Origin of the sequence: Roseibium aggregatum, from assembly GCF_014692675.1 — a bacterium.
Taxonomy (GTDB): Bacteria; Pseudomonadota; Alphaproteobacteria; order Rhizobiales; family Stappiaceae; genus Roseibium; species Roseibium aggregatum_C.
The window spans coordinates 230,324-271,906 of the sequence record NZ_JABFCZ010000002.1 but is presented as its reverse complement, the minus strand read 5'-3'; the positions used below and the strand labels follow the sequence as shown (position 1 = coordinate 271,906).

The following is a 41,583-nucleotide window of genomic DNA, read 5'->3' as shown; positions in this document are numbered from 1 at the left end:
CAGGCTGCACACGTTCTTGCCAAGATCAATTCCAAGTACAAAAATCGACATCGGTCCGTTCCTCTCTACCTCAAATACAGAGCAATCCTATCGGATCGCTCCGGAGAGGGGCGGGCCATCCCATAATCATTATTTCTTGACGAGAGCTTTTCCCGGTTAGATCGCATCCGACAGCCGACGCTCTCCAATTTCTGTGAGGGCGCTTGCGCACCACCACAGAATTGGGGGTTGGGCACCTGTCCGGCACTGCCTTCAGGCAGACTTCCTGGTCGCTCCATCCGGAAGTTCGATGTCGATGCCGAGAGTCGTGATGTCGCCGGTGCGGTCCATTTCCAGGCGCACGGCGTCTGGATCGATGGAAATATGCTTGGCGACCACGGCCAGTATGTCTTCGCGCAGAGAGGAAATCAGCCGGGCGTCTTCGGCCGAGTTGCCGCTGCGCTCATGGGCAAGCAGAATCTGCAGTCGGTTCTTGGCAACCGAGGCCGTGTCGCCCCGCCTGCCGAAGAAACTCATGATATTCATGCCGCCCTCCCCTTGAAGAACTTGCCGAACAAGCCCTTCTTCTCGGTGGGAATGGTGATCGGAATTTCATCGCCCAGGAGCCTTTGCGTGGCTTCCGTATAAGCCCTGGAGGCCAGGGAAGTCTCGTCGGACAGGGTGACGGGAAGGCCGACGTTGGAGGCTTTCAGGACATCCCTGCTTTCCGGAATCACGCCAATCAACGGCACGGACAGAATATCGACCACGTCCTCGACTGCCAGCATGTCGCCAAGCCTGGCACGCTCCACATCGTAGCGGGTGATGAGAAGGTGCTTGGGCATGCGCTCACCCTGTTCCGCCAAAACCGTCTTGGCGTCCAGCAGGCCGATGATCCGGTCGCAGTCGCGCACGGAAGAGACTTCCGGATTGGACACAATGATCGCCTCGTCCGCATAACGCATGGCAAGGGTCGCACCGCGCTCGATGCCCGCCGGGCTGTCACAGACAATCCAGTCGAAATACATCTTCAGCTCATTGATGACACTGGCGACGCCTTCGTCGGTCAACGCGTCCTTGTCGCGGGTCTGGGAAGCCGGCAACAGGTAGAGGTTTTCCAGTTTTTTGTCGCGCACCAGGGCCTGTTTGATCGAGGCTTCGCCGCGCACCACGTTGACCAGATCGAAAACCACCCGGCGTTCCGCGCCCATGATCAGATCCAGGTTGCGCAGACCGACATCGAAATCCACCGCGCAAACCTTGTATCCCTGCTTGGCCAGCGCCGAGGCAATGGCTGCGGTCGACGTGGTTTTGCCGACGCCCCCCTTGCCCGATGTGACCACGATGACTGTGGCGTTGTTCATGGTGTGCTTTCCTGTTTTCCAATTTTCCAGGCGCGGCCCGGTAAACCCCGGTTTGCGACGTCTCTGATGATGTCTCTTGCTAATTCAGCGATTCGAAAATCAGCCGCTCCTCGTCGAAACGGATCTGAGCCGGCTTGTTCACAACATGGCCGGCAAAGTCGTCCGCAATGGTGTAAAGCCCGTTGATGGAAACCAGTTCCGCTTCCAGCTTCGAACAAAAGATCCGGGCTCCCTCGTTCCCGGAAACCCCGGCAAGGGCTCGGCCCCGCAAGGCTCCGTAGATGTGGATCGAACCGCCCGCGATGACCTCGGCCCCTGATGCCACTGAGCCGACAACGGTAACGTCTCCCGTTGGATGAACCACGCTCTGGCCCGAGCGGACAGGTTCGGTGATGACAATCGACTGTCCGTCACCTGCCACAATGGTCTCGACCTTCCGGAGAGTGCCATTTGCCGGCTTTTTCCGGTCATTGGCCTCCGTCCGGGATTTTTTCGATCCGGCAAGCGTATTGGTATCGGTCTTTTCCGGGACTACAGATCCATCCGAGACCGCCGATCCTTCCGGATCCGGCACCTCGATGTCAGTTGTCAGACGGCCTCCGGCAAAGCTCGGCGGCATACCCGGTTTCAGACGGGTTCCGGCAATACCGTCGATCCCCATGACCCGGATGGACCTCTCGCCCAGGCCCGCCAGAATCGCTTCCAGATCCTCAATCGGTATCTTCGTACCACGCACATCCAGAATGATCGGCCGGTCTATGAAGAACCCCGGTGAGCGGGAGAGGATCCGGTCAAGTTCCGCAAACCACGCATCGGCGGGCGTCTCCGGCGTCAGGACGATGGCGATAAAGGACTTACCCTTGAACTTCATTAGGGGCTCGCGGCACTTTCATGGCTGATGGCGAAGCAGTCGGCTTCCGTTCACATATGAGGTAACATTCCATGGCGCTCGCAATTGGGCAGAGCATCGTTTTCCACTGCTATTACCATAAAAACGGGACAGGAACAAAAAAAGAACACCGGCCTTGAACACGGACAGACGCACCGGTTGTGGCAAGAAAACGAAAAGCGGCAAATACCTCTCACCGCACCGCGATGAAGAGCGAATTATCAAGTCTGAACGCGCGCCCGATTCCGACCTGCGCAGGAACATACCCTGTTATGCCAACCTCATCGGCACCCGCCCGCCCCGCATCGGAGGAGCAGGCAAAAAAGTTCTTAAAGCTTCCAGGAAGCTGTGCCATCTCCCCTCTGATCGATATATTGTCCGGGCATCGCTCGGCGCGGTGCAGCGATATGGCCGTCACCATTCTGCGCCGGAAACGAAGACAGGAACGGCGTTTCAGCCGTCCTTGTCCCTGAACTCGGTATGCCCTTCCTGAGAATGTCACCAGCGGAACCGGATCAATCCCGCCGGGATCAGCTGCGTCTGGCCAGATTGCGACTTTCGGTTGCCCGCTCGGCAAGCTTATGTTGACCTTTTCCTGCGCAGCCTTCCAGGCTCAGACTCAGCAACCCAGGCGAACGCGCGAACGGACCGGCCCATGACTTCCCAATTCGAAATCCGCACCATGTCCAAAACCGATCTCGTCGTGGCCATCGAATGGGCGGCCAACGAGGGCTGGAACCCGGGACAGGAGGATCTGGAGCCTTTCTTCGCAGCCGACCCTGAAGGCTATCTGATGGGGTTTCTGGACGGCGAGCCGGTCACCTGTATCTCGGCGGTGCGCTACGGCGACACCTTCGGCTTCATCGGCTTTTACATCTGCAGACCGGAGCATCGCGGCAAGGGATACGGCTGGGCGACCTGGCAGGCCGGCATGGCGCGGCTGGAAGGGCGAACCGTCGGCCTCGACGGCGTTGTCAACCAGCAGGACAATTACCGCAAATCCGGTTTCGAACTGGCCCACCGCAACATTCGCCAGGGCGGCCTCTCCATGGTCGATGCGCCAATGGACCAGCGCCTTGCCCCGCTCGGTCAGGGAATTTTCCCGTCCGTCAGGGACTATGACCGGGCCTTCTTCCCCGCCCCCAGGGCAGGTTTGCTGCAAGCCTGGCTAGCTCCCATGGTGCAGACGCGGCGCGGCTTTGCCTTTGTCGAAGATGGCGAGGTCAAAGGCTATGGCGTGATCCGCATGTGTGGCGACGGTTTCAAGATCGGACCGCTGTTTGCCGACACCTCTGAGGCCGCGGACGTTCTGTTCCGGGCGCTTGCCGGACAGGCAAAGGGACAGACGGTCTTTCTGGACACGCCGGAGCCAAACCGAAATGCACTGGATCTTGCGGAACGGTACGAACTCTCGCCGGTTTTCGAAACCGCACGCATGTATCTGGGCGCGGCACCGGATCTGTCCCTGGACCGGACCTACGGCATCACCACCTTCGAACTCGGCTAGGGCGAAGACCTTAAGACATGCCGCCCGTCAGGCGTCCGGCACAGCGCGGCCCAGATCGATGTCGCCGTCTGCCGACGACTGAAAAGCCAGGATCGCCCCGGCCAGGTCTTCGAGGGCCGCACCGACGGACTTGAACAGCGTGATCTCGTCATCAGTTCGGCGCCCGGGGTGGTCGCCCCTGGTCAGATCGTAAAGGTCTGCCTTGATGTCCTTCATCTTCAGGACACCGGATTCGAGCGGCTGGACGATGTCGCCACCCTCTTTGGTGCAGCCGTCCCTGGTATCGACAAACACGCTTGCGCGCCGGATGGCGTCGTCGTCGCTTTCGCGCATGGTCGGTTTGAACGCCCCGACCAGATCCACATGGGCACCGTGTTTCAACAGGGCGCCCTTGATCAGCGGGTCGTTGGACAGTGTGGCCGCGCTGATGATGTCCGCCCGGCTGACCGCGTCGTCCAGGTCTTCCACGGCCTCGGCGTCGATGCCCAGCTGTTCGGCAGCCTTTGCCGCCACGCTTGCCGCCTTTTCGGTCGAACGGCCCCAAACGGAGACCTTCCTGATCGGCCGGACCGCCATGTGAGCCTCGATCAGATAAAGCGAAAGACGCCCGGTTCCGATAACCAGCAGATGCCCGGCCTCCTTTGCGGCAAGATAACGTGCCGCGAGCGCGGACGCTGCTGCCGTCCGCCTTGCGGTCAACTCACCGCCATCGATCAGGGCGAGCATTTTCCCGGTCCGGGCATCCGACAACAGATATTCCGCGGAGATCGCCGGTTCGCCCCAGGCCGCATTGCCGGGCATCACGTTGACGATCTTGACGCCGGCGTGTTCGCCGGGAACCCAGGCTGGCATGATCAGCATGGTCGCGTCCGGCTCATCCGGAACCTTCATGTCGTGATGATGGCGCACGGGCATTTCACACCCCTTGCGGAACATCTCCGCCAGCGCCTCGATCAATTCCGGAAACGGCAACGCGTCGCGTGTTTCAGCCTGCGAAAGCAGCAACATGCCAAAAAGACTCCCCACGATGTATACTTACCGAGGTTGCATAAAAATAGGGCTGTGTCCAATTGGCGTCGACCATCCGGGATCTGAATCTGGTGAAAGGGTGAATCCGTCGCACCGGCCCGCCGAAAAGGTCAGGCGGATAAAGAACAAGAAAGGCCGGCATCCGCAGACACCGGCCTTCCGAGCTTGAAATCCATCGTATTCGTCAGATCGCGAGATATTCCTGGCGCAGATCCGCGTTGTCGAGAACCTCCTGCGCGGTGCCGTCGAAAACGACCTCGCCCATGTCGAGAATCACCGCCCTGTCGGCCAGATGCAGAGCCGCGATCGCGTTCTGCTCGACGATGATCGTCGTGATGCCGAGTTCCTTGACCCCTTCCAGGATCCGCTCGATCTCCTGCACGATCACCGGCGCAAGCCCTTCGTAGGGCTCGTCCAGGAGCAGAAGCTTGACGTCCCGGGCAAGGATGCGCGCCAGGGCCAGCATCTGCTGTTCGCCGCCGGACAGGGTCACCGCTTCCTGGCTCCGCCGTTCGGCAAGGCGCGGGAAATGGTCGTAGATGCGCTCGATCGTCCAGCCGATCGGCGGCGCGATCTGGGAAAGCTCCAGGTTTTCCTGAACCGTCAGCCCGGGGATGATCCGCCGGTCTTCCGGCACCAGTCCGACGCCGTTGCGGGCCGCCTCATGGCTTTTCATCGAATGCAGCGGCTTGTGGTCCAGCCAGATTTCGCCGTGGGTCAGGTGCGGATTGTCCATGCGGGCGATCGTCCGCAGGGTCGAGGTCTTGCCGGCGCCGTTACGGCCGAGCAGCGCCAGGATTTCGCCTTCTCGAATGTCGAAGTTCACACCCTGAACGATGTAGCTCTCGCCGTAATAGGCATGCAGGTCCCACGCGGAGAAGAACGCCGGCGCACCGCCCTGCGGCTTGACCGGTTTGGCGCCGGGAGCCTGCCGCCCTTCGAACTGATTATCCAAAAGCGTCATAGATGCGCTCCTCCGAGATAGGCTTCCTGAACGCGGGGATCGCCCTTGATGTCTGCCGGCTTGCCTTCGGCGATAATCGTTCCCTGAGCCAGAACCGTCACTTTGTCGGCCAGCGAGAACACCACATGCATGTCATGCTCGATAATGACCTTGGTGATCCCCCGATCGCCGATCCGTTTCAACAGGTCGATGGTGTTGTTGGTGTCGGCGCGCGACATGCCGGCGGTCGGTTCATCGAGAAGCAGGAGCTTCGGTTCCTGTGACAGGCACATGGCCAGTTCCAGGCGCCGCTTGTCGCCGCGCGACAGGCTGCCGGAATGCATGTCCTTCTTCTCCGCGAGACCGACATCCTCCAGCATGTGAAGCGCCCTGTCGCGGATTTCCTTGTCCTGGTCGAGACGCCTGAAGGCATGCAGCGCAAACTGGCCGTCACGCTTCGCCATCGTCGGGATCATGACGTTTTCCAACAAGGTCAGATCTCCGAAGATCTCGGGCGTCTGGAAGACGCGAGAGACGCCGACCTGGTTGATCTCGTAGGGCTTCATGCCCGTCAGCGAGATATCGCCGAACATCACCGTTCCGGTGTCGGGAACCAATCGCCCGATCATGCAGTTCAGGAATGTCGACTTTCCGGCCCCGTTCGGGCCGATGATCGCGTGGACCGTCCCCTGCTCGACCGAAAAGTCCACATTGTTGAGGGCTCTCAAACCGCCAAACGATTTGTTCACGCCCGAGACTTTGAGAATTTCCATTCTGTTTTCCCTCACTCGGCCGGGGCCGTCGCGTGGCTCTTGTCGGAGCCTCTGCCGATCCGCCTGAACAACTTACCGATGCGCGCAAGTCCCTCCATGATGCCTCCGGGAAGGAAAATGACGATCAGCATGAACAGCACGCCAAGCGTGAGCTGCCAGCCCTCGCCGACGAACAGGCTTGAGATCGCCACGGCCAGTTCCTTCAGGAAATCGGGCAGGAAGCTGAAGATGGAACTCAGGGTGTGTTCGTTGAACGCCGAGAAGATATTTTCGAAGTACTTGATCAGACCGGCCCCCAGGATCGGGCCGAGCAGCGTGCCTGCACCGCCGAGGATGGTCATCAGCACGACTTCACCCGAAGCCGTCCACTGCATGCGTTCCGCCCCCGCAAGCGGGTCGGTGATACACAGGAGAGCTCCCGCAAGCCCGGCATACATGCCGGAAATCACGAAGGCCGCTAATGTATAGGGGCGCGGATTGAGGCCGGTGTAGGTCATCCGGTTCTGGTTGGACTTCACCGCCTTGAGCATGGTGCCGAAGGGCGAGCGGGCGATCCGCTGGGCCACGAAGAAACCGATGATCAGCAGGACCGCGCAGAAGTAGAAGCCCGGATAACCGGTCATGTCGAAACCGAACAGCTTCGAGATCAGAGGTCCCTCGGCCCGGGTCGTGCTGTCGAAGATCCGCGGATCGGTTTCCAGAACGCGCAGACCGGTTTCACCGTTGGTGATCGGCGTCAGCACCGAGTAAGCCAGGTTGTAGCACATTTGCGCGAAGGCCAGCGTCAGGATCGAGAAGTAGATCCCCGAGCGCCGCAAGGACACGTAGCCGATCAGAAGGGCGAAGATGCCGGACACGACAATGGCCAGCAACACCGCCGGAATGGGGTTCATGCCCAAAAGCTTGAAAGACCAGACCGCGGTGTAGGAACCGACCCCCAGAAAGGCGGCATGGCCGAAGGAGAGATACCCGGTCAGGCCGAACAGGATGTTGAAGCCGGTGGCGAACAGACCGTAGATTGCGAATTTCTGAAGGAGATCCGGATAGCCGGCTCCCACCGGAGCCAGCCAGATGGGCATGGTCAGGACCGCTCCGGTAAAGGCCGCGAACAGGACCATGTCGCCGACTGGAGATAGTCTCGTTTTCATTGTTCTCAGTTCTCCATGACGCCCTTACGGCCCATCAGCCCGCGCGGACGCACAAGCAGGATGACCACGGCCACGAGATAGATGATGATCTGGTCGATACCCGGGAAAATCGCCTTGACCTCGTTCATGGAGGCAAACGACTGCAGGATGCCGAGCAGAAAACCTGCGGACACCGCTCCGGTAAGCGAGCCCATGCCTCCGACGACAACCACCACGAAGGACAGCACCAGGAAGTCCATGCCCATGTGATAGTCCGGCGGCAGGATCGGCGTGTACATGACACCCGCAAGCCCGGCGACGACGGCGGCGATGGCGAAAACGATCGTGAACCGGCGTTCGATATTGATACCGAGCAGTCCGACCGTTTCACGGTCCGCCATGCCGGCCCGGACCACCATGCCGAAGGTTGTGAACTGGAGGAAGGCGAAAACGATGGCGATGACCACAAGGGAGAACAGCAGATACACCATTCGCCACCAGGGATAGACGATCACGCCGGCGCCAAGGCCGAGCATGGCGCCGATATCGGCCGCGCCGCTGACCACATCGGGAGCGACCTGCGGGATCGGATTGGCGCCGTAGATCGACTTCACGATTTCCTGCAGAACGATGGCAAGGCCGAAGGTGACCAGGATCTGGTCGGCGTGCGGCCGGGTGTAGAAATGCTTGATCAGGCCGCGCTCCATGGCGAAGCCGATCAGCAGCATCACCGGAATTGCCAGCAGGATCGATACCGGCACGGAGTAATTCAGGATCCAGTGCCCGAAGTCGCCGAGATAGGCCTCGACGTAAGGTGTGCGCACCTCCAGCGGCGTGCCCCAGGCCGTGGTCTTGGTCGGATCGACCGTGACCTTCTGAAGGCTCAGCAGCAAATTGAAGGAAACGGCACAGAATGCACCGAGCATGAACAGGGCGCCGTGAGCGAAATTCACGACACCCAGTGTGCCGAAGATGAGGGTCAGGCCGAGAGCGATCAGCGCGTAGGCGCCACCCTTGTCCAGACCGTTCAGGAATTGAAGTAGGATTTCGTCCATCGCAATTGCCGGATATCTCTGCCCCTGATACCGCGGGCGCTCCGCCCGGGTCGAAAGACGGCCGCCCGTGACTGGGCGACCGTCAGGATTTTACGCTAAAGCGCGATCAGGCACCGTTGTTACAGGTACCGAGATCACCCTTCACATCTTCCATGTCGGGTGCGTACTCGACCTGGGCGCGCGGGGTGATTTCAACGACTTCGAGAAGGTCGAACTGCGAGCTCGGGTTTTCCTTACCCTTCACGACCAGAACATCCTTGAAGCACTGGTGGTCGGCCGCACGGTAGTGGGTCGGACCATTGCCCAGGCCGTCGAAATCGTAGCCTTCGAGGGCGGCGGCAACAGCGCACGGCTCGAAGGTTCCGGCACGCTGAGCAGCGTCGGCGTAGAGGATCGTCTGCGCATAGCAGGTCTGGGCAGCCTGGCTCGGCGGGAAGCCGTATTCCTGACCGAAGGACTTGACGAATGCCTTGGAGCCTTCGTCCTGCAGCGACCAGTGCCAGTTGGTGGAACCGAAGATGCCCTTGATGGCATCGCCGGCGCCCTGTGCCATCAGACGCGAGAACAGCGGCACGACGATTTCGAACTTCTTGCCGTTGACCATCTTGTCGCGCAGACCGAACTGAACGGCCTGGGTCAGGGAGTTCACCATGTCCTTGCCGTAGTGGTTCAGGATCAGCACGTCCGCTCCGGAGTTCAGGACCGGGGTCAGGTACTGCGAGAAGTCGCCGGCGCCGAGCGGGGTGCGGACGGCAGCGACCGTATCCCAGCCGAGTGCTTCGGTGTACTTCTTGATCGAGCCTTCCTGCGACCAGCCCCAGGTGTAGTCGGCGGTCAGGTGATAGGCCTTACGGTCGGTGCCCATGGCGTTCTTGAGCACCGGAGCGAGCGCAGCGCCCGTCATTTCGGTGTTGAAGAAGTGACGGAAACCGTTGGCACGGCGGTCCTTGCCGGTGGTGTCGTTGGAGTGGGTCAGACCGGCCATGAAGATGACGCCGGCTTCCTGGCAGAGCGACTGAACGGCAATGGCCACGCCGGAGGACGAACCGCCGGTGATCATGATGGCGCCGTCCTTTTCGATCATGCGCTTGGCGGATGCACGAGCCGCGTCGGACTTGGTCTGCGTGTCACCGGTCACGAAAGCGACCTTCTTGCCGTTGACGCCATTGCCGCCGAGGGCCTTGGACGAGAAGGTATTCAGCATCCCGCCGTCGCCTTCACCGTTGAGGTGCTTGACGGCAAGCTGGTAGGCGCGCAGTTCGTCGGCGCCTTCGTCGGCATAGGCGCCGGTCTGCGGCACGTTGAAGCCGAGGGTGACTTCAGCACCGGTCGGTTCGTTCAGATAAGGGGCAGACCAGGCGGAGCTGGTAAAGATGGTCGGCGTTGCGAGCGCAACACCGCCAGCCGTGCCTGCCTTCAGAATCGAACGGCGGTTAAGGGGTTTGTGAATAAGGGTCATACTTTCCTCCCAGAAAGGCCCGAAAAGCCTGGACGAATATACGCGGAATATTCCGCGGTCCGCGAGCATGTCCGATGACTTTTCCCAACCGGTTTCCCGGATCCATGGCCAAAGGACACGCAAGCTGGCCCGACTGTAAAAACACGTGCAGCCTGCGGGCAATACGACTATCGACGCGGTATACGTGAAAATAAAGAGGTTCGATTCCCGTGAGGAACGAGGTAAAAAGATTCGTCCCCGTCGATTTGCTGCAATGCAAATACAATTTCCATCCAAAATAACATGAGCTTAATAAAAATATTGCCGCAGCGCGAAAAGAATTTCGGTCGGATAGGCGGCTAAGAAAAACGTTTCGCGGATTAGTCGAAAGTCAAAAGCGAAAAAGCCTCTTGTGGTAAATTTAATCGAACGCCGGACGGCAGGAAGTCTTTCATGACCGACAAAATCACCTCCATCGAAGCGCTCGAACGCATCTACGGCGTTCCGGTCGCCGCCTCCATCGTCAAGGTCGCGGACCGGGTCACCCCCCTCTACCGGCAGATGATCGCTGCCTCTCCGTTCTGCGCCCTGGCAACGGCAGGGCCGGAAGGGCTGGATTGCTCGCCGCGCGGCGACCCGGGCACCTGCGTCTATGTGGATGACGAAAAAACACTGCTCATTCCCGACCGGCGCGGCAACAACCGGATCGATTCCCTGCGCAATATCGTCCGCGACCCCAGGGTGGCGCTGATGATGCTGATCCCGAGTTCCGGCAGCACCCTCAGGATCAACGGCGAAGCGGAACTCACCGTCGATCCGGCGTTGCTGCAGCGTTTCGCCGTCAAGGGCAAGGAGCCCCGCTGCATCATCCGCATCACCATCCGGGAACTCTATTTCCAGTGTGCCCGCGCGGTCCTTCGCGCCGGGCTGTGGGATCAGGCAGCGCAGATCAATCCCGCGTCCCTGCCGACCCCGGGCCAGATCCTGGCCGACATGACGAACGGCGAAACCGGCGGCGAGGCTTACGACCGGGAATGGCCCGAACGCGCCGCAAAGACGATGTGGTAAGCGTTGATGACACTCGCTCCCCTGTTCGATGCAGGCGTCATCATCTCCTCCCACGCCCTCGCCGCGCTGAGCGCCTTCGTGCTCGGTACGATCCAGATGCTAGCGCCCAAAGGAACCGTCCCACATCGGATCATCGGCTATCTTTGGGTCGCCCTGATGCTCTGGGTCGCCGCTGCAAGCTTCTGGATCCACCAGATCCGCCTGATCGGCGACTGGAGCCCGATCCATCTCCTGTCGGTCCTGACCCTGGTGACGGTGCCGCTTGCGGTTTTCGCCGCCAGAGCCGGACGCATTCAGACCCACAAACGCGCCATGCGCGCGCTATACTTTTTTGCCCTGATCCTTGCCGGCCTGTTCACGCTGCTGCCGGGGCGGATCATGCATGACGTGGTGTTCGGTTCAGCCAGCTTATGAAAAGCGGGAAATTGTGCCGCAGCCGGCAAGCTTCGCTTTGACGGCTGCCGGTCCAACCCCATATGACATCAAGTCTGTTTTCCTTTCGTCCCAAACAGGAACTTCCATGCCGCAAAATCCGCTTCTATCCGACTGGACAACGCCCTTCGAACTGCCGCCGTTCGCCGACATCAGACCGGAGCATTTTACGGATGCCTTTGAGAAGGCCATGGCCGAAGGCCGCGCGGAAGTGGATGCGATCGCAGATCAGCGGGAAGAGCCCACGTTCGAGAACACGATCGTGGCGCTGGAAAAGGCCGGCGAAAGCCTGACCCGGACGGCAAGAACCTTCTTCAACCTGACCGGGGCCCACACCAATCCGGACCTTCAGGCGATCGAACGCGATATCGCGCCGAAGCTTGCAAAACATTCCTCCGAAACCCTGTTGAACGGTGCGCTTTATGAGCGCATCGCCGCGCTTTGGGACAGGAAGGATAGCCTCGGCCTGAATGAGGAAGAAGCCCGGGTCCTGGAACGCTACCACAAGATGTTCCAGCGCGCCGGTGCGGGACTGGCACCGGACGGCAAGGCACGCATGGCGGAAATCTCCCAGCGCCTGGCAACGCTCGGCACCGGCTTTGCCCAGAACGTGCTGAACGACGAAGCCGACTATCAGCTCGTGCTTGAAACGGAGGAAGACCGGGCCGGCCTTCCCGATTTCCTGCTGGCTGCCGCCGCAGAAGCGGCCCGCGAACGCGGCCTGGACGGCAAGCATGTGATCACGCTGTCCCGCTCCTCCATCGAACCGTTCCTGCAGTTTTCCTCCAACCGCGCCTTGCGCGAGGAAGCCTTCAAGGCCTGGAGTGCGCGCGGCGAAAACGGCGGCGAAACCGACAACCGCGAGATCGTTTCCGAAACCATCCGGCTACGGGCGGAAAAGGCAAAGCTGCTCGGCTTCGACACCTTCGCCGACTTCAAGCTCGACGACACCATGGCCAAGACCCCGGAAGCCGTCCGCGATCTTCTGATGAAGGTGTGGACACCGGCGGTCAAACGCGCTGCCGAAGAAGAAGCCAAACTCGCCGATATGGCCCGTTCCGAAGGCGGCAACTTCAAGATCGCTCCCTGGGACTGGCGCTACTATTCGGAAAAGGTCCGCAAGGCGGAGCACGACCTGGATGAAGCGGAAATCAAGCCTTACCTGCAGCTCGACCGCGTGATTGCCGCCGCCTTCGACACGGCGCACCGCCTGTTCGGCCTCAATTTCGAGGAAAGACAAGGCCTGCCCGCCTATCATCCGGACGTGCGTGTCTTCGAGGTGACTGACCGGGACGGCAAGCATGTCGGCCTGTTCCTGGGCGACTATTTCGCACGCTCCTCCAAACGCTCCGGCGCCTGGATGAGTGCCTTCCGCTCCCAGCACAGGCTGAAGGGCGACGTCTCGCCGATCATCGTCAACGTGATGAACTTTTCCAAAGGCGCGCCGGGCGAAGCCACCCTGCTGACCTTCGACGACGCCAACACCCTGTTCCACGAGTTCGGCCATGCCCTGCACGGACTTCTTTCTAACGTGACCTATCCGGTCATCTCCGGCACCAGTGTCGCCCGGGATTTCGTGGAGCTTCCCTCCCAGCTCTATGAACACTGGCTGTCGCGGCCGGAAGTGCTGTCGCGCTACGCGGTCCACTACCGGACCGGGGAGCCGATGCCCAAGGACCTGCTCGACAAGCTGCTGGCGGCGGAAAACTTCAATCAGGGCTTCGCCACGGTCGAGTACACTGCCTGTGCCCTGGTCGATCTGGAGATGCATCTCCTGACCGACGCGGACGATCTCGATGTGACCGCCTACGAAAGACAAGCGCTGGAAAAGATCGGCATGCCGGACGCCATCACCATGCGCCACCGTGTGCCGCATTTCGCCCACGCCTTTGCCGGGGACGGCTACTCCGCCGGCTACTACAGCTACATGTGGTCGGAGGTCATGGACGCGGATGCCTTCGGCGCCTTCGAAGAGGCCGGCGACATTTTCCACAAGGAAACGGCGGAACGCCTCTTAACCCATATTTATTCCGCCGGCGGACGCCCCGACCCGGAAGAAACCTACAAGGCTTTCCGGGGCCGCGCACCGAAGATCGATGCGCTGCTTGAAAAACGGGGACTTGCCGCGGCATGATACGGGATACAGGCACCGAACCTCCCCGCCTGTTTCGCCGACACAGACCGGACCTGGCAAGATGAGTCACAGAATGATCCCCGCGCCGGGCGAACCGACCTCCGCCCTGCTGCGCGCCTGTCTGATCCTCGGCGGAATCGCCGGAGCGGCGGGCGTCATGCTCCTGGCCATGTCCGCGCATGTGGATACGAGCGGTCTTGTGGAAACGGCGGCCCAGATGCTCCTGTTCCATGCGCCTGCGATCCTGGCGATCGGTGCGATCAGCCAGACCCGCCAATCGCCGTTTCTGGGTTATGCCCTGATCCTGATGGTCGCAGGGCTCGCACTTTTCTGCGGCGATCTTGTCATCCGCGCCTTCGCGGACCGGCGCCTGTTCCCCATGTCCGCCCCCACCGGCGGGATGCTGGTGATCATCGGCTGGGCGGCGGTCATTCTCGCGGCCTTGCGCATTCGTTCCAGATAGGTCAAGGATCGGCAAAATCGAAGATCGTCTGCATGAAAAGGAAACGGGTGTGACCATCGCCGATCCCGTGAACGAAAAGGTCCTTCCGGAAGACTTCATACCGCCCTACCCGTTCCGGTTTGAAACCATGCCTCCGGTGTGGAAGCTGATCGGCATGGCGAAGAAGAATTTCCTTGCCATCTGGGGCGTGGAGGATTTCCGCGGCCGGCTGAGAAGCCGCAAGGTCTTCACCCGAGAACTCGTCGTCTGCAACCGTCCGGACGTGGTTCGCGAAGCCTTCCAGGCCAATCACGAGACCTTGCAGCGCAAGAGCCCGCAAATGCGTCACGCGCTGGAGCCGCTCCTGGGCGACGGTCTGTTCGTCAGCGATACCGAAACCTGGGCGAAGCGGCGCAAGGTGGTCGCTCCGATCATCCATGGGTCACGCGTGCCGGGCTTTGCCCCGATCATGGTCGACACGATCGTGGAAAAACGCGCCGAATGGGCTGCTCTGGAAAACGGCGCGCAAATCGACGCGCTGGCGGAGATGGCGCACCTGACGGCGGAAATCATCTGCCGGACGATCTTCGGCCGCCAGCTCGGCAAGAACTACGCCAGCGAGGTGGTCCAGGGCTTTTCCGACTACCAGAAATACATCGACCAGGTCGACATGATCTCCATGTTCGGGCTGCCCGAATGGCTGCCGCGTTTCCGGGGCAACGCGATCAGGAAGTCCAAGGAGCGCATCCTGAGCGTCCTCGATGAAATCATCGACAGCTACCAGGCCCAGAAGGAAGCCGGTGAAGCCTCGGTCATCGGCGGGCTGCTGGAGGCCCGCGACGAGGACGGCAATCCCCTGTCGCGGGATGCAATCCGCAACGAGGCGGCGGTGATCTTCATGGCCGGCCACGAAACCACGGCCAACACGCTGGCATGGACCTGGTACCTTCTCTCCCAGTCGCCGCGCGTCGCCATTGGCTGCGCCACCCGCTCCAGGGAAGCGTCAACCGGATCTTCCACGAACTTCTGCGGTTTACGCCCTGCGAGGTAACGTCGGGCATCGGCGCCGTGCTCAGCCCTCTCGCCTGTTGGCGCTACAGGGACCGGAAGTTCGCCCGGCGCATTGCCCGGAACCTGAAAACACTCGCACCCGACCTGTGCGATACGGAAATGCACCACGATGCCAGCCTGAAGGCCTGGTGGCGCAACATCGGCCGGACCATCGCCGAATTTTCCTCCGTCAACCGCTTCGTGCCCGAAGGCCGGATCACGATCGAAGGAATGGAAATCCTTCACGCCGCGCCTGCGTCGGGCGGACCGCTGATCTTCGTCTCCATGCACCTGGCAACCTGGGAAGCGATCTTCGCTGCCGTCCAACTGGAGCTTGCCCCGCCGAACATCGGCCCGTTCCAGCCGGAACCGAACCGGTTCACCAACCGGATCGTCTACAATTCCCGCAAGCGGCGGAACCAGTATCTGTTTCCTCCCGGCCAGCGCAGCGCCTATCGCCTGCACCGGCTGCTCACCGGCGGCGGCGCCGCCTCGATGACGATCTTCATCGACGAAGTGCGGGACGACCAGGTTCACCTGCCCCTGTTCGGGCGCAAGGCCCCGGACAGGGGCAACGCGGTCGTCGCGATCAAGCTTGCCAACGCTTCGGGCGGAACCCTGGTTCCGGTCTATCTGACCCGGGAAAAAGGCGCCCGTTTTCGGCTCCACATCCTGCCGCCTGTTCCTAAACGGCCGGCTCCGGAAACGCCCTATCCCGTGCCCGATACCATCTTGAAATTCAACGGGATATTCGAGCCTCTGGTGCTTGAAAACATCCGGCAGTGGTACATGCTTGCGGAGCTGCGTCTGCCGACGGGCAAGGCAGCCTGAGACCGGCCTAGAGCATCGGGCGCCACCAAACCGATATCCCTCACTATTTCGCAACCTCCCCTTGGCAAAATTCCGAAGCGGCCTGTACAGAAGTCCTTGTACATAAGGCCATCGGCATTCGGGAGATCAGCGGCATGGATATCGTCATACTCGGCGCAGGCGCACTCGGCTCGGTTCTGGGAGGCCTGATGGCGCGCGCGGATATTCCCGTCACGCTTCTGGACGTGAACCAGGCCCATATCGACGCCATCAACGAAACCGGCCTGCGCCTGGATCTGGACGAGGAAAGCAACACCTGGAAAATTCCGGCGATGCGGCCGGAAGACTACACCGGCCATGCCGACCTCATCATCCTCTTGACCAAGACGATGCACACAGCCACGGCGCTGCAATCGGTGGAACGGCTGATCACCGGCGGCGCCCATGTGCTGACCATCCAGAACGGTCTCGGCAATGCAGACCGGGTCGCCGAATACGTGCCGGACGACAATATCCTGGAAGGTTCAACCATGATCCCGGCAGACCTGAAAGGTCCGGGCCATGCATCCACGCATGCGGGCATGGCGACGACCTTCAAGGCCGTGACATCCCGGGGCCGCCCGTTCGCGGAGAAACTGGCCGAGCTGATGGCACCGGTGCATTTCGTCCTGGATGATCAGGCGGACGTGGTCATCTGGCAGAAAGCCGCCTTCAATTGCGCGCTCAACACCATCAGCGCGCTCTGCGGCGCCCGTGTCGGCGATATCGCCAACGAACCCAGCGCCGTCGTTCTCGCCAAGGCCGCGGCCGATGAAGTCGTCGACGTGGCCAACGCCAAGGGCATTGCGGCAATGATGGACGCGGTCCACGCCAAGATCGACGAGGCGCTGGCCCATCACAAGCCGCACAAGCCGTCCATGCTGCAGGATGTGGAGGCCGGACGGCCGACGGAAATCGAGGCGCTCTGCGGTATGGTGGAACGGGAGGCGACCGCCTACGACGTCCACGCCCCGATCAACAAGGCGCTCGCCGCCCTGATCCGTCTGAAGGAAAGCGCCGCAAAGGCCGAATGGTAAGCGCGATCAGGCCTTGAGCCGTTCCGCGTGCCATTGCACGTGGTCCCGCCCGAAGGTGGAGACGAAATAGTAGGAATGGTCGTAGCCTTCCTGCATGCGGAAGGTGGACGGCGTCCGGGTTTCGGCCAGGGCCGCCGCCAGCGCTTCCGGCTTCAACAGGTCGAGAAACTGATCGCTCGCACCCTGGTCGACGAGAATGTCCGATTTCCAGCCTTTGTCCTTCAGCACGAGCGTCGCGTCATGGGCCGCCCAGACCGCCTCATTCGACCCCAGATAGGCTGCAAGCTGCTTGCGGCCCCAGTCGGAGGCCGTCGGGTGGGCGATCGGGGCAAAAGCCGATAGGGACCGGTAGAGATCCGGATTGTTTATCGCCAGGGTCAGCGCCCCGTGTCCGCCCATGGAATGACCGGTGATCCCGTGCGCATCGGTGACGGCGAAGGCCTCCTGCACCAGAGCCCGCAGTTCCTTCGTGACATAATCGTACATCCGGAAGTGCGGCACCCAGGGGGCCTCGGTGGCATTGACGTAAAATCCCGCTCCCTGACCGAGATCGTAGGCCTCGTCATCCGCGACCCCTTCGCCGCGCGGACTGGTGTCGGGAAAGACCAGCGCCAGTCCGAATTCCGCCGCGTGGGCCTGCAGGCCCGCCTTGGTCATGGCGTTCTCGTGGGTGCAGGTCAGGCCGGACAGATACCACAGGCACGGCACCGGGCCGTCCTTGGCCTGGGGCGGCATGTAGACCGCGAAGGTCATGTCGCAGGAACAGGCGTCGGACGCGTGGCTGTAAACGCCCTGCACGCCACCGTAGGCACGGTTTTCGGAAACGGTCTTCATATCCAAAGTTCCTTGAGAAAGGCTTGAAAATATATCCGGCCGGACAGCAGCCGCCCTCCTCCGGTAGGGAGAAGGGCGAAATATGCGAGCCCGGCTTACCGTACTTTAGTAAAACACCACGGAACGGATCGACTCGCCGGCATGCATCAGGTCGAAGCCCTTGTTGATGTCTTCCAGCGGCATGGTGTGCGTGATCATCGGATCGATCTCGATCTTGCCGTCCATGTACCAGTCGACGATCTTCGGCACGTCGGTCCGGCCGCGCGCGCCGCCGAAAGCCGTGCCGCGCCAGGAGCGGCCGGTCACCAGCTGGAACGGACGGGTGGAAATCTCGGCGCCTGCCGGCGCCACGCCGATGATGATGGATTCGCCCCAGCCCTTGTGGGCGCATTCCAGCGCAGTCCGCATCACGCCGACATTGCCGGTGGCATCGAAGGTGTAGTCCGCGCCGCCCTTGGTCAGATTGACCAGGTAGGGCACCAGGTCGCCTTCCACTTCGCTCGGATTGACGAAGTCGGTCATGCCGAAACGCTCGGCCATTTCCTTCTTGTCCGGGTTGAGGTCGACGCCGACGATCTGGTCGGCGCCGGCAAGGCGCAGACCCTGGATCACGTTGAGGCCGATGCCGCCGAGGCCGAACACGACCGCCCGCGACCCGATTTCCACCTTGGCCGTGTTGATCACGGCACCGATGCCGGTGGTGACGCCGCAGCCGATGTAGCAGACCTTGTCGAACGGCGCGTCTTCGCGGATCTTGGCGAGCGCGATCTCCGGCACCACGGTGTAGTTGGAGAAGGTCGAGGTGCCCATGTAGTGCAGGATCGGATCGCCATCGAGCGTGGAAAAGCGCGACGAACCGTCGGGCATCAGGCCCTGGCCCTGGGTGACGCGGATCGACTGGCACAGGTTGGTTTTCGGATTGAGGCAGTATTCGCAGGTCCGGCATTCCGGCGTATAGAGCGGAATGACATGATCGCCCGGCTTCAGGGTGGTCACGCCCGGCCCCACTTCCACGACAACGCCGGCACCTTCATGGCCGAGGATGGCCGGGAACAGGCCTTCCGGATCGGCACCGGACAGGGTGAATTCGTCCGTGTGACAGATACCTGTGGCCTTTATTTCAACCAGAACTTCAAAAGCCTTGGGGCCTTCCAGCCTGACCGTGGTGACTTCAAGCGGCTTACCCGCTGCGACTGCGATGGCTGCACGTGTTTCCATGGCGACCTCCCGGCTCAATGACTAAATGAGTGACTATCGGAATCGGTCCCTGTGATAGACCAGACGCACCGGCGAGGAAAGCCGCCTTGCTTGAATTTCACGCGCGACAGTCTCCCGATACCGGCCCCTCCTCGCGACCGGCCGCCGCATGTCGCAAATAGGCTATCTTGCGACTGAAACCCGGCATGCCGTCCGACCCCGCCTTGAAATGATGCCGGCAACGGAAAGCGGTTCGGCCCTTGTTTCGGGGGACCTGCCGTTCTACCGCTTTTAATGTACGGAACGCGGATCGGTGTGTCATCTGCCGCTGGTCCGTTTTCATGATGGTCGGGGCTTCGCTTCATGGCGCGATATTCATTTCTGGAACTGGCCAAAAACGCCTTTTCCGCCCACAAGAACTGGGGCCGTCAGTGGCGCGCGCCGGAACCCAAGGCCGAATATGACATCGTCATCGTCGGCGCCGGAGGCCACGGCCTGGCAACCGCCTATTATCTGGCGAGCGAACATGGCCTGAAGAACATCGCGGTTCTCGACAAGGGCTGGCTGGGCGGCGGCAATACCGGCCGCAACACCACCATCGTGCGCTCCAACTACCTCTGGGAGGAAAGTGCTGCGCTCTACCAGCATGCGATCGATCTGTGGGAGGGCCTGTCCCAGGAGTTGAACTACAACGTCATGTACTCCCAGCGCGGCGTCATGATGCTGGCCCACACGGTTCACGACATTCAGGTGTTCAAGCGCCACATCCACGCCAACCGGCTGGCCGGCGTCCAGAACGAATGGCTGACGCCCGAGGAAGCCCGGGAGTTCTGCCCGCCCCTCAACATTCAAAAGAACATCCGCTATCCCGTCATGGGCGCAGCGCTGCAGCGCGTCGGCGGCACGGCCCGTCACGATGCGGTCGCCTGGGGCTATGCCCGCGGCGCCGACAGCCTCGGTGTCGACATCATCCAGAACTGCGCCGTGACCGGCATTCGCCGCGGCGCGGACGGTGCCGTTGAAGGCGTCGAAACCGCCAAGGGCTTCATCAAGGCGAAGAAGGTCGGCGTCGTCGCGGCCGGTCATACGAGTGTGCTGATGGAAATGGCCGGCGTTCGCGTGCCGCTGGAATCCAACCCGCTGCAGGCGCTCGTCTCCGAACCGGTCAAACCCGCCTTCCCCTGCGTTGTCATGTCCAACACCATCCACGCCTATATCTCCCAGTCGGACAAGGGCGAACTGGTGATCGGTGCGGGCACGGACCAGTTCGTCTCCTACAGCCAGACCGGCGGCATCCACATCACCACCCACACCATCGACGCCATCTGCGAGCTGTTCCCCATGTTCCGGCGCATGCGCATGCTGCGCAACTGGGGCGGCATCGTCGACGTGACACCGGACCGCTCGCCGATCATCGGCAAGACGCCGGTGCCGGGGCTTTACGTCAATTGCGGCTGGGGCACGGGCGGGTTCAAGGCCACGCCTGGATCGGGCCATGTCTTTGCCCACACGATCGCCAAGGACGAACCGCATCCGATCAACGCCCCCTTCACGCTCGACCGGTTCCGCACCGGCCGGCTGATCGACGAGGCGGCAGCCGCCGCCGTGGCACATTAGGAGACGTCCGATGCTGTTGATCGAATGCCCCTATTGCGGTGTCGAACGCCCGGAACTCGAATTCCGCTGCGGCGGCGAGGCCCATATCGCCCGTCCCGAAGATCCGTCGGGCAAGACCGACGAGGAATGGGCGGAGTTCCTCTACATGCGCACCAACACCAAGGGCGTCTACGCCGAGCGCTGGCGCCACATCCACGGCTGCGGCCGGTTCTTCAATGCGGTCCGCGACACGGTCTCCGACAAGTTCCTGAAGATCTACAAGGCCGGAGAGCCGATGCCGGATCTGGCGTCTTTGGCCAAGGAGGCAGGCAAATGAGCCAGCCCTATCGCACGGAAAAAGGCGGACAGATCGACCGCGACCGCAAGATCTCCTTCACCTTCGACGGCGAACGCATGGAAGGCTACGAGTGCGACACGCTCGCCTCGGCCCTGCTCGCCAACGGCGTTCATCTCGTCGGCCGGTCGTTCAAGTATCACCGCCCGCGCGGCATCCTGACGGCCGGCTCCGAAGAGCCGAACGCGCTGGTCGGCATCTATCGGAAAGGCGACCAGACCCCGAACCTGCGCGCCACGCAGGTCGAGCTCTATGACGGCCTTGAAGCCATCAGCCAGAACCGGTTCCCGTCCCTGTCCTTCGATATCGGCGCGGTCAACGACCTGCTGTCGCCCCTGTTCCCGTCAGGCTTCTACTACAAGACCTTCATGTGGCCGAAGGCCTTCTGGGACCGGGTCTACGAACCGGTGATCCGTGCTGCGGCCGGCCTCGGCAAGCCGCCGAAGAACCCGGACCACGACCGCTACGCCAATCTCTACGCCCATTGCGATGTGCTGGTGATCGGCGCGGGTCCCGCCGGTCTTGCAGCCGCCCTCGCCGCTTCGGAAACCGGCGCCCGCGTCATTCTCTGCGACGAGCAGGCCAGCCTCGGCGGGTCGCTGCTGAGCGAAACCACCGCCACCATCGACGGCAAGCAGCCGGCGGACTGGGCGGAGGATACGGTCGCAGACCTGGCCGCAAGGGACAACGTCACCCTGCTGCCGCGCACCACCGCCTTTGGATATTACGCCCAGAATTTCGTGGCGCTGGCCGAACGGGTCACCGATCACATGGCCGATCCCGACCCGGCCCTGCCGCGGGAGCGCCTGTGGCAGGTCCGCGCGAAGGAAGTCGTGATCGCCGCCGGCAGCATCGAACGGCCCATGGTGTTTCCGGAAAACGACCGGCCCGGCATCCTGATGGCCGGCGCGGCGCGCACCTATCTCAACCGCTACGGCGTGAAAGCCGGACAGAAGGTGCTGGTGGCGACCGCCTGCGACACCGCCTGGCAGGCCGCCTTCGATCTCGCCGACAACGGCGTGGAAATCGCGGCCATCGCCGACACCCGCAAGATCGTTCCCGAAGCCCTGATGACCATTGCCGAAGCGCGCAATATCAAGGTCCGGACGGGCTGTGTCGTGACGGCGACCCAGGGACGCAAGCGCGTCTCCGGCGCGCTGCTCGGCCACGTTTCCAGCACCGGGGCCGTCAGCTCCGCCGGCGACGTTGCCTGCGACGCCCTCCTGATGTCCGGCGGCTGGACCCCGACCGTCAGCCTCTATTCCCAGTCCCGCGGCAAGGTCGTGTGGGATGAGGCCAGCGGCAACTTCCTTCCGGGCGCTCATCCCCAGAACGAACGCTCCGCCGGCGCCTGCCGGGGGCTTTACGGCCTGAACGCGGTGCTTGAGGACGGGTATGCGGCCGGGGAAGACGCCGCGAAATCAGCAACAGGCAAGAGCGCGAAGTGCACCTATGCGGTTGCGACCGGCGCCCATGCCGGTGAAGGCGGCACCCTCGGAGACCTGCCGAACGACCGCGATGCCTCCCGCGTCAAGGCCTTCGTCGACTACCAGAACGACGTCACCGCCAAGGACGTGAAGCTTGCCGTGCGCGAGGGCATGCACTCCATCGAGCACATCAAGCGCTACACCACCACCGGCATGGCGACCGACCAGGGACGCCTGTCGAACATGAACGCCCTGGCGATTGCCTCCACTGCCCTGGACAAGCCCCTGCCGCAGGTGGGCCTGACCACCTTCCGCCAGCCGTTCACGCCGACCAGCTTCGGCACATTCGCCACCTCATCGCGCGGCGATTTCTTCGATCCCGTCCGCAAGACCCCGTCCCACCAGTGGGCCGTCGACAATGACGTCGTCTTCGAGGACGTCGGCCAGTGGAAGCGGTCGCGCTATTTCCCAAAGGACGGCGAGGACATGCACGGCGCCGTTGCCCGCGAATGCCAAGTCGTGCGGGAAAAGGTCGGCCTCTTCGACGGTTCGACGCTGGGCAAGATCGAGGTCGTCGGCCCGGATGCGGCGGAATTCCTGGAACGGATGTACACCAACCCGTGGAAAGGGCTGAAGCCAGGCCGCTGCCGCTATGGCCTGATGCTCAACGACGCCGGCTTCATCATCGACGACGGCGTGATCGGCCGGATCGCCGAGGACCGGTTTCATGTGACCACGACGACCGGTGGCGCGGCCCATGTCTTCGCCACCATGGAAGACTATCTGCAGACCGAATGGCCCGATCTCGATGTCTGGGTGACCTCGACCACCGAACAGTATGCGGTCATCGCCCTGCAGGGGCCGCTCGCCCGCGACGCCATCGCGCCGTTCATCTCCGGAATAGACCTGTCGCCTGATGCCTTCCCGCACATGAGCGTGGCGACCGGCACCTTCTCCGGCGTTCCCTGCCGGCTGTTCCGAATCTCCTTCACCGGCGAAATCGGCTTTGAAATCAACGTGCCGCGCCGCCACGGCACCATGGTCTGGGACACCATGGCCGCGGAAATCGAAAAGCTCGGTGGTGTCGTCTACGGCACGGAAACCATGCACGTGCTGCGTGCCGAAAAGGGCTACATCATCGTCGGCCAGGAAACCGACGGCACCGTGACCCCGGACGATGTCGGCATGAGCTGGGCGATCGGCAAAAAGAAGAAGGACTTCGTCGGCAAACGCGGGCTTGCCCGCCCCGACCTCATCGCCGAAGGCCGCAAGCAGCTCGTCGGCCTCCTTACCAAGGACCCTCGTATCGTTCTGGAGGAAGGCGCCCAGGTCACCAAGGTGCCGGATCCGGCCAAGGGCACGTCCGCGGAGGGCCATGTGACCTCCGCCTATCACAGCCCGGCCGCCGGCCGCTCCATTGCGCTTGCCATGGTCAAGGACGGCCGCGCGCTTCACGGAAAAACGCTTTACATCCCCATGCCCGGCGGTGCGATCGAGGTCGAAGTGACCGAACCCGTCTTCGTCGACAAGGAAGGAGGCCGCCTAAATGGCTAACCCCCTCTACCAGCCCGATGCGGCCGAAGAACCGGTTCTGAGCTTGCCTGCCATTTCCATGTTGAAAGCCGCGCCGCTCGGCCGGTTTTCCTTCCGTGGCCGCAAGGCGGCTCAGGACGCGGCCGCCAAGGCACTCGGTTTCGACCTGCCGCAGCAGCCGCTTACGGCCGCCGAAAGCTCTGGGAAGGCAGCCCTCTGGCTCGGTCCGGACGAATGGCTGCTGCTGGCCCCCGAAGACGATACCGAAGCCCTGCAGGCGGCCATGACGCAAGCAATCGGCGACGCGCCGCACGCGCTCGTCGACATTTCCCACCGTCAGGAGGCGCTGATCGTCACTGGCGACAAGGCCGAATGGCTGTTGAATTCCGGCATCCCGATCGATCTGGATGTGTCCGCCTTTCCGGTCGGCATGGTCACCCGCACGCTCTTCCACAAGGCGCCGGTCATGCTCTGGCGGATCGGGGACGACAGTTTCGTCGTCGAAGCCTGGGGGTCCTTCATGGACTATGTGGCCGGCCTGCTGGCGGAACCGGCAACAGAACTTCAGGCGGCTTGAAACAGCGGCTCGCCTGTAAGGGGATATACTTATTTAAGGACTGTGTGCTTGCCTTGGTTTTGAAGATCGAACCCAGGCAAGCCGATGTCCAATCTCCTTCCGGCAACCGAAATCAGGCTCTCCGAACTTCTCGGAGCCCTCAGCCATGCCCTTGATATTACCGAAGGCCAGCCGCGCGGGCATTGCGTCCGGTGCTGCTGGATCGGCTTTCATATCGGCAAGGCCTACGGGCTCGGCGAAACCGAACTCGTCGACCTCTACTACACGATCCTGCTGAAGGATCTGGGCTGCTCGAGCAACGCGGCCCGGATCTGCGAGCTTTATCTGGCCGACGACATTTCGCTAAAGCAGGATTTCAAGCTCATCGGCGGCAGCCTGTCGGAGGCCCTCCGGTTCGTGCTGTCCCATACCGGTCTCAAATCCGGACTGGCAGAACGGTTTCGAGCGATCATCAACATCCTTCAGAACGGTGGTGAAATCACCCGCGAGCTGATCGAGACGCGCTGCCATCGCGGCGCAGACATCGCACGCCAGATGCATTTCTCCCCGGCTGTCTGCGACGGGATCTACAGCCTGGACGAACACTGGGACGGCAGCGGCAAGCCGGACGGGTTTTCGGGAGAAAGGATCCCTGTCTTTTCCCGGATTGCGCTTCTGGCACAGGTGATCGATGTTTTCCGGACCAATGCCGGGTCGGACGCAGCGGTCAGGGAGGTGCGGGGGCGGACAGGAACCTGGTTTGACTCCGAGCTGGCAGACTGTTTCGAAGCGGTAGCCAACCATCCCGGTTTCTGGCAAACCCTGGACAGTGAAGACCTCGCCCCTCTGGTTTATGATCTGGAGCCGGCGCGCCTGGTCCGGACCGTGGACGAGGATCAGCTCGACGACATCGCCGCCGGCTTCGCCCAGGTCATCGATTCCAAAAGCCCCTATACCGCCGGTCACAGCGAGCGGGTCACCCTGTTCACTGATCTGATTGCCGAACAGCTCGGCTACAGCGAGCCGGATCGACGGAAACTGAAACGCGCGGCCCTTCTCCACGACATCGGCAAGCTCGGCGTCAGCAACATGGTGCTCGACAAGCCGGGCAAGCTCGAAGAGGACGAGTGGCAGGCAATCCGCCTGCATCCGGTTTTTTCCCACCAGATCCTGTCGCAGGTATCGGCATTCGCGGATCTCGCTCCGATTGCCCGCGGCCATCACGAACGCCTCGACGGCAAGGGGTATCCTGACGGGCTGTCAGGACATGAAATCAGCATGGAAACCAGGATCGTCACCACGGCCGATATTTTCGACGCCCTGACGGCAGACCGCCCCTACCGGGCCGCCATGCCCATCGAAAAGGCATTGCATATCATGACCGGGGACATCGGCACCGCGATTGACGAAACCTGCCTGACCGGGCTGCGGGCGGCTCTGGAAAAACTGGGTCGCATGCAGGCGGCATGACGACCGACCTCACGTTCCCGCATCCGTTTCACCCATCTTCGTCTTGATCCCTTAACCTTTCGCAGGGCAAATTCGGACCATGCTGAAGATCGGTTCCTACAATATCCAGAAAAGTATCGGGCTGGACGCGCGCCGGCGGCCGGAGCGTACGCTCAAGGTCATTTCCGAAATGGACTGCGACGTGATCGCCCTTCAGGAGGTCGACAAGCGTTTCGGACCCCGGGAAACCACGCTCCAGCCGGAACTGATCGCGGAGCTGACCGACTACAAACCGGTCCCCCTGGCGATCCGAGAAGGCAGTATCGGCTGGCATGGCAATGCGATTCTGGTCCGCCGGTCGATCAGCATCATCGACTTCAGACGTCTTGAGCTGCCGACCCTGGAGCCGCGCGGCGCGGTTATGGCGGACCTGAAAATCCAAGGACAGCAGATCCGCGTCGCCGCCATGCACCTGAGCGTCGTCGCGACTTATCGCAAACGCCAGATCGCCTCGCTCATGACCCAGCTCCATTCCCGCCCCTACGACCTGCCCACGATTCTGGTCGGCGACCTCAACGAATGGTGGGATACGGCCCAGAGCCTGAAGATGTTCAATCCTCATTTTCAGGTCACGACGCCGGGACGCAGCTTCCCGTCTCCGATGCCGGTCGCAAGCCTCGACCGGATCATCACCAGTCCGGAATTCAATGTCCTGGACACCGGCGTCCACCGTTCGGAGACCGCCCGGATCGCTTCCGATCACCTGCCTGTTTGGGCAAGTCTCACGCTGGTCCACAAGGCGCGCCCGACCACGCCTGCGGAAGAGGCGACCGCGGTCTGACCTTTTCCCGCCGTTTTCCATTTCGCACGCCCGATCCGGCCGAACGGCCGGCGGATATGCACCCTGCACATTTCAGAAAGGCAGTTTATCCCGGGAAGGAGGATAGACCTCTTTTGTCGTGCAGAATTCTAGGTTACGCTACCACTAGGAGAACATTCAGGAATTTTTGACGGAAAATGCAGGATTTTGCGCACAGCTTCACCCTGGCCGGCGAGTTGATCGTCAGTGGAAACGAAGACCTGGCCGAAATAATTGCCCTGTCCATGCGCGTGACCGCGACCGCGCTTGGCATTTCCGCGCTGATCGGACTGCCTTTCGGTGCGATTCTTGCTGTTTCCCGCTTTCCCGGACGCGGCGCCATTACGGTGCTGGCCAATGCGCTCATGGGCCTGCCGCCGGTCGTGGTCGGCCTCTCGGTTTACATGCTCCTGTCCAATGCGGGGCCGCTTGGGCCCCTGCAGCTGCTTTATACGCCGACGGCGATGATCATCGCCCAGGCGGTCCTGATCACGCCCATCATCATCGCCCTGACCCGCCAGGTCATTGCCGATCTGAACGCGGAATATGCCGACACCTTTCATTCCCTCGTCGTGCCCTGGCACACGGCGGTCGGTGCTCTTTTGTGGGATGCCCGGTTTTCCCTGATCACGGTTCTGCTTGCCGGCTTCGGCCGTGCGGTGGCGGAGGTCGGGGCCGTCATGATCGTCGGCGGCAACATCAACCACGTGACCCGGATGATGACCACGGCCATTGCCCTGGAAACCTCGCGCGGTGACCTGGCGCTTGCGCTTGCCCTCGGGATGGTCCTTTTGCTGATCGCCCTTGCCGTCAACGGCGCCGTCGCCTTCCTGCGCGGTACGGAACGGAGCGCGGCCCATGCATGAGGTCGTCAGCATTACCGCTCATTCGGAAATCCGGCTTCAGTCTGCGCCATCGCCGATGCCGCTGCAGGTCCGCAATCTGACATTTGCCACGGACAATACGGAAATTCTCAAGGGCATCGATCTGGATCTCGCCACGGATCACCTGACCGTCCTGATGGGACCGAACGGCGCCGGCAAAAGCGTGCTGCTTCGCCTGCTGCACGGCCTGCTCGAACCGACCTCCGGGGACGTCAGATGGTCCGGTCAGCCGTTGACGAAAGCCATTCGCAAGGAACAGGCGCTCGTGTTCCAGAAGCCTGTTCTGCTGCGCCGCTCGGTTTCCGCAAATCTGAACTTCGCCTTGGGACTGCGCAGAATCCCTGACAGGGCGATCCGGCTGAAGGAAGCCCTTGCGGACCTGGGACTTGAATCCCTGGCCAGACGTCCGGCCCGGGTCCTGTCCGGCGGTGAGCAGCAACGGCTGGCGCTCGCCCGCGCGCTGATCCTGAAGCCGAAGGTCCTGATGCTGGACGAACCGACCGCCAACCTGGACCCGGCCTCGACCCTGCTCATCGAGCAGGCAATCTCCAAGGTCCGGCGCTCCGGGGTGAAGGTGATCATGATCACCCATGCCCCGCACCAGGCCCGCCGCCTCGCCGAGGAGGTCGTCTTCATCCATGCCGGACGGATCACCGAGCACAAGCCGGCGAAGGCCTTCTTCGACCGGCCTGAATCCGAGGCCGCCCGCGCCTATCTGGCCGGCGAGATCCTTATCTAGGTCACAAACTCATAAGGGAGAGAACAGATATGAGCCTTTTCAAACGCCTGGCCGCAGGGGTCGTGGCAATCGGCCTGACGGTCGGAGCAAGTGCCGCAGCATTTGCGGCGGACAAATTCATCGTCGTCCAGTCGACCACGTCGACCCAGAATTCCGGCCTGCTCGACTATATCCTGCCCAAGTTCCAGAAAAAATCCGGGATTGAAGTCCGCGTCGTCGCGGTCGGTACCGGCCAGGCTCTGAAAAATGCCGCCAATGGCGACGGTGACGTCCTGCTCGTCCACGCAAAGCCGGCCGAAGAGAAATTCGTCGCCGACGGCTTCGGCGTGAAGCGCTTCGACGTCATGTACAACGACTTCGTCATCGTCGGGCCGAAGAACGATCCGGCCGGCATCAAGGGCATGACCGACGTGACCGCGGCCCTCAAGAAGATCGCCGACAGCAAGGCCATCTTCGCCTCCCGCGGCGATGACAGCGGCACCCACAAAAAGGAACGCGCCTTGTGGAAGCAGACGGGTATCGACCCGACCGCCGCATCCGGCGACTGGTACCGGGAAACCGGCTCCGGCATGGGCGCAACCCTGAACGCGGCTGCCGGCATGGGCGCCTACACCATGTCCGACCGCGCCACCTGGCTCGCCTTCAAGAACAAGGATGCGCTTGAAATCCTGACCCAGGGCGACGACCGCCTGTTCAACCAGTACGGCGTCATGCTGGTCAATCCGGAAAAACACCCGAACGTAAAGGCGGAAGCCGGCCAGGAATTCATCGACTGGCTGATCGGAGCGGAGGGTCAGAAAGCCATCGCTTCCTACAAGGTCGACGGCGAACAGCTGTTCTTCCCGAATGCGAAGGGATCCGCATCCAACTGACCCGATCGGGAAATTTGGACGGCAGACACGAAAACGGGGGGCTTGCCCCCCGTTTTTATATCCCCCGAACAGCCGGTTATCCGGATCAGCCCATCAGTGGGCGCAGAACGAAAAACAGCCCGCCCGACAGCAGCGCCGCAGCCGGCACGGTGATAACCCAGGCCGCAACGATCGTCATGAAGTGAGCCCTGCGCACCAGCATGCGCCGGTTCTGTTCTTCCCTGTTCCGGACAGGACGAACCTTCTTTTCCATCTGCACGTTGTTCTTGTTCAGGTATTCCATCCGGCGCGTCGAGCGTTCCGTGTACCATTCCCGGAAGAACCCGACGCCGAAGACCGCGCCGACCGCAATATGGGTCGAACTGACCGGCAGCCCCAGTCCGGAGGCGACAATCACGGTGATCGCCGCCGAAAGGGCGACACAATAGGCGCGCATCGGGTTGAGCTTGGTGATCTGCTGGCCGACCATGTTGATCAGCTTCGGACCGAACAGGAGAAGCCCGAAGGAGATCCCGAGCGCACCGACCGCCATCACCCAGAGCGGAATGGCCACCTTCGCGACGACCTCGCCAAGTCCGGCGGTGTGCACGATCGCAGCCAGCGGCCCGACCGCATTGGCAACGTCATTGGCGCCGTGGGCAAAGGACAGGAGTGCCGCAGAACAGATCAGCGGCAGCGCAAACAGCTTGCGCAGGGACTGGTTGCGGTTTTCAAGGCCCTCCGACTGCATCCGGATCAGCGGCCGGACGATGGCCCAGGAAACCAGTCCGATGACGAAGCCGCCGGCCAACGCCTCTAACAGGCTGATCTTGTAGAGGTGCTTCAGTCCCTTCATCGCCAGATAGGCTGCAAAGCAGCCCGTCATGATCGCGATCAGGATCGGGACCCAGCGCCGCGCCGCGGCGATCTTGTCGTCCTGATAGATGATGAAGGTCTTGATGATCGCCAGGAAGATGGCGGCGATCACGCCGCCAAGCAAAGGCGAGATCACCCAGCTGGCAACGATACTGCCCATTGTCGGCCAGTTCACCGAGGACATCCCGGCGGCCGCAATACCGGCGCCCATGACGCCGCCGACGATCGAATGGGTCGTCGAGACCGGCGCGCCCAGCCAGGTCGCGAGGTTGATCCACAAGGCCGAGGACACCAGAGCGGCCATCATCGCCGCCATGAAGACCGACGGATCGCTGACCATGTTGGGATCGATAATCCCCTTGGAAATCGTCCCGACCACATCGCCGCCGGCAATCAGCGCGCCTGCGCTTTCAAACAGGGCCGCAATGATCAGGGCGGTCACCATTGTCATGGCGCGCGAGCCGACGGCCGGGCCGACGTTGTTCGCCACATCGTTGGCGCCGATATTCAGCGCCATATAGGCACCGATGGCCGCGGCAGCCATGATCACCGCCGCTCCATGGGTGCCGGTCATGTAGATGCCGGCGACAGCCCCGGACAGAATGATGAAGAGAAACGCAAATCCGGGCGCAGCCAGACCCCGGCCGACATTGGTGGCGGCCTCCTCGATATAGGTGATCTTGTCCAGATCCTTGTCGAGGGTTGGCTTCTTGTAGCTCTTGTGAACGTCCATGCACCTCGTTCCCGGGCTTTCGGTCTCCGGGCGTAAGTACCCGGTCGTTCGCAGGGTGCAGGGATAAACAATTACGGCCAGGAATCAATTGCGCAGGAGCGCTAGTCCATAGATTTCTTAGCCATCTAATACAAAATTCGGCAGTTTCTCGGCCATTCGAGGGGCCCGGACCACTCAGTCGTGTTTGAAATGCGCCTCGAAACGCCTCAAGACCCGCTTCAGGCCCGGCTCGTCGGTCATCTCGATCGCTTTTGCAACCGGAACCCAGGCGACATCCCTCTGTCCGTGTTCCGGATAGTCCTTGAGCTGGTCTTTGGCCTTGACCAGGTAGACATCGACACGGATGCGAAGGTTCAGTCCGCCGTCCATCCCCTTGTAGGAGCGGAAATGGGCAAACGGCCTGCTTTCGGCCGAACCGACGACGCCCGCTTCTTCATAGGCTTCCGCCGCTGCCGTCTCATGGGCCGCTTCCTTCAGTTCCGGCCAGCCCTTCGGCAGGATCCACCTTCCGGTTCCGCGGGACGTCACCAGCAGAACCTCCAGCCCGTTCCGCGACTTGCGATAGCACATCGCGGCGACCTGAAGCCGGGGCGGCCGCTTGAATATGCCAACGAGGGTCTGCAGGAAAAGCGAAACTGACGGCGGTGTAAGTGCTGTTGTTGTCATCCGGGTCTATCGGGCGGGTTTATCGGGAATCGGAATAAGGATTTTCACTTAGGGAAATACGCCCAAGCCGATGCGATGTCCAGCAATAAGTGCACATTGTGCGCATTTTGTGAAATCTTGCTTAATTCCCCTAGCGAAAATTCTCAATGGGAAATTTAGCCGGCTTCCCGCATGACATTGATATGGCCTGCCGACCAGGATCCGGGCCAGACCTCCGCCGACCCTCCGCGGAGTGTGCGTAATGTCTCAACCGGCACGTTCGCAATCAGGAAGGGCTCCTCGCCCCCTTCCCCGCCCGTCGGAGCGATTTCAGCGCCGATGCCTGTAAAGCCCAATTCCTCCTCGCAAGGCAGAAACAGGGACGCGCCTGAGACATTGGTCGGCATTTGGGTCGTGCCCTTCGCCGCGCCCACGGTTCCGCACACGGCAACGGCCGTCATCAGCTCCACCGCCCGTGCTTTCGCGCAGCCGAAGACCCGGTGATAGCCGGAGAGCTTTTCCGTCATGGACGGCACCAGCAGAAGATCGAGCTTCTCCGGCGCCAGCAGACACGAGAGCGCCGGCATCTCCACATCGAGGCAGATCAGGATCGCCATGCGCAGGCCGTCCAGTTCGAAGACGTTCAGCGTGGTTCCCGGTGTCAGATCCCAGCTGTCCGCGTCCTGCTCTCCGGGGGTCAGCGACAGTTTCTCCTGCCGGATCTCACGACCGTCTGCGGTCAGAAGAACCGCCGTGTTGGAATGCCCGCCTTCACAGACGACAGGCATGGAGCCGCAAAGCAGGGAAATTCCGTGTCGTACCGGAAAGGGCCTCAGCAATTCGATCAGGTCCGCGCCGGCGTCGGCAAGAAAAGCCATCTCCCCGGTTGGCGGAAGATCCGCCGGTTTCCAGGCGAGCGCTGCCTCGATGGCATATTCGGGAAAAACGACAAACCGCGCGCCCTGCCGGGCGGCTTTCGCCATTTTCTCTTCGATGTGCTGAGCGAACGCGGCAGGCGACCCGGGAGCGAAGCCGAGATTGAGCGCACACAAGGCGATGGCGTAGTCCTGCATTCAAAAGGCTCCGGGCAAGGTGCAACTCATGTCACCTCTGCCCGATATTTCAGGACACGTAAAGAGGATCCGGCGACGTTATCGCCCGATGCTCTAGGCCCCGCGGCTGATCCAGAGCGCCATCAGCGAGGCCAGCGCACCGAGGAAAGCCGCCTGCAGCGCCATCATCTGCCGGTTGCTCGGCAAGGCCTGCAGCTTCGCGGTCGCGCGGACCTTCTGCAGTCCGGCAAGCGCCCGGTCGCTGGATTGTTCGATTTCGGTGAAAAGGTTCTTCAGCTCTTCCTGAGCGTGCATGTCAGCCCCCGGCGATTCCTTCTGCCTGCAAAAAGGCTAGGCCCGGGGACGTTTCCAATTGGTTAACGGCGGTTAAGCATGTTTAACAGGACCCTCAGACCCGCACTTTCTGCGGGTCCGCCACATCCAGGATGCGAAGCTGCACCTTCGGACTGCCCTGCCAGGTATCGATCGAAAGCGTTCCGGCCACATGCAGGTTCCGGCCCCGCCCCTCCAGCAGCATCTTGCCGTGCGGCTTGTCATCGGCCTTGAAGGATATCGCCTTGAGGGTCGTTCCGTCCGGGGCGGCAATACTGGCACGCACATGCCCCTTGCCGACCACGTCGGCAAAAGCGACCCGATGGGCCGGAAAGGCGAACACCGGCTCAGGATGACCGGCGCCGAAAGGGCCTGCCTGCTCCAGTTTTTCCATCAGGTCCAGCGTCGCGCCGGTCGCCGTCAGCGCGCCGTCGATCTTCAGGTCGCGTTTCGACGCCGCCTCTTCCACATCCTCAGCCAGCGTTTCGTTGAAATAGGCGGTCAGGTCGTCGAGCTTGTCGCGCATGACCGTCAGACCCGCAGCCATGGCGTGACCGCCGCCCTTTTCCAGGAGCTTCAGGTCGACCGCCTGGCGCACGGCCTTGCCGAGGTCGACACCCTGGATAGACCGTCCGGATCCGGTCCCCTTGCCGGTTTCATCGAAGGCGACCGCGAAGGCCGGCCTGCGGTGGGCCTCCTTGAGGCGCGAGGCGATCAGTCCGACGATGCCCGGATGCCAGTCGTCGGAACCGGTGATCAGCACCGCCAGGTCGCCCTGTTCGAGCGCAATGGCCGCCTGGGCGCCGGCCTGCTCCAGCATGACGGCTTCCATCGCCTGGCGTTCGGTATTGAGCTGGTCGAGCCGGGCGGCGATCTCGCGAGCCTCGTAGCCATCGTCGCAGGTCAGGAGCCGTGCGCCCAGCGCCGCATCGCCGATGCGTCCGCCGGCGTTGATCCGGGGTCCGAGCAGGAAGCCCAGGTGATAGGGCGCGGGCTTTCCCGCAACTCGCGCGGCATCGGCGAGCGAGGCCAGTCCCGGATTGAGCCGCTTGTGCATGACCGCAAGCCCCCGGGTGACATAGGCGCGGTTGAGCCCCTTGAGCGGCACCACGTCGCACACCGTACCGAGAGCGACCAGATCCAGAAGGGCCATCAGGTCCGGTTCGCCTCGTCCCTGGAAGCCATGCCCCTGGAAAAACCCGCGCCGCCGGAGCTCCCGGTTCAGCCCGACCAGGAACAGAAAGGTGACGCCGACGGCAGCCAGATGCCCCTGCCCCGACAGATCGTCCTGCCGGTTCGGGTTGACCAGCGCCCGGACTTTCGGCAGTTCCTCGCCGACCTGGTGATGATCGATGACGACCACCTCAAGTCCTAGTTGCCTGGAAACCTCGAACGCCTCGAACGAGGTGCTGCCGCAGTCGACCGTGACGAGCAACCCCGCCCCGCCTTCCTTCAGGGCCTCGATTGCGGGACCGTTCGGTCCGTAGCCTTCGATGATCCGGTCCGGAATGTGGATGACCGGATCAAGCCCCAGCCAGCGCAGGTATTTGGCGAGAATGGCCGACGAGGTCGCTCCGTCCACATCGTAGTCGCCGAAAATCGCGATCTTCGTGCCGCCTTGCACCGCATCGGCAACGCGCTCGACGGCCGCGTCCATGTCGACCAGCCGGGACGGGTCCGGCATCAGCATCTTCAGCGAGGGCGCCAGGAAGTCTTCGGCTCCTTCCGGCTCCACACCGCGCGCCGCCATGACCCGCGCCAGCACATCCGGCACGCCGAGCCGCTGCGCGATCGTCATGGCGTTGAGGGCCTGCGCCTGGTCGAGCCGTTCCCGCCAGGCATTGTCATTGGCCGAGCGGGCAACGCCCAGAACAAGACGGCCCGAACCGTCACTGCCGGTCGGGCCGTTCATGGGGTCTTCTTTCCTGTCGGGAGCAGTCCGCCCAACATCAATCGCCTGTCCTCAATCGAGGTGGAATTTTTCCAGCTGCGTGTGCTGCGCCTTAAGGTAACGCACGGTGCCGGTGGACGAGCGCATGACGACCGTATGGGTCGTTATGCAGTTCCGGCCGAAACGCACGCCCTGCAGCATGTTGCCGTCGGTCACGCCGGTGGCGGCAAACAGCACATCGGGTCCGGCCATTTCCTCAAGAGTGAACTTGCGGGAAATGTCGTCGATCCCCATGCGGTGGGCGCGTTCCACCTGCTCGTCACGGGTGATGACGAGGCGGGTCTGCATCTGGCCGCCGATACAACGCAGCGCGGCGGCGGCCAGGACGCCTTCCGGCGCTCCGCCGATGCCGGCATAGATGTCGATGCCGGTTTCTTCCGGATCGGTGGTGTGGATCACCCCGGCCACGTCACCGTCGCCGATCAGGCGGATGGCCGCGCCCGTGGCGCGGATGTCCTCGATCAGCCGGGCATGGCGCGGACGGTCGAGCACACAGGCGGTAACCTCGTTGATCTTCACGCCCTTTTCCCTGGCCACGGCGGCCAGGTTCTCGGCAATCGGCGCATCCAGATCGATCAGGCCGGCGGGATAGCCGGGCCCGATGGCAATCTTGTCCATATAGCTGTCCGGCGCATTCAAAAGGTCGCCTGCCGGCGCCATGGCGATAACGGCCAGGGAATTCGGCAGGTTCTTGGCGCAAATGGTTGTGCCTTCCAGCGGATCCAGCGCGATGTCGACCTTCGGCCCCTTCTTGGTGCCGACGTTCTCACCGATATAAAGCATCGGCGCTTCGTCGCGTTCGCCCTCGCCGATCACGACGGTACCGTCGATCGGCAGGCGGTTCAGTTCGCGCCGCATGGCATCCACGGCCGCCTGGTCGGCCGCCATTTCGTCGCCATGGCCGCGCAGGCGCGCAGCCGATACCGCGGCACGTTCGGCAACGCGTGCCAGTTCAAGCGTCAGAATGCGATCCAGTGCTGCGCTTCCGCCGGCATCAGTTTTCGACATCAAAATCTCCAGTCCCTCTGTCCCTAAGGGCGCGCTCGAAGCGCCAGCCCGCATAAAGCAATTGTTATTTCAGCTTTTCGATGCGGATCATCTGCGGCTTGTCGGCGACCACGCCCTTCGACATAATCACTTCAAGCGCCTCTTTAACCGCAACTTCCGTCGTTTCATAGGTAATAAGTATGACAGGCTGAGGCGCGACATCCTCAGCCTTGTGATCGTCATCGCCCGGCGCCCGGTGCCGGCGCTGAACGATCGACTCCAGCGAAATCCCCGCCTCGGCCATGCAGCGCGCGATTTCGGCGAAGGCTCCCGGCCGGTCGTAGACGGACAGGCGCATGTAATAGCCGCCCTCGTGCAGGCGCATGCGGGCCCGCTTGTATTCCTTCAGGTCCTTCGCCGGCATGCCGAGCACCGGGGTCTCGTCGCCGCGGGCGATATCCGCGATATCGGCAACAACGGAGGAGGCCGTTGCTTCACCGCCGGCGCCGGGGCCGACCAGGACGATTTCACCGACAAAGTCGCCGTCGACGGCCACCGCGTTCAAGACGCCGTCGATCCGCGCGATGGCGGAGGACTTCGGAACCATGGTCGGATGCACGCGCTGCTCGATGCCTGTATCGGTCCGCTGCGCCACGCCCAGGAGCTTGATCCGGTAGCCGAGTTCGTCCGCGGCCTGGATGTCGGCCGTCGTGATCGAGGTGATGCCCTCGATATAGATACTGTCGTCGGCGATCTCCGTGCCGAAGGCCAGGCTGGTGAGGATGGCCAACTTGTGCGCCGTATCGTTGCCTTCGATGTCGAAGGTCGGATCGGCTTCGGCGTAACCGAGCCGCTGCGCGTCGGCAAGGCAGTTCTCGAAGCTGATGCCCTCGGCTTCCATCCGGGTCAGAATGTAATTGCAGGTGCCGTTCAGGATACCGTAGACGCGCGAAATCTCGTTGCCGGACATGGATTCGCGCAGCGTCTTGACGATCGGAATGCCTCCGGCCACCGCCGCCTCGTAGTTCAGGCAGACCTCATGTTCTTCGGCGAGCTTCGCCAGATCCACACCGTGGCGGGCAAGCAACGCCTTGTTTGCGGTCACCACGTGCTTGCCGCTGGCCAGCGCCGTCCGCACACTGACTTCGGCCGGGCCGCTGTCGCCGCCGATCAGCTCGACGAAGACGTCGATATCAGCCTTTTCCGCCATTTCCACCGCATCGGTGAACCAGTCGAGACCGGAGACGTCGATGCCCCGGTCGCGGGTCTTGTCGCGCGCGCACACGGCAGTCACTTTCACCGACCGGCCGCTCTTGCGGCCGATCATGTCTCCATGCATGGCGAGCAGCCGGACCACGGAAGCTCCTACGGTTCCAAGGCCGGCGACCCCGACTTTCAAAGCATCTGCCATATTTTAGGAATTCCAGTTCGTATCAGAAATCAGCGGGAAGCCCCGAGCGGGACCACGTTGTGCAATGTTTCGTCCGCGGTTTCAAGGAACCGGCGAATATTCCGCGCGGCCTGACGCAGGCGCTGCTCATTCTCGACGAGACCGATGCGGACGAAATCGTCCCCGTATTCGCCGAACCCGATGCCCGGCGCAACGGCAACTTCCGCCTTTTCCAGAAGAAGCTTGGAAAATTCCAGACTGCCGAGAGACCGGAATTTCTCCGGGATCGGCGCCCAGATGAACATGCTGGCGTCCGGCGCCGGCATCTCCCATCCGGCCCGGGCGAAGGAATCGATCACCACGTCCCGGCGCTTCTTGTAGATCGCCCGCGTTTCGACGATGCAGTCATCCGGCCCGTTGAGCGCGGCCGCGGCTGCAACCTGGATCGGCGTGAACGCGCCATAGTCGAGATAGGATTTCACCCGGGCAAGGGCTGCGATCAGGCGCTCGTTGCCGACGGCAAAGCCCATGCGCCAGCCCGGCATGGAGAAGGTCTTGGACAGCGAGGTGAATTCCGCCGTCACATCCATGGCGCCGGGAACCTGAAGCACCGATGGTGGCGGCGTGTCGGTGAAATAAATCTCCGAATAGGCCAGATCCGACAGGATGAAGATCTCGTGCTTGCGCGCAAAGGCGACAATGTCCTTGTAGAAGTCCAGATCGGCGCAATAGGCGGTCGGGTTCGCCGGATAGCACAGGATGATCGCGATCGGCTTGGGCACCGAATGGATGACGGCGCGTTCCAGCGCATGGAAAATGTCCGGCCCCGGCTCGGCGGGGATCGCACGGATTGCGGCGCCGGCCATCAGGAAACCGAAGGTGTGGATCGGATAGCTCGGATTGGGCGCCAGCACCACGTCCCCAGGCGCGGTGATCGCCTGGGCCATGTTGGCAAAGCCCTCCTTGGAGCCCAGCGTTGCGACCACCTGCGTATCCGGATCGAGCTTCACGCCGAACCGCCGGCCGTAATAGGCCGCCTGCGCCTTGCGCAATCCGGGAATGCCCTTGGAGGCGGAATAGCGGTGGGTGCGTGGATTCTGGACGGTTTCGGTCAGTTTCTCGACGATGTGCTTCGGCGTCGGCAGGTCCGGATTGCCCATGCCGAGATCGATGATGTCTGCCCCCGCCGCGCGCGCCTTCGCCTTGAGCCGGTTGACCTGTTCAAACACATAGGGCGGAAGCCGCCGTGTCTTGTGAAATTCCTCCATGGCGCGGGTCCTCGTGGTCCTCAACTCTCATCGTTTCTGCCGGGCCGGCGAACGAACTGCCGCTCGGCTGCGCTCTTTTAGCAGCAGGATTTCAATTCCGCATCAGCCTAATGAGGCGAGCCGGCTAATTTTGCGCGGTATTTGCGCCGGAAATTTCCGACAGCGCGGTATCGCCGTGGGTCGCCTGGAGCCGCTTCAGTTCGGCAACGGAAGTCGAAAGCGAACCGGCCGGCCGTTCCTGGTTGGCAAGCGCCAGTGCCTTCAGGTGTTCCATGATCGCCGCCCGCTGCTCATCGTCGGTCAGACCCGGGGCTTTTGCGACGGCGGCTATTGCCGAAGACGCTTCCGTCGTCTGCGCCGGCTGGTCCTGAGCCGCGGGTGCCGCAGACGTAACAGCCAGCTCTTCCGCATTCAGGGCACCGACGAGCGAGGTTTCATCGCTCATCGCGCATCCCGTAAGGAAGCCCCCAAGACAGAAGAGAAACACCACTGTTTGCCAGGTCACCTGTAATTCCCAATCGACGTCACGGCACTATATATGTCATAAATGACTGATAATGCCGGGGACTGGCGCAAGCAATCATTCATTGCGCCAACAAGAGATAAGTTCGGAGGACACGCGCGCATATGGCCGACGACCGTCAGCATCCCATGCTGCAGTATATCATCAACAACCCCGAAGCCTTTGCCCAAAACCTCGCCAAGACGCTCGAAAATGCCGGAAAGGCACTGGCCGCATACATCGAGCCGCGCGAGAAGGGCGAGATTACGCACGACTCCACGGACGAACTGACCGGCGTCATCAAGACGCTCGCCCAGGTGAGCGAATACTGGATTTCCGATCCCCAGCGGGCCGTCGAAGCCCAGTCGCGCCTGTGGTCCGGCTATATCGAGCTCTGGAATTCCTCGCTGAAGCGGATGATGGGTGAAACCGTCGCGCCTGCGGTCACCGCCCCGCCGCGCGACAAGCGCTTCGCCGATCCGGACTGGAACGAGAACCAGTTCTTCGACTTCATCAAGCAGCTTTACCTGATCACCAGCAAATGGGCCGAGGACATGGTGCTGGAGGCTGAAGAGCTCGATGAACACACCCGGCACAAGGCCGAGTTCTACGTCAAGCAGATTTCCAACGCGATTTCGCCGTCGAACTTCGTCCTGACCAACCCGGAACTCCTGCGCCTGACCATGGAAAGCAACGGCGCAAACCTGGTCAAGGGCATGCAGCACCTGGTGGAGGACATCAAGGCCGGCCGCGGCGACGTGAAGATCCGCCAGACCGACCCGACCAAGTTCGAACTCGGCGTCAATCTCGGCACCACCCCGGGAAAGGTGATCGCGGAAAACGACGTCTGCCAGGTGATCCAGTACTCGCCGACGACCGACGAGGTCCTGAAGCGGCCGCTGATGATCGTGCCGCCCTGGATCAACAAGTTCTACATCCTCGACCTGACGCCTGAAAAATCCTTCATCAAATGGGCGGTCGACCAGGGTCACACGGTGTTCGTGATCTCCTGGGTCAATCCGGACGAGCGCCAGGCTGAAAAGAGCTTCGAGCACTACATGAAGGAGGGCATCCTCAACACGCTCGATATCATCAAGCGCGCCACCCGGCAGGAGGAAGTCAACGCAATCGGCTATTGCGTCGGCGGTACGCTTCTGGCCGTCACCCTGGCCTATATGGCCGCCAAGGGCGACGAACGGATCAAGACGGCGACCTTCTTCACCACCCAGGTCGATTTCACCCATGCCGGCGACCTGAAGGTCTTCGTCGACGAAGAGCAGATCCAGGTTCTTGAAAAGCGGATGGCCGAGCGCGGCTATCTGGACGGCAGCAAGATGGCGTCCGCCTTCAACATGCTGCGCTCCAACGATCTGATCTGGTCCTATGTGGTCAACAACTACCTGAAGGGCCAGGACCCCTTCCCGTTCGACCTGCTCTACTGGAATTCCGACAGCACCCGCATGCCGGCGGCCAACCATTCGTTTTACCTGCGCAACTGCTACCTGGAAAACAAGCTTTCCAAGGGCGAAATGGTGATCGACAACCAGAAGCTCGACCTGAAGAAGGTCAAGATCCCGATCTACAATCTCGCCACGCGCGAAGATCACATCGCGCCGCCCAAATCGGTTTTCGTCGGCTGCGGCTGTTTCGGCGGACCGGTGGAATACGTCCTGTCCGGCTCCGGACATATCGCCGGCGTCGTCAATCCGCCGGCCAAGGGCAAGTACCAGTACTGGACCAACGGCAAGCCCCAGGGCACGCTTGAGGACTGGCTTGCGAAGGCAACGGAAACGCCCGGCTCCTGGTGGCCCAACTGGGACGCCTGGATCCGCAATCAGGACGCCACCCTCGCCAAGGCCAGAAAACCCGGCGCTTATCGCATGAAGATTCTCGGCGACGCACCGGGAAGCTACGTTGCCACACGGGTCTGACCCTCTACTGCAGTCTTATCGCGTTCCGGCAAAGACGCTACGGCAGTTTGGAGTTTTCAGCGTCAATATGCGACATGTTTCCCGCAGGAAAACCGATTACCGGAAATTGCGATAAACAGGCAGAAGCGCTAGATTGATCCGCCGACAAGAAAACGGAGCGGACAAACCGGACAATGCGATGAAGCAGGCCCAACGGATACCCATGCCTCGACCGAGGCATTATCAGGCGATGCCTGCCGGGCAGATCAGGGCCCTCGGCATGTCCCCGAAAGTCTGGAACCGCCACGCCTCTCCGCTCAGCGTCTATTCGCGCATGGCGACGCTTCCCCTGCTTCTTCTGGCGATCTGGAGCCACGTCTGGATCGGTGCGGGCCTTGCCGCACTCGCCACGGGTCTGGTGATCGTCTGGCTCTGGCTCAATCCGCGCCTGTTTTCTCCGCCCTCCTATCTGGGTTCATGGGCCGCAAAGGCCACCCTGGGCGAACGGATCTGGCTCAACCGCATGCTGGTTCCGATACC

At 62.1% G+C, this 41,583-nt stretch carries 40 protein-coding genes (1 of these 40 running past the window's edge); 20 read left to right on the top strand and 20 right to left on the bottom strand.

Annotation, left to right across the window (positions count from 1 at the left end):
* Positions 1-252: 252 nt before the first annotated feature.
* From minE to minC, 3 genes are all read right to left on the bottom strand, one after another.
* Complete coding sequence (gene minE, locus HK439_RS02430; protein WP_190289764.1) at positions 253-525, bottom strand: cell division topological specificity factor MinE; 273 nt, start codon at positions 523-525, stop codon at positions 253-255.
* Entirely contained in the window at positions 522-1,343 is an 822-nt protein-coding gene (gene minD / locus HK439_RS02425) for a septum site-determining protein MinD (protein WP_190289763.1), read from the bottom strand. Before minD ends, minE begins: the two co-directional genes overlap by 4 nt.
* A gap of 79 nt (positions 1,344-1,422) precedes the next feature.
* Positions 1,423-2,214, bottom strand: a complete 792-nt coding sequence (minC, locus tag HK439_RS02420) for a septum site-determining protein MinC (RefSeq protein WP_190289762.1) — start codon at positions 2,212-2,214, stop codon at positions 1,423-1,425.
* A gap of 154 nt (positions 2,215-2,368) precedes the next feature.
* On the opposite strand from minC, the gene HK439_RS02415 reads away from it, so the two are divergent.
* A complete protein-coding gene (locus HK439_RS02415; RefSeq protein WP_190289761.1) occupies positions 2,369-2,725 on the top strand; it encodes a hypothetical protein in 357 nt (118 codons plus the stop codon).
* A 162-nt stretch (positions 2,726-2,887) separates the two neighbouring features.
* On the top strand, positions 2,888-3,739 hold the full coding sequence (locus tag HK439_RS02410; protein WP_190289760.1) for a GNAT family N-acetyltransferase: 852 nt from the start codon (positions 2,888-2,890) through the stop codon (positions 3,737-3,739).
* A gap of 27 nt (positions 3,740-3,766) precedes the next feature.
* On the opposite strand, the gene HK439_RS02405 is transcribed toward HK439_RS02410, so the two are convergent.
* The 6 genes from HK439_RS02405 to HK439_RS02380 form a co-directional block, all read right to left on the bottom strand.
* The gene (locus tag HK439_RS02405; protein ID WP_190289759.1) at positions 3,767-4,747 is read right to left on the bottom strand and encodes an ornithine cyclodeaminase family protein; all 981 of its coding nucleotides are present in this window, start codon (positions 4,745-4,747) and stop codon (positions 3,767-3,769) included.
* 205 nt (positions 4,748-4,952) lie between these two features.
* The gene (locus tag HK439_RS02400; protein WP_190289758.1) at positions 4,953-5,732 is read right to left on the bottom strand and encodes an ABC transporter ATP-binding protein; all 780 of its coding nucleotides are present in this window, start codon (positions 5,730-5,732) and stop codon (positions 4,953-4,955) included.
* On the bottom strand, positions 5,729-6,484 hold the full coding sequence (locus tag HK439_RS02395) for an ABC transporter ATP-binding protein (RefSeq protein WP_190289757.1): 756 nt from the start codon (positions 6,482-6,484) through the stop codon (positions 5,729-5,731). The genes HK439_RS02400 and HK439_RS02395 overlap by 4 nt, the downstream gene beginning before the upstream one ends.
* An 11-nt stretch (positions 6,485-6,495) precedes the next feature.
* Positions 6,496-7,632 (bottom strand): branched-chain amino acid ABC transporter permease, encoded by a 1,137-nt coding sequence (locus HK439_RS02390; RefSeq protein ID WP_190289756.1) that lies wholly within the window; start codon positions 7,630-7,632, stop codon positions 6,496-6,498.
* A 5-nt stretch (positions 7,633-7,637) separates the two neighbouring features.
* A complete protein-coding gene (locus tag HK439_RS02385; RefSeq protein WP_190289755.1) occupies positions 7,638-8,666 on the bottom strand; it encodes a branched-chain amino acid ABC transporter permease in 1,029 nt (342 codons plus the stop codon).
* A gap of 106 nt (positions 8,667-8,772) precedes the next feature.
* Entirely contained in the window at positions 8,773-10,125 is a 1,353-nt protein-coding gene (locus HK439_RS02380) for a substrate-binding protein (protein ID WP_190289754.1), read from the bottom strand.
* Between the two features lie 432 nt (positions 10,126-10,557).
* Here HK439_RS02380 and HK439_RS02375 point away from each other — a divergent pair, with 432 nt between their 5' ends.
* The 7 genes from HK439_RS02375 (at position 10,558) to HK439_RS02345 (ending at position 17,116) form a co-directional block, all read left to right on the top strand.
* Positions 10,558-11,172, top strand: a complete 615-nt coding sequence (locus tag HK439_RS02375) for a pyridoxamine 5'-phosphate oxidase family protein (RefSeq protein WP_190289753.1) — start codon at positions 10,558-10,560, stop codon at positions 11,170-11,172.
* 6 nt (positions 11,173-11,178) lie between these two features.
* On the top strand, positions 11,179-11,586 hold the full coding sequence (locus HK439_RS02370; protein ID WP_190289752.1) for a DUF2306 domain-containing protein: 408 nt from the start codon (positions 11,179-11,181) through the stop codon (positions 11,584-11,586).
* 106 nt (positions 11,587-11,692) lie between these two features.
* Positions 11,693-13,738, top strand: a complete 2,046-nt coding sequence (locus HK439_RS02365) for a M3 family metallopeptidase (RefSeq protein WP_190289751.1) — start codon at positions 11,693-11,695, stop codon at positions 13,736-13,738.
* Positions 13,739-13,799: 61 nt separating this feature from the next.
* The gene (locus HK439_RS02360) at positions 13,800-14,201 is read left to right on the top strand and encodes a DUF423 domain-containing protein (RefSeq protein ID WP_190289750.1); all 402 of its coding nucleotides are present in this window, start codon (positions 13,800-13,802) and stop codon (positions 14,199-14,201) included.
* Positions 14,202-14,250: 49 nt separating this feature from the next.
* Positions 14,251-15,231, top strand: a complete 981-nt coding sequence (locus HK439_RS02355) for a cytochrome P450 (protein WP_209011503.1) — start codon at positions 14,251-14,253, stop codon at positions 15,229-15,231.
* Positions 15,114-16,061 carry a lysophospholipid acyltransferase family protein gene (locus HK439_RS02350; RefSeq protein ID WP_190289749.1) on the top strand — a complete coding sequence of 316 codons (948 nt, stop codon included), beginning with the start codon at positions 15,114-15,116 and terminating at the stop codon, positions 16,059-16,061. The genes HK439_RS02355 and HK439_RS02350 overlap by 118 nt, the downstream gene beginning before the upstream one ends.
* A 134-nt stretch (positions 16,062-16,195) precedes the next feature.
* Positions 16,196-17,116: a ketopantoate reductase family protein gene (locus HK439_RS02345; RefSeq protein ID WP_190289748.1), complete on the top strand. Its 921-nt coding sequence runs from the start codon at positions 16,196-16,198 to the stop codon at positions 17,114-17,116.
* A 6-nt stretch (positions 17,117-17,122) separates the two neighbouring features.
* Here HK439_RS02345 and fghA read toward each other — a convergent pair whose 3' ends face one another.
* Both fghA and HK439_RS02335 read right to left on the bottom strand, forming a co-directional pair.
* Positions 17,123-17,950, bottom strand: a complete 828-nt coding sequence (gene fghA, locus HK439_RS02340) for an S-formylglutathione hydrolase (RefSeq protein WP_190289747.1) — start codon at positions 17,948-17,950, stop codon at positions 17,123-17,125.
* A 105-nt stretch (positions 17,951-18,055) separates the two neighbouring features.
* Positions 18,056-19,168, bottom strand: coding sequence for an S-(hydroxymethyl)glutathione dehydrogenase/class III alcohol dehydrogenase (locus HK439_RS02335; RefSeq protein ID WP_190289746.1), 1,113 nt, complete (start codon positions 19,166-19,168; stop codon positions 18,056-18,058).
* A 342-nt stretch (positions 19,169-19,510) separates the two neighbouring features.
* Between HK439_RS02335 and HK439_RS02330 the strand changes: the two genes are divergently transcribed.
* From HK439_RS02330 to HK439_RS02290, 9 genes are all read left to right on the top strand, one after another.
* A complete protein-coding gene (locus tag HK439_RS02330) occupies positions 19,511-20,764 on the top strand; it encodes a sarcosine oxidase subunit beta family protein (protein ID WP_190289745.1) in 1,254 nt (417 codons plus the stop codon).
* Positions 20,765-20,774: 10 nt separating this feature from the next.
* Positions 20,775-21,080, top strand: a complete 306-nt coding sequence (locus tag HK439_RS02325; RefSeq protein WP_190289744.1) for a sarcosine oxidase subunit delta — start codon at positions 20,775-20,777, stop codon at positions 21,078-21,080.
* Positions 21,077-24,079, top strand: a complete 3,003-nt coding sequence (locus HK439_RS02320) for a sarcosine oxidase subunit alpha family protein (RefSeq protein ID WP_190289743.1) — start codon at positions 21,077-21,079, stop codon at positions 24,077-24,079. The genes HK439_RS02325 and HK439_RS02320 overlap by 4 nt, the downstream gene beginning before the upstream one ends.
* On the top strand, positions 24,072-24,635 hold the full coding sequence (locus HK439_RS02315) for a sarcosine oxidase subunit gamma (protein WP_190289742.1): 564 nt from the start codon (positions 24,072-24,074) through the stop codon (positions 24,633-24,635). Before HK439_RS02320 ends, HK439_RS02315 begins: the two co-directional genes overlap by 8 nt.
* An 84-nt stretch (positions 24,636-24,719) precedes the next feature.
* The gene (locus HK439_RS02310; RefSeq protein ID WP_190289741.1) at positions 24,720-26,084 is read left to right on the top strand and encodes an HD-GYP domain-containing protein; all 1,365 of its coding nucleotides are present in this window, start codon (positions 24,720-24,722) and stop codon (positions 26,082-26,084) included.
* 79 nt (positions 26,085-26,163) lie between these two features.
* Positions 26,164-26,904, top strand: coding sequence for an endonuclease/exonuclease/phosphatase family protein (locus HK439_RS02305; RefSeq protein ID WP_190289740.1), 741 nt, complete (start codon positions 26,164-26,166; stop codon positions 26,902-26,904).
* Between the two features lie 176 nt (positions 26,905-27,080).
* The gene (locus tag HK439_RS02300; protein WP_190289739.1) at positions 27,081-27,788 is read left to right on the top strand and encodes an ABC transporter permease; all 708 of its coding nucleotides are present in this window, start codon (positions 27,081-27,083) and stop codon (positions 27,786-27,788) included.
* Entirely contained in the window at positions 27,781-28,545 is a 765-nt protein-coding gene (locus HK439_RS02295; protein ID WP_190289738.1) for an ATP-binding cassette domain-containing protein, read from the top strand. The genes HK439_RS02300 and HK439_RS02295 overlap by 8 nt, the downstream gene beginning before the upstream one ends.
* A 29-nt stretch (positions 28,546-28,574) precedes the next feature.
* Positions 28,575-29,417, top strand: coding sequence for a substrate-binding domain-containing protein (locus tag HK439_RS02290; RefSeq protein WP_190289737.1), 843 nt, complete (start codon positions 28,575-28,577; stop codon positions 29,415-29,417).
* 85 nt (positions 29,418-29,502) lie between these two features.
* On the opposite strand, the gene HK439_RS02285 is transcribed toward HK439_RS02290, so the two are convergent.
* From HK439_RS02285 to HK439_RS02245, 9 genes are all read right to left on the bottom strand, one after another.
* On the bottom strand, positions 29,503-31,005 hold the full coding sequence (locus tag HK439_RS02285; RefSeq protein ID WP_190289736.1) for an inorganic phosphate transporter: 1,503 nt from the start codon (positions 31,003-31,005) through the stop codon (positions 29,503-29,505).
* A gap of 174 nt (positions 31,006-31,179) precedes the next feature.
* Positions 31,180-31,671: an NUDIX hydrolase gene (locus HK439_RS02280; protein WP_190289735.1), complete on the bottom strand. Its 492-nt coding sequence runs from the start codon at positions 31,669-31,671 to the stop codon at positions 31,180-31,182.
* Positions 31,672-31,826: 155 nt separating this feature from the next.
* Positions 31,827-32,723: a nitrilase-related carbon-nitrogen hydrolase gene (locus tag HK439_RS02275; RefSeq protein WP_190289734.1), complete on the bottom strand. Its 897-nt coding sequence runs from the start codon at positions 32,721-32,723 to the stop codon at positions 31,827-31,829.
* Between the two features lie 93 nt (positions 32,724-32,816).
* Positions 32,817-33,017, bottom strand: a complete 201-nt coding sequence (locus HK439_RS02270; protein ID WP_190289733.1) for a hypothetical protein — start codon at positions 33,015-33,017, stop codon at positions 32,817-32,819.
* A gap of 94 nt (positions 33,018-33,111) precedes the next feature.
* Positions 33,112-34,947, bottom strand: a complete 1,836-nt coding sequence (gene recJ, locus HK439_RS02265; protein WP_190289732.1) for a single-stranded-DNA-specific exonuclease RecJ — start codon at positions 34,945-34,947, stop codon at positions 33,112-33,114.
* Positions 34,948-34,998: 51 nt separating this feature from the next.
* The gene (glpX, locus tag HK439_RS02260; RefSeq protein WP_190289731.1) at positions 34,999-35,994 is read right to left on the bottom strand and encodes a class II fructose-bisphosphatase; all 996 of its coding nucleotides are present in this window, start codon (positions 35,992-35,994) and stop codon (positions 34,999-35,001) included.
* A gap of 64 nt (positions 35,995-36,058) precedes the next feature.
* Positions 36,059-37,384, bottom strand: coding sequence for a homoserine dehydrogenase (locus HK439_RS02255; protein WP_190289730.1), 1,326 nt, complete (start codon positions 37,382-37,384; stop codon positions 36,059-36,061).
* A gap of 29 nt (positions 37,385-37,413) precedes the next feature.
* Entirely contained in the window at positions 37,414-38,631 is a 1,218-nt protein-coding gene (locus HK439_RS02250) for an LL-diaminopimelate aminotransferase (RefSeq protein ID WP_190289729.1), read from the bottom strand.
* A 124-nt stretch (positions 38,632-38,755) separates the two neighbouring features.
* Entirely contained in the window at positions 38,756-39,076 is a 321-nt protein-coding gene (locus tag HK439_RS02245; RefSeq protein ID WP_190289728.1) for a hypothetical protein, read from the bottom strand.
* 182 nt (positions 39,077-39,258) lie between these two features.
* On the opposite strand from HK439_RS02245, the gene HK439_RS02240 reads away from it, so the two are divergent.
* Together HK439_RS02240 and HK439_RS02235 are read left to right on the top strand one after the other, a co-directional pair.
* A complete protein-coding gene (locus HK439_RS02240) occupies positions 39,259-41,064 on the top strand; it encodes a PHA/PHB synthase family protein (RefSeq protein WP_190289727.1) in 1,806 nt (601 codons plus the stop codon).
* Between the two features lie 259 nt (positions 41,065-41,323).
* Positions 41,324-41,583, top strand: partial view of a DUF6653 family protein gene (locus tag HK439_RS02235; RefSeq protein ID WP_209011502.1) — the 5' end (the start) only. Its footprint extends 268 nt past the window's final position; the window shows 260 of its 528 coding nt (coding positions 1-260); its start codon is at positions 41,324-41,326; its stop codon lies off the right edge, out of view.

Bases quoted from the DNA above. Each gene is read 5' to 3' on its own strand.
- minE (WP_190289764.1), bottom strand. From the start codon at position 525: ATGAATATCATGAGTTTCTTCGGCAGGCGGGGCGACACGGCCTCGGTT.
- minD (WP_190289763.1), bottom strand. From the start codon at position 1,343: ATGAACAACGCCACAGTCATCGTGGTCACATCGGGCAAGGGGGGCGTC.
- minC (WP_190289762.1), bottom strand. From the start codon at position 2,214: ATGAAGTTCAAGGGTAAGTCCTTTATCGCCATCGTCCTGACGCCGGAG.
- HK439_RS02410 (WP_190289760.1), top strand. From the start codon at position 2,888: ATGACTTCCCAATTCGAAATCCGCACCATGTCCAAAACCGATCTCGTC.
- HK439_RS02405 (WP_190289759.1), bottom strand. From the start codon at position 4,747: ATGTTGCTGCTTTCGCAGGCTGAAACACGCGACGCGTTGCCGTTTCCG.
- HK439_RS02400 (WP_190289758.1), bottom strand. From the start codon at position 5,732: ATGACGCTTTTGGATAATCAGTTCGAAGGGCGGCAGGCTCCCGGCGCC.
- HK439_RS02395 (WP_190289757.1), bottom strand. From the start codon at position 6,484: ATGGAAATTCTCAAAGTCTCGGGCGTGAACAAATCGTTTGGCGGTTTG.
- HK439_RS02390 (WP_190289756.1), bottom strand. From the start codon at position 7,632: ATGAAAACGAGACTATCTCCAGTCGGCGACATGGTCCTGTTCGCGGCC.
- HK439_RS02385 (WP_190289755.1), bottom strand. From the start codon at position 8,666: ATGGACGAAATCCTACTTCAATTCCTGAACGGTCTGGACAAGGGTGGC.
- HK439_RS02380 (WP_190289754.1), bottom strand. From the start codon at position 10,125: ATGACCCTTATTCACAAACCCCTTAACCGCCGTTCGATTCTGAAGGCA.
- HK439_RS02375 (WP_190289753.1), top strand. From the start codon at position 10,558: ATGACCGACAAAATCACCTCCATCGAAGCGCTCGAACGCATCTACGGC.
- HK439_RS02370 (WP_190289752.1), top strand. From the start codon at position 11,179: ATGACACTCGCTCCCCTGTTCGATGCAGGCGTCATCATCTCCTCCCAC.
- HK439_RS02365 (WP_190289751.1), top strand. From the start codon at position 11,693: ATGCCGCAAAATCCGCTTCTATCCGACTGGACAACGCCCTTCGAACTG.
- HK439_RS02360 (WP_190289750.1), top strand. From the start codon at position 13,800: ATGAGTCACAGAATGATCCCCGCGCCGGGCGAACCGACCTCCGCCCTG.
- HK439_RS02350 (WP_190289749.1), top strand. From the start codon at position 15,114: ATGGACCTGGTACCTTCTCTCCCAGTCGCCGCGCGTCGCCATTGGCTG.
- HK439_RS02345 (WP_190289748.1), top strand. From the start codon at position 16,196: ATGGATATCGTCATACTCGGCGCAGGCGCACTCGGCTCGGTTCTGGGA.
- fghA (WP_190289747.1), bottom strand. From the start codon at position 17,950: ATGAAGACCGTTTCCGAAAACCGTGCCTACGGTGGCGTGCAGGGCGTT.
- HK439_RS02335 (WP_190289746.1), bottom strand. From the start codon at position 19,168: ATGGAAACACGTGCAGCCATCGCAGTCGCAGCGGGTAAGCCGCTTGAA.
- HK439_RS02330 (WP_190289745.1), top strand. From the start codon at position 19,511: ATGGCGCGATATTCATTTCTGGAACTGGCCAAAAACGCCTTTTCCGCC.
- HK439_RS02325 (WP_190289744.1), top strand. From the start codon at position 20,775: ATGCTGTTGATCGAATGCCCCTATTGCGGTGTCGAACGCCCGGAACTC.
- HK439_RS02320 (WP_190289743.1), top strand. From the start codon at position 21,077: ATGAGCCAGCCCTATCGCACGGAAAAAGGCGGACAGATCGACCGCGAC.
- HK439_RS02315 (WP_190289742.1), top strand. From the start codon at position 24,072: ATGGCTAACCCCCTCTACCAGCCCGATGCGGCCGAAGAACCGGTTCTG.
- HK439_RS02310 (WP_190289741.1), top strand. From the start codon at position 24,720: ATGTCCAATCTCCTTCCGGCAACCGAAATCAGGCTCTCCGAACTTCTC.
- HK439_RS02305 (WP_190289740.1), top strand. From the start codon at position 26,164: ATGCTGAAGATCGGTTCCTACAATATCCAGAAAAGTATCGGGCTGGAC.
- HK439_RS02300 (WP_190289739.1), top strand. From the start codon at position 27,081: ATGCAGGATTTTGCGCACAGCTTCACCCTGGCCGGCGAGTTGATCGTC.
- HK439_RS02295 (WP_190289738.1), top strand. From the start codon at position 27,781: ATGCATGAGGTCGTCAGCATTACCGCTCATTCGGAAATCCGGCTTCAG.
- HK439_RS02290 (WP_190289737.1), top strand. From the start codon at position 28,575: ATGAGCCTTTTCAAACGCCTGGCCGCAGGGGTCGTGGCAATCGGCCTG.
- HK439_RS02285 (WP_190289736.1), bottom strand. From the start codon at position 31,005: ATGGACGTTCACAAGAGCTACAAGAAGCCAACCCTCGACAAGGATCTG.
- HK439_RS02280 (WP_190289735.1), bottom strand. From the start codon at position 31,671: ATGACAACAACAGCACTTACACCGCCGTCAGTTTCGCTTTTCCTGCAG.
- HK439_RS02275 (WP_190289734.1), bottom strand. From the start codon at position 32,723: ATGCAGGACTACGCCATCGCCTTGTGTGCGCTCAATCTCGGCTTCGCT.
- HK439_RS02270 (WP_190289733.1), bottom strand. From the start codon at position 33,017: ATGCACGCTCAGGAAGAGCTGAAGAACCTTTTCACCGAAATCGAACAA.
- recJ (WP_190289732.1), bottom strand. From the start codon at position 34,947: ATGAACGGCCCGACCGGCAGTGACGGTTCGGGCCGTCTTGTTCTGGGC.
- glpX (WP_190289731.1), bottom strand. From the start codon at position 35,994: ATGTCGAAAACTGATGCCGGCGGAAGCGCAGCACTGGATCGCATTCTG.
- HK439_RS02255 (WP_190289730.1), bottom strand. From the start codon at position 37,384: ATGGCAGATGCTTTGAAAGTCGGGGTCGCCGGCCTTGGAACCGTAGGA.
- HK439_RS02250 (WP_190289729.1), bottom strand. From the start codon at position 38,631: ATGGAGGAATTTCACAAGACACGGCGGCTTCCGCCCTATGTGTTTGAA.
- HK439_RS02245 (WP_190289728.1), bottom strand. From the start codon at position 39,076: ATGAGCGATGAAACCTCGCTCGTCGGTGCCCTGAATGCGGAAGAGCTG.
- HK439_RS02240 (WP_190289727.1), top strand. From the start codon at position 39,259: ATGGCCGACGACCGTCAGCATCCCATGCTGCAGTATATCATCAACAAC.